The following is a 56892-nucleotide window of genomic DNA, read 5'->3' as shown; positions in this document are numbered from 1 at the left end:
CGGGATGGCATCATTGCCGCTCAGGCCCAAAGCGCGCATCACCGGGGCAATATCGCCCTTGTGCGCCATGCCCCGGCTTTGGTTCAAACGGGCGGCAATGGTCGCAAGCGCGCTCATGCGGCCCGCCGCGTGCCGGTACGCAGGCCCGTGATGCCGTCGGCCATCGGCGGGTAATGCGCAAGGTCAGCCTGCATCAGCACATGGGCGCTGCCATGCAGGTCGATCATGTTCAGCCGTTGCCACTTCATGCGGCGGAACAGCAATTCGTTGCGCGCCTGCACATGGGCGAGGAACCGCGTGCAGCCCATGGCATGCGCCGTGCTGACCGCCACACGGATCAGCGCCGGGCCGATGGTGCCCACATTGCGGTGGGTTGCCGCAACGGCGAGGCGCGATCCCCACCACAGGCCCGGCTCGGGGCTGTGGATGCGCACGGTGCCGATCACCTCGTCAGGCTGGCCCGCGATCATCGAAAGGGCGACGATGGGCGTGGCTGCCGCATCGATGGTGTCGCGGTCATGGTGGGCAAACAGGCCTTGTTCGCCGCAGAACACCGCATGGCGAAGCGCGGCGGCACCGGCCCTTTCCCAATCCTGCGTGGCATGGCGCACGATGTAATCGGGCGAACGATAGGGGGGAGGAGCGGCCAGATCCATCATGCCACCTGTCCTGCGGCCATCTGTCCTGAGGCCACCTGTCCTGATGACTGTCGCAGCTTCTCAAAGGTGGAAAGCGCCGAGCACGCGCCGCACCGCGCACAGCCGGCCTTCACCTTTTCCGCCGCCAGACCACCTGCGGCCAGCATATCCGCCAGCGGGCCCAGTACCGATGCCATGAACTCAGGCGAGGGGGCAGGGTGGCTTTCCAGCGGGGTGCCGGTGATGGGCACGAAGGGCACGATGAAGGGATAGACGCCGATGGCGATCAAATCCTGCGCCATCGCCAGCAAAGCCTCGCGGCTGTCGCCCAGTCCGGCGAGGATATAGGTCGACACCTGCCCCCGGCCAAACACGGGAACGGCGGCGCGGAAGGACTCCATGTAGCGCGAGAGCGGCACGCTGGCCTTGCCGGGCATGATACGGGCGCGTACTTCGGGCGTCACGGCTTCCAGATGCATGCCCAGCGTGTCGATCCCGGCCTCGCGCATGGTGGCGAACCAGCCATCGTGATCGGGCGGTTCACATTGCGCCTGCAGCGGCAGGTTCACGGCAGCCCGGATGGCGCGGGCGCTTTCCACCAGCACGCTGGCGCCGCGATCGGGCGTGGCGGGAGTGCCGGTGGTCATCACCATATGCTTCACACCGTCCAGCGCGACGGCGGCCTTGGCTACCTCGGCCAGTTGCGCAGGCGTTTTGCGGGCAATGGTGCGCCCGGCTGCCAGCGATTGGCCAATGGCGCAAAACTGGCAGGTTCTGGTGCGGCTTTGATAGCGGATGCAGGTTTGCAGCACCGTCGTGGCCAGCACATCGCGCCCGTGCAGTGTGGCGATCTGCGAATAGGGCACGCCCTCGGCGGTCTTGAGCCCGTAGAACCTGGGCTGGGACGGGAAGCGGATCACGCCCAGCGCCTTGCCATCGCAGCTCAGCGTGGCCTGGCCGTCCGCATCTGGAACGCCAGCCTCAAACGGGCTGTCAAACGCGCCTGCGGTGTGGACCGGAACCATGACGGTGACGCCATCGATGGTGACGGCCTTGTGGTCCGATGGGCCGGCGCCGCCACGGCGGCTCGCGGCCCCGGCTCGCGGATCATTCAGCCGGATGCCGGAGGACTGCAACCGGGCGATCATCGAGGCGGTGTTCATCGGGTCCATCAGGGGTCTCCGCAAGGGTGGGGGCGGCGGCGCGGTGCAGCGCGGGGGCGGGGCGGTTGTCGAGGTAGAGGCGCAGCAGTTCGGGGCGGGCATAGTGGCCCACGCTGTCCATCATCCGCTTGCGCTTCATCACCAGTGACAGGTCGCAATCGGCGATCAGCAGCCCTTCACCCTGCGTCATCGGCGGAACCACATGCTGGCCTTCGGGCGAGATGATGGCGGTGTGGCAACCGCCCGCCAGCACGCGGTGGTGGGTGCCGCCCGGGTCGATGGCGGCGCGCTGCTCATCCGTCAGCCAGCCCGTGGCGTTGACCACGAAGCAGGCGCTTTCGGCGGCGTGGTGGCGGATGGCGGCCTCGATCTGGTCATGGAAAACGGGGCCGACCAGCGCGCCGGGGAACTGGCTGGCATGGATCTGTTCGCCATCGGCCATCAGCGCATAGCGGGCGAGGGGGTTGTAATGCTCCCAGCAGGCCAGCGCGCCGACCCGCCCCACGGCGGTATCCACCGCATGCAGGCCCGACCCGTCGCCCTGGCCCCAGATCATGCGTTCGTGATAGGTGGGGGTGATCTTGCGGCGCTTGAGCGCCAGCGTGCCATCGGCATCGAACACCAGTTGCGTGTTGTAAAGCGAGCCGCCGTCGCGTTCATTCACGCCCACCACCAGCACCATCGCATGGCGGCGCGCGGCGGCGGACAGCGCCTGCGTGACCGGGCCGGGAACGGTGACGGCCTGATCATACAGCGCCAGATGCCTGGCGCCCATGCGATAGGGCGGATCGATGAACGAGAAATAAGGGTAGTAGGGCAGGAAGGTCTCGGGAAAGACCATGAAGCCCACGCCCTTGTCCGCCCCTTCGGCGATGGCATTCAGCACGCGTTCCAACGTGCCGCCGGCGCGATCCAGCACGGGGGCGATTTGCACCGCCGCCGCACGGATCACCCGCTTGTCGTAGCCGCTCTCGTCCATCGACCCGGCCTCCTTACAACGTCCAGGTGTCGAGGATGAACGCGTTGTCGCGGCGGTGAAGCAGGATCAGGTCCAGCACATCCTGCGGCGCGATGGGGCGAATGCCGGGGATCAGCGCGCCTTCGCCATGGCCATACAGCGCCTGGAGGCCAAAGCGGCAGGCATAGACCTTGCCCCCTTCCTTCATGAACTTCTCGATCTGGTTGTTCATCGCCAGATGGCCGGGAAAGGCCTCGTCGCCCAGCTTGGGGAAGCCGCGTTGCAGGCCCAGCGTGACGCCGGGACCATAGAGCAGCACGCTCGTCTCAAATCCCTTGCGCAGAAGGCGGGTGGCCTGAAGCAGGTTGACGAGGCCGACCGACCCTTCAAACGCGACGGTGTGGAACGTGACCAGCGCCTTTTCGCCGGGTTCGGCCTTGACGTCCTCAAACAGCTTTTCCTCGTAATCGACAAGGAAATCGCCCTTCTGGTTGGGGGTGGCAGTGACGGTGGGCATGGGCTTTCTCCAGATCCTGTAGTGGTCCCTGTCGGGATGGTTACAGGCTGTCGAAAGCCATTTATGTAGTCAATTGGATGAATTTTATGCATTCGCTAAATGCATTCAATATCGAGAGTGCTGCGCGCCAGACCGAGGGAAAAGGGCGATAAACCGAGCAGGCGGCGATGCGGCATGCGCGCGGCATTGACGCAAAATTCTCGAATTTATGCTGATTATCTGAATGCTACTCCAAGGCGTTGCCTGAAATTTCAGCATGACGTCCTTCCGGCGCATGATGCGCCTGATTCGCAAATTGAATGCATTTTGACTGCATTTCCACTCTATGCTAAGTCCCGCTCCCACGGAGGTGACATGACGGACAGGTGGACGCCCGATCTCACACGCTTTGGCAAGCCGCATTACAAGGCGATTGCCGATGCCATTGCGCACGACATGCGGGAAGGGCGCCTGCGCGTGTCAGACCGCCTGCCGCCCCAGCGCGATCTGGCCGAAAGGCTGGGGATCAATTTCACCACTGTCGCGCGCGGCTATGTCGAAGCGCAGAAGCGCGGCCTGATCGAGTCGCGCACCGGGCAAGGCACCTTTGTGGCCGGGCAGCCACGCAGATCGCACCCGGCCATGCGCCCTTCGGTGGCCGATCTGACGATGAACCTCCCGCCGGAACCGGAGGACCGTGCATTGGCGGACCGGATGCAGGCCGGGCTGGTCAGGATTGCGCGCGACCTGCCTACTTTGCTGCGATATCAGGGCTTTGGCGGAACCTATGTCCAGCGCGAGGCGGCAGCGCATCTTCTGGCATGGCGCGGGTTGATCGCCACGCAGGAGCGTTTGGCGATTTGCCCCGGCACACATCTGGCCTTTCAGGCGATCCTGCAATCCCTGCTGCAACCGGGCGAGATGCTGATGTGCGAGGCTTTGACCTATCCGGGCATCAAGGCCGTGGCGGGGCGTCTGGGTCTGCGCCTGATCGGCCTGCCCATAGACGACGAGGGGATCGAGCCTGACGCGCTCGATGCGGCGTGCCGCGATCACGGCGCGCGGGTGCTCTACATGAACCCCACGCTGCTTAATCCCACGACTTCAACCTGCTCACAGCCCCGGCGTGAAGCCTTGATCGAGGTGGCCCGGCGCCATGGCGTGACGATCATCGAGGATGATGCCTATGGCCTGCTGCCGCGCAATCCTCCCCCCGCTTTTGCCACGCTGGCGCCCGAGATCACGTGGTATGTGGGCAGCCTGTCGAAATGCATCGGGGCCGGTTTGCGCATCGCCTATGTCGTCGCGCCGGATCAACGGTCCCTGTGGCCGGTCAGCGCCATCTTGCGCACGGCGTCGGTGATGGCCTCGCCGTTGGCCACAGCGCTCTCCACGCAATGGATCGAGGATGGCACCGCCCGCCAGGTGATCCATGCCGTGCGCAGGGAGTGCGCTGCCCGTCAAAATCTTGCCGCAGAAACCTTGCCGTCGTGCTCCTACATGACCAACCCCGAAGGGTTCCACTTGTGGATGGCCTTGCCCGAGCCCTGGCAGCGGTCTGCCTTTGCTGCACGGCTGCGTGCATCGGACCTCAGTGTGGTTGTCAGTGATGCGTTCTGTGTGGGGCAAGCCCCGGTAGAAGCCGTGCGGATTTCCCTGGGAGGGGTGCTGAGCCGGGCCGAATTGCGCATCGCTCTGGATTTTGTGCGTCATGTCCTGGAGACCGAGACCGAACGCGGCGCCGAATTTGCCTGACGGCGAGGAGAGTGTCGCCGAACTGTGCCACCGCGAAGCGATCAAGGCGGATTGATTTAACATAAGATATATTATCAGCCTTTTCTTTTTATTTTCAATGTGTCCTGTATATTCAGCCTGCATCGACGCACGCACCACAGCCACCTTGCGCGCAACAACGTCGGTATGCTCGCGCTTCTGGCGTTGTTTCTCGACACATTCCCGCATCAGTTCCCGGACGACCTGCGAGGCCGGACGATGCAACGCACCGGTGGCGCCGCCTGTCCCGGCGCTTGTCGTATTTTACGGGAAAAGAATGAGATTTTCGGCCTGGGATGCAGGGCTTGATGCCGTTTTGCTCCAGCGCATCCCTGAACCATTGGGCATCATTGCCCCGGTCGGCGAGCTTCCACCGGGCGTGGGGCAGATCATCGTCACCAGACTTAGACGACCTTCATGCGGGCAAAGGAAAACTGCGGTGGATATCTCTACCTGATTGATAGAGAGGATGGCGCGGGGCGGGCACACAGTCCGGCAGCCATGTTTTGATCTGAATCTGAAGGGAAACGTATGGGCTCTGTTGCAAACATTGGTGACGGCCGGGCAGCGTCACCCCGTCTGGGGATCAGGCAGCATTGGCAAAATGCTGATTGAGCACGTCCATGGCCTCGGTCATGACCGAGGGGCCAATGCCAAATGCTCTTTCGATCAGACGCACCTCTCCCCTGATCCCTGGCTGCAGGCACCATGCCCGGGCTTGCCCTTTGCGCAGGGCGCGCATGACCTCGAAGCCCTTGATCGTGGCGTAGGCTGTCGGCATCGATTTGAAACCACGCACGGGCTTGATCAACAATTTGAGCTTGCCATGGTCGGCCTCGAGCACGTTGTTCAGGTATTTTACCTGCCGGTGTTCGGTTTCCAGGGCGAGCTTCCCTTCTCGTTTCAACTCGGCGATTGCGACGCCGTAGCTGGGGGCCTTGTCGGTGTTGAGTTTCGTTGGCTTCTCCCAGCCCTTCAGAGGGCATAGCGTGGATGGTACGCTAAACAACGCTAAGAGCGAACAATCAGCGAACACTTAGGCTACGCGGCTATCCGGCGGGAGATTGAGGGCCTTGCGTCCAGCGGAAGCGGCTGCACGATCCCAGAGGAAATCGCCGGAAAAGGCAATATGCTCCCAGCCAACCGGGGAGGTATGGGCAAGCAGACCATCCGGGACCGGGACCGCTGCTGATCTCAGATGCTGGGCGGCGGCATCCATGTAGATCGTGTTCCAATAGACGATCGCGGCGATGACCAGATTGAGGCCGGATGCCCGATATTGCTGCGCCTCATGGCTGCGATCGATGATACGGCCCTGACGGAATGTGTATATCTGTTGATTTGCGCTGAGACTTGACCCGGGAGAGGCGTAAATTTTCACTGAGAATTGACCCATGCTTTCCTCGCCCCCGGCTGACAGTCGGGAGGCATCGGAGTGATCGACATGGACCTACTCAGGGACTGTCAGGATTTCCGGCAAGGCATGGGCAACTGGCCGAACGCCTGCTCAAGCTCGACCTCATCATGGGACTGTCAGGATTTCCGTGTGTGGCCGGGCATAATGGGCAACAAGGAGTCCCACTATGTCACGACGCAAAGAACCTGCCATACCGAATGAGCTTCTCGATCAGCTTTTGGCGGGCGGCGCTGCCAGTGCCGCCTTCGAGCAGGGCGGTCTGCTCGATTCGCTGAAGAAGGCGCTGACAGAGCGTGCCCTGAATGCGGAGATGGATCACCACCTCGCTGGCGAAGACGGCGCCGGCAACATGCGCAACGGCTACGGTCGGAAGACGGTAATGACCGACACCGGCAAGTTGGCGATCGACGTGCCGCGCGATCGCCAGTCGAGCTTCGACCCGCAGTTGATCGCCAAGTATCAACGCCGCTTTCCCGGCTTCGACGACAAGATCGTGTCGATGTACGCGCGCGGCATGAGCACCCGCGAGATCACCAGGCACCTGCACGATCTATACGGCATCGACGTCTCACCCGATTTGATTAGCACGGTGACCGACGCCGTGCTCGATGAGGTCGCCACTTGGCAGCAGCGGCCGCTCGATCCGGTTTACCCGCTGGTCTTCTTCGACGCGATCCGGGTCAAGATCCGCGACGAGGGCATGGTGCGCAACAAGGCGATCCACATTGCGCTGGGCGTCCGCGCCGACGGCGCAAAGGAGGTGCTCGGCTTGTGGCTCGAGCAGAATGAGGGTGCCAAGTTCTGGCTTCGGGTGATGAACGAGCTTCGCAACCGTGGCGTTGAAGACATCCTGCTGGCCGTCGTTGACGGCCTGAAGGGCTTTCCCGATGCGATCGTCCAGACCTGCATCGTTCACCTGCTGCGCAACTCGATGGACTTCGTCTCCTGGAAGGACCGAAAGAACCTCGCCAGCGCGCTCAAGGAGATTTACCGTGCCACCGACGCAGATGCCGCCGAAAAGGCGCTGACAGCATTTGAGGCTGGCCCTTGGGGGCAGCGCTATCCCGCCATCGGCCAGAGCTGGCGGCGCGCCTGGGGCGAGGTGATCCCGTTTTTTGCGTTCCCCGACGAGGTCCGCCGGATCATCTACACTACGAACGCCATCGAAGCTTTGAACTCGAAGCTCAGGCGGGCTGTCAGGGCCAGGGGACACTTCCCCAGCGACGAGGCCGCCACCAAGCTGCTCTACCTGATCTTGAATCGGTCGGAGAAAGAGTGGAAGATGCCACCACGTGAGTGGACCATGGCGAAGGCGCAATTTGCCGTGATCTTCGGCGAACGTTTCATCAGAGCCATGGCGGCCTGATGATCAACCGCCCGGCCGCACACGGAAATCCTGACAGTCCCCCTCATCATCCTGGATGAACTGGGCTATCTCCCCTTCAGCCCATCCGGCGGGGCCTTGCTGTTCCATCTGCTCAGCAAGCTCTACGAGCGCACCAGCGTCGTGATCACCACCAACCTGAGCTTCAGCGAATGGGCCAGCATCTTCGGCGATGCCAAGATGACGACTGCCTTGCTCGATCGCCTTACTCACCACTGCCACATCCTCGAAACCGGCAATGACAGCTTTCGCTTCAGGACCAGTTCCACAACGCCCAAAGCCAGAAAGGGATAAGCCGACACTTGACCCTGCCCGCTCAGGGCAGCACATAACCCATACCCACCCGGGTCAGTTCTCAATGAAAATCCCGGGTCAAGTCTCAGCGCAAATCAACATTCAGTTCCTCTACCGAGAAAGAGCGGCTCGCCATGCCCGTCCCGCTCACCTCGATCCGATGATTGGCGGGCAGATCCGGCACTGGCCCGTGGCTGCGCACGTAGAACAGCGCCTGCGGCGTCAGGAACCGCTCGATCAACGCACTGGGCGTCGGCTCGGCGTTGTAGGGATCGGATTTGCGCTCGATCATATCGGTCATGGACGAACAAACGCCGCAAGCGCGCGGATCGCTTCAAGTCTTCAAGACCATCACAGACGAAAGGCTGCCGATCGTTCCGATATCCAGATTGGAATGAGCAGATCAAACGGTTGGTCGTATCGATCAGATTGCGCGATATAAGCTGCATGACCCTGGAGCAGCTCAGAATATTCGTCGGTGTCGCGGAGCGCGAACACGTCACCAAGGCAGCGGAGGTGCTGAACGTCACGCAGTCTGCTGCCTCCGGCGCGATTGCTGCCCTCGAAGCGCGCTACGGGGTTCCTCTGTTTCACCGCGTCGGGCGTGGCATCCAGCTGACCGAAGCAGGCCGCGGCTTTCTGGAGGAAGCGCGCGCGGTGCTGGGGCGGGCAGCGCATGCCGAGACGATGCTGGCGGACTATGCCGGGCTTGCCCGTGGTTCATTGCGGATCGTCGCCAGCCAGACGATCGCGAGCTACTGGTTGCCGGCAAAGCTCGCCGCCTTCCACGAACGCCACCCGCAGATCGCGGTTGAGCTCGCGATCGACAACACCGAAGGTGCGGCAGCGCAGGTCCTGAGCGGCGCGGCGGAACTCGGCTTTGTCGAGGGCGAGGTGGACGAACCGGCACTCGCCCACTGGACTGTCGGGCGTGATCCGATGGTGCTGGTCGGCCGCGAGGACGCCGAACGTGTCGACGAGGCCTGGCTGCGCACTGAACGCTGGATCGTCCGTGAGCTGGGATCCGGTACGCGCTCGACCTTCGAGGACGTGCTGCGAACGCGCGGGTTTGATCCGGCCCAGCTGACGATAGCGATGACGCTGCCGTCCAACGAGGCGGTGCGTACCGCGGTCGAGGCCGGTGCCGGCGTTGCCGTCTTGTCGCGATTGGTCGTAGCTCGTGCGCTCAAGGCCGGTGACCTTGTCGAGCTGCCGCTCGGGCTGCCCGACCGCGCCTTTCACGCGCTGCGCCACAAGGAACGCTATCGCACCCGCGCGGCCGACGCGCTGACGGACCTCATCAAGGAGCAGGTCGCATGACTGCCGACACGCACTCCGTTCTGAGCGGCCTCAAGCCGCTCAGCCGGCTCGATCACCCCCGCGAGATGATCCGCCAGTTCACGCCCAACTGGTTCGCCGCGACGATGGGCACGGGCATCCTCGCGCTCGCACTGCCGCAGGTACCCGGCATTGGACCCTCGCTGAAGCCATTCGGCGAGGTGTTGTGGTTCTTCAACATCGCACTCTTCGCGCTGTTCGCCGGCCTCTATGGCGCGCGCTGGGTGATGTTCGGGCATGAGGCGCGGCGCATCTTCGGGCACAACACCGTGTCAATGTTCATCGGGACCATCCCGATGGGGCTGGCGACAATCATCAACGGCTGCCTCGCCTTCGGCATCGCGCGGTTCGGGAATGGCATCGTACCGGTCGCGCAGGTCTTGTGGTGGATCGACGTCGCCATGTCGCTCGCCTGCGGCGTGCTGATCCCGTACCTGATGTTCACCCGCCACGAGCATAGCCTGGACGGCATGACCGCGGTATGGCTGCTGCCGGTCGTCGCTGCCGAAGTGGCGGGTGCCAGCGGCGGGCTGCTCGCGCCGCATCTGGCCGATCCCCACGCGCAGCTAGTCACGCTTGCGACCTCCTATGTGCTGTGGGCCTATTCGGTGCCGGTCGCGTTTGGCATCCTCGCCATCCTCATCCTGCGCATGGCACTCCATAAGTTGCCGCATGAAAGCATGGCAGCATCCTCCTGGCTGGCGCTGGGGCCGATCGGCACGGGTGCTCTGGGCATGCTGGTGCTCGGGGCAGATGCGCCGGCGATCCTCGCGGCGCACGGGTTGGCCGATGTCGGTAGCGTCGCTCAAGGGATCGGCGTTGTCGCCGGACTCTGCCTGTGGGGTTTCGGCCTGTGGTGGCTGGCGCTCGCGACGCTTATCACCATCCGCTACTGGCGCGCTGGTGTGCCGTTCAACCTGGGCTGGTGGGGCTATACCTTTCCGCTCGGCGTCTACACCGTCGCCACCTTCCGCCTCGGCACGACGCTGAACCTCGGCTTCTTCGGCATAGCTGGCACGGTGCTGACAGTCGCGCTTGCGGCGATGTGGCTGCTCGTCGGCGCCAAGACGCTGGCCGGCGCATGGCGCGGCAACCTGTTCGTCTCACCCTGCATCGCCACCCCGAACTGATCCGCCATGATGATCGGATCAGTCGGTCCGATCACTTGCAGAATGCCCCTTCGATCCGCCAGCGTGACTGGCCACAGGAGAGCCTTGTCATGGACAATTTCGACGCCGGGCTGGCGAGTGAGACCAGCCGTCGCCGCTTCCTCAGCCATGCCGCGCTCGGCACCGCCGGCCTTGCCGCCGCGCCGGCACTGGCGCAGCAGCTCGTCGACCTGAAGCTGCCCGGCGGCAATGCCGAGCGGCCGATGACCAGCGCCTTTCCCGGCAAGGGCAGCATGATCCTCCAGCGCGTCCATCCACCCTTGCTGGAAACGCCGATGGACGTGTTCGACAAGTCGGTGTTCACGCCCAACGACCAGTTCTTCGTCCGCTGGCACTGGGCCGACATCCCGACCTCGATCGATGTCGAGACTTTCCGCCTCAACGTCTTCGGCCACGTCAACCGGCCGCTGTCGATCAGCCTCGCTCAGCTGCTGCGCCTTCCACGGGTCGAAATGGCGGCGGTCAATCAGTGCTCGGGCAACAGTCGCGGGCTATTCCAGCCGCGGGTCGCCGGTGCCCAATGGGGCAACGGCGCGATGGGCAACGCCAAATGGCTCGGTGTGCGGCTACGCGACGTGCTCGACCTCGCGGGGGTCAAGGCAGGCGCGGTACAGGTGCGCTTCGGCGCGCTCGATCAGCCGGTCGTGGCGGGCGCCCCTGACTTCGAGAAGGCACTCGACATCGACCATGCCCGCGACGGCGAGGTGATGATCGCCTTCGGCATGAACGGCGAGCAACTGCCGCTCCTCAACGGCTTTCCCTGCCGGCTGATCGTGCCGGGCTGGTATTCGACCTACTGGGTCAAGATGCTGAACGCGATCGAGGTACTGCCCGGCCCTGACGACCAGTATTGGATGGCCAAGGCCTACAGGATCCCCGCGACACCCGGCGCGAATGTCGCGCCCGGTGCCAAGGACTTCCCGACTGTCCCCATCAACCGGATGATCCCGCGCAGCTGGATGACGAGCCTGCCCGATGGTCAGGCCATCGCCTATGAAGCGTCGATCCCGGTCGGCGGGATCGCGATGGGCGGCGATTGCGGCGTCGCCAAGGTCGATGTGTCGTCGGACGGTGGCCGCACCTGGTACAGGACGACGCTCGGCGCGGACGAGGGCAGGTACAGCTTCCGGCGCTGGGATGGTCGCGTGCCGCTGCGACGCGGGCCCAACCCCATCATGGTGCGCTGCTGGAATACCAACGGCGTCGCCCAGCCGATGAAGCCGATCTGGAACCCGGGCGGGTTCATGCGCGGCAACATTGAGACCACCACCATCATCGCGGCTTGAGGAGCGAGTAGCATGAAGACCCTCTCCCCCGGCGTGCTGGCCGCTGGCCTGATCGGCCTGACCGGCATCATCCTCGTCTCGATCGGCGCGCCGAGCAGCCGCAAGGCGCCCGTTCCGATATCCGAGACGTCCGAGCCGGCGCCGCCCGCCAGCGTGTCGGCGCGCGGCTTTTCGCTTGCCTCAACTAGCGTTGACCTGCCGGTCGACGACGCGACCTATCCCGACGGCCCGCACGCCGACGTTATCAACGCCAACTGCACCTCGTGCCACTCGGCCAGCATGGCGCTGACCCAGCCTGCGCTATCGGCGGACCAGTGGAAGGCGACCGTCACCAAGATGCGTGAGGTGTACAAGGCGCCGGTGGCCGAGAAGGACGTTGATGCGATCGTTGCTTATCTCACCGCTATGCCGAGCCAGAAGGGGTGACTACACGAAAGTGACGTATCTGCACGGTAAGGGCGAACGGATAGCGAACGTCATGCGGCTAACAGGGAGCTGACGGCGCGCAGCGGTCGCAACGCATCCGGATCGGGCCGATCATCGACATTCCAGCTATAATCACCGGTCAGCGAAATATGCTCCCAGCCCAAGGGTGCGATGTGGCGGGCGATCTCATCGGGCGTGCCGATGTCCGCCAGCGCCATTTCGAGATAGCGGGTGTTCCACAAGATGATGGCGGCGACGAGCAGATTGAGGCCGGAGGCACGATAGGTCTGGTTCTCGAACCGACGATCGCGCAGTTCGCCTAGCTGGTTGAAGAAGATCGCGCGGGCGAGCGCGTTGCGGGCCTCGCCCTTGTTGAGGCCCGCCTGGGTGCGCCGGCGCAGATCGATGTCGCGCAGCCAGTCGAGCATGAAAATCGAGCGTTCGAGGCGGCCCAGTTCGCGTAGCGCGAGGGCCAGTCCGTTCTGTCGCGGATAGGCGGACAGGCGGCGCAGCATCGCCGAAGCAGTGACGGTGCCGGTGCGGATCGACGTGGCGAACCGCAGCAGTTCGTCCCAATGCGTCGCGACATGACCCAATGCGATCGGCTCGGCTGTCATGCCGGTAAGCAAAGGGCCGGATTCCTGGCCCGGAAGAAGGTGCAAACGACGCTCTTTGATGTCGCGCAGGCGCGGTGCGAAGCGGTAGCCGAAGAAGGGCATGAGGCCGAATACATGGTCCGATGCCCCGCCCGTATCGGTGTAGTGCTCCTCGATCGTCAGGCCGGTCTGGTGATACAGCAAGCCATCCAGCACATAGGGCGCTTCGCCAGCGGTTGCCGCGATCACCCGACTTGCGAAGGGGTCATATCGATCCGAGACATGGGTGTAGAAGGCGACGCCCGGTTCGTTGCCGCTGCGCGCGTTGATATCGCCGATCGCGGCCCCACGGCCCCCGGCATGAAATTGCTGTCCGTCGCTCGACGAAGTGGTGCCGTCTCCCCACAGCGCGGCGAGCGGCATGGCGCGATGGGCGTCGATCAGCCTTCCCAGCGCTTCGCCATAGGCTGCCTCGCTGATGTGCCAGTCGTGAAGATGGGCGAGCTGGCGCAGACTTGCGCCCCGGCAGGTTTCCGCCATGCGTGTGAGGCCGAGATTGATGCCATCGGCGAGGATGACCGTGAGCAGCGCATTGCGATCGTCGGCTTCCCGGCCCGAACGACGATGGATGAAGCATTCGCTGAACCCAGTCCAGGCATCGACCTCCAGCAGAAGATCGGTGATCTTCACGCGCGGCAGTCGATCATAGGCGGCGCGACGGGCAATCTCGGTGGCGGGCGGTGTTGCCGCTTTCAGCGGCGAGATGACGAGGCCGTTTTCGTCAAGCCTGACCTGAGGCAGCTCGCCCTGTCGGGCGAGGACCGTCACCTGTTCGATCGCCGTGTCGAGCCTGGTGCGCCTTTCCTCGATATGGTGATCGAAATCCGTTTCGATGGCGAGCGGCAACAGCCCCTTCTCGCGAAGCGCCGCAAAGGTCGCCGGCGGTATGAGATAGCTGTCAAAATCGCGAAACTGCCGGCTTCCCGCGACCCATATATCCCCAGCTCGCAACCGCTCGCGCAGTTGCGACAAGGCGCATAGTTCATAAGCGGCACGATCGACGATGCCATCCCGCAGGACGAACGCCCGCCATGAGGATGGCACAAAGCGCAGCGGCACGCGATCCGGCAAGCGCCGTTTGCCGGTCCGGTATAGCTCCGCGATGATGGCCAGCGCCGACAGGAGACCCTGCACCGCACCGGCGCCGCGAAATTCAAAGGCGTTGAGAAAGTGGCCGGCAAAAAGTTTCACCGTGCGATGCCGCTCGATCAACTCGGCGGTGCGATCGACGGTTTCCGGTCGCCCGAGCACTTCGGCCTGCTCGACGGCCACGGCGAAGCGCTGCCAGTCCAGCGCCTCGATCTGCGCCAGCGAATCCACGCCCTTGGTGTGCGCGTCGATGAGGAGGCGGCAAGAGCCCGTGAGCATCCGGAGATGACCTTGCAACTCGCGCACCGTCTTGAGGGCTTTGTCGCGGGTCCGGTTCTCGGCGCGGCGCACCATGCTGCCTAACAGTTTATCGAACATCGTCAGCGCCGCGTCGGTCAGGCTTTCCTCAAGGCGGATGCCGGTTGCCGCCAGCGTCGCATGCCGGCGCAGGGGATTGAGTTCGCCAAGGTGCTGGGGTGTGATGCGGCTGCCTTCGTCCGCCAGCCTGTCAAAAGTCAAAGCCGGGATCATGTCAGCACGGGCGCGATCGAGGCCCAGCGCGCGGATATAGCCGAGCCGGGTGGCATCGCCGCGACGGCGGCCGACAATTTCCAGGTCGTCGCTGGTCAGCGTATAATGACGCGCGATCTCGCGCTCATCGAGCGGCGCGCCATAATGCCCCGCCCAGATTTCCGGGCTCACCAGTCGCCGTCTCGCCAAGCATCATCTCCTTCGCTTTGCGTGTCCGGCAGACGGTCCTCTGGCGGCCAACAGGAATATGTCCGTTAACTCTGGACCTGCAACGGCGATTCGGACAAGATTGCATAATGACGGGAAAACGGACAGGATCGGACAGTCTGTGGCGCTGATCGGCTATGCGCGAGTCTCGACCGCAGACCAAAAGCTCTCGCTTCAGCTCGACGCGCTGAACAATGCCGGGTGCGACCGTATATTCAACGATCACGCATCAGGGGCGAAGGCCGATCGGCCTGGTTTGACCGAAGCGCTCGCCTATCTGCGCAGCGGTGACACGCTGGTGGTCTGGAAACTCGATCGTCTTGGCCGCTCCATGAGCCATCTGATCGAGAAAGTCGGCGAGCTGGCGGCGCGCGGCATCGGGTTCCGCTCGCTCACCGAAAACATCGACACCACCACTTCCGGCGGGATGCTGGTGTTCAACATCTTCGGCTCGCTTGCCCAATTCGAGCGCGATCTGATCCGGGAACGCACCCATGCCGGCCTCAAGGCTGCTCGCGAGCGAGGCCGTCCCGGCGGGCGTCGGCCAGTGGTCACACCCGACAAGCTCCGCAAGGCACGCGATCATATCGCTTCCGGCCTCACCGTTCGCGAAGCCGCCGCGCGCCTCAAGATCGGCAAAACCGCCCTCTACAAAGCCCTCGAAGCCACGGAGAAGGACGCAAAGCCCAAGCGTTCCCGATCCGTTCACCCTTAGCGTGCAGATACGTCACTTTCGTGTAGTCACCCCTATCGGATGCGAAACGAGAGAAATTGGCGCACTTGCAGAACCTGATTCCGCACCGGACATCGCTGGATCTCGTCGTAGCATGACTGTCAACACCGGGATAAAAACGGGCCAGGCACCGGTTTAAAAAGGGGCCAGTTGGGTTGAATAAAAAGCCCCATGGTTGAGGCTGGACAGCATCGGCAGCGGGGAAGCGGCTGTAGCGGAGCGGAAGCCGATTTCCCGCTGCCGATGGCCGCCTTTTGTCAGATCATTTTGCCTCCCCCTTGTCCTTCTGGCGCTTGCGGCTGCTGGTGAGGCGGAAGCTGTCACCATTCATCTCGAGGATGTGCACGTGGTGGGTCAGGCGGTCGAGCAGGGCGCCAGTCAAGCGCTCGGACCCGAACACCGATGTCCATTCATCGAAGGGCAGATTGCTGGTGATCAGCGTGCTGCCGCGTTCATACCGCTGGCTGAGCACCTCGAACAGCAATTCACCGCCCACTGCGGTGAAGGGCACATAGCCCAGCTCGTCGAGGATCAGCAGTTTCACCGAGGCCAGATGCTTTTGCAGGCTGCGCAGTCGCCGTTCGTCGCGCGCCTCCATCAAGTCATGGACCAGCGCCGCAGCGGTGGTGAAGGCCACGCTGTGCCCCTTCTGGCAAGCGGCCAGTCCCAGCGCGAGGGCGGTGTGGGTCTTGCCGGTACCGCTGGGGCCCAGCGCAATGACATTGCGCTGCCGCTCGATCCATTCTCCGCGCGCCAGTTCCAGCACCAGCGCCTTGTTCAGTGATGGCTGGGCTGCAAAGTCGAAGGTGTCAAAACTCTTGGTATGCGGGAACCTGGCCATGCGGATGCGACGCTCGACCATCCGGCGTTCACGGTCGATGCGCTCCAGTTCGCACAGGCGCAGCAGATAGCGCGGGTAATCGGCCCGATCCTGCGCGGCCTCAAACGCGACCTTCTCATATTCGCGCGCGAAGGATGGCAGCTTGAGTGCTTTGAGGTGGTTTGCCAGCAGCACGGCGGGCGGCACGCTGGTTGGTTCTGCCTCGATGGCCGGCAGCGGCATCATGGGATCGCTCATGCCGCCACTCCTGTCGCCGGGGTGCCGGACTGCGAGAGCAGGCCCATATAACTGCGCGGGTCAGTGCGCCCAACATGGGCGCGTGGCAAGTGCGGGTAAAATTGCAGATCGAGGCGTGGCACGCGCTGCTCAAGTCGGGCCAGCGCGATCATCTTGACTGCATCAAAGCTGATCGCCCCCATCTCCAGCGCGCGGGCCACCGCCCATTCCACCAAGGGTTGCTCAAAGCGCTCGCATAGCCGCAGCACCTGGATGAACTCGCGCCGTCCTTCCTTGCCACTGCGGGCCTCCATCAACCGGCGAATGCGATGCATCGGTTCGGCCAGCACCCAGCCATCGAGCGGCGCCGCCTGATCAAGGGCACGCGGCTTTTGCTCCAACAGCGCCAGATAATGCAGCGGGTTGGCGATGAAGTCCTCACGCTCATAACTGCGCGGGTGCACCGCGATCTGCTCCCCGCCGCAGATGATGGAAACCCGGTCGACATAGCCTTTGATCACAACCTCTTGGTGGGCATAGGCCGTTGGCACCGAGTAATCATTAGTGCGATAGCGCACCAGCGCCATCGACGAGGCCCGCCCCGTCACCATATGGCAGGGATCAAATGGCACCGTAGGCAGTGGCATGAAGGCCGTCAGATCAGCCACCAGCCTGTCCCCGATGCTGTGCTCATGCCCACGCAAGATGGCCTGCCTGCGCTCCACGCATTGTTCGAGGAAGCGCGCGTTCAGCGCATCAAAGCTGGGCGCCTCCGGCCTTGGCACCATGAAATGGCGCCGGGAGTAGCCGACCAGCCCCTCAACCTTGCCTTTGTCATTGCCCTTTCCCGGGCGGCCAAACTTGTCCGCAAACGCCCCCCATATGTGCGCGCGAGGGATGGGGGTTCGGGGGAAGGGATAAATTTGCTGGTGAAATGGGTGCCGGTGGCAAGGTTGCCCTACATGCCGGGACGCAGCGCAGAACCGAGACGAGCCATGAGGGCGTTGGTTTTCTCTTTGGCCCGCCGTTGCGCCCTGTCCATGACCAGTTCGAGGACCGGCGGCGGATCCGTATCCTGATAGTCTCCGAACAGATCAAGCCGCTTTTCTGCAACCCCGAGGCGGCGTAGGGCCGTCTGCGTGACTTCCTGAAAGGCTTCGTAGTTCAGGGCCAGTTGCTGCAAGGGCTGTGGGGCCTGCCGGATCGTCTCAAGGGTCTCGGCAAGGTAGCCGTAGCTTTCTGCGTCCCGGTGCGCCTGCTGAACAATGTCCTGCGCCTCGATGCGGGCATCGAGCAGGATTCCGTCCGCAGCCTCTTCCGCCTGTGCGATTTTCTGTTCTCTGGCAGCCAGCTTCCCGGCTTGCGCAGCGATTTCCCCGGCCCATGCAGCCACCCGGTCGAAGGCTTTGGACAGGGCATCGCGGACCTTCACGGGCAGGTGCCGTTCCGAGACCGGCTCGCCGCTGTCGCTGTAGCACAGGGACCAGAACCGGCAGCGCCAGCCCCATGTTGGGCGACCATCGGGGGCAGACCTGCGCAGGGTCTCGAACTTTTCCGGTTCATCCGCCATGTCGCTGGCGGCGATTTCTTGGTCGTGCCGGCCGCTGACGGCCATGCGCATGGCAACCTGAAGATTGCCCGCGCCACGCTCCAGCTATTCCGCCTGCCGGGCGATATCGGCCTCACGGCGCTCCAGAGCGGCCTCACGGGCTGCTAGAGCCTCTTCCTGCGCCCGCAGGGCCTCCTGCCGCTCTGCGGCCATCTCCGCGGCTCTGCGGGCCTCTACGGCGGTCTCTTGCGCTTCCTTGGCCTGCTCCTGCTCATAGGCATTCCATGCCCGCAGGTAGTCGTTCTCGCTTTTGAGCTTCTGGCGGGTGGTCTGCGGGTCCGGGTCGGTCGGGTGCAGATCGTCGCCGTAGCCGATGCCGAGCGGGGTCAGATGATCGGCAAGGCTCTGGCGCAGGTGCTGGAAGCTGTTGGGGGCCGACAGCAGCGCGTTGCTGCGGCGGCCCACCGTGCGCACGGTGGGCCGTTCTGCCGCCTCACGCTTGCGGGCCTCGAACTCCGCATCCGTTTCGCCGCGCTTCTTCCGGCCCGGTTTGCGGGCGGCTTTCTGGTAGGTCGGGGCAACGAGGACGTGCATGTGCGGGGTGGTTTCATCGAGATGCGTCGAGGCATGGATCAGATCATCGCCGAAGGTGGCCTTGAGCCATGCCATGGCCTCGCGCTCGAACTGCTCCACCCGGTCGGCCTGAAACGTGCCTGCTGCTTCTGGATCGTCCGGGCGGAAGAACTCGGCCGAGGCACCGACGACGATCTGCACATAGGGCGCTTCGGATTGTGCGGCGGGCCGCTGGACCCCGGATGCCAAGAGCGCGTCCAGCGCCTCGCTCTGGGTGCGGGGTCCGATCAGGACGCGGTTCAGGTGCGATCGGGCCGGGTCAATGGCGCTGTTACCGTCCGGGGCACGGTGCAGTTCGTGCGCGGACAGGTTGCGCACATCGGACGCGGCGGCGGGACGGATGTTGAACACGAGGCTGGCCATGTGGTAAGGGCAGCAGATGCGGAAAAACTTGAAAAGTTTGATTGCCTCATAATCAGACTTTTTGGGGACCCGGCGCTTCGCACCACCCCAAACAAGTCTGTTATTCGCCCTGCCGGGGGCTGCTCCGGCGGTGCCTGCGCGGGCGTTTGCAACCCTGCGGGCCAGCACTCCCTTGCCCTGCGGCCCGTCTAGGGCTGTCGCCCTGGACGAACCTGCGCGACCCCGGACCGGGGTCTTGCCAAGCCGCCGATGGCGGCTCGATCCCCATCCCGCCCCAGCCTTATAGGGGGCGGTCGGTCAGGGGGCCGACGTTATCGGTGGGGCTATGCGTGTTTGCGGGGGCGCCCGCCTTTGCGCCCGTTCTCACGGGCGGCGGCGGTCTTGGCGGCGGTTGAAGCCCTGCCACCTGTTGCTCCAAGCTGCGCGGCCATCCAGCGTTTCGAGCCGAACACGCCGTGCATGAGCGAAGGCACATACACGTCCGCATCCAGCCGGGGCCAATGCAGGCCGAGGCCCGCAGGGGTGATCTCGATCTCGGTCAGATCATCGTCGGCGGCATCGGCCAGACCTTCCAGAAGCGTCACCGGGACCATGATCGTGACGCCGTTGTTGAGGCCGACGACAAGACGCCCTTGGCGGCGGTCATATTCTGCGGTGACGGCATATCCGCCCTGCCGGGTCTGTTCCCCACGGGCGACGGCGGCGGTGAAGTCTTGTTCAGAAATCTCCATGTATCTCGCTCCATACAGGACAAAGGGTGGCAACGTGGTCGGCAAGGTCTTTCTGAATTTGCGACACGTCACGGCGCGAAAACCCGTAGGATTCCCGAAGTTCCGGTGGTCCGCTTGGGCAGTTCAGTATGAAAACCGCTTCCCCCTCGGCCCCAATGACATGCACATGGGCAGGGCGGTGGTCATCGGTGTAGATTACGACCCGAAGGCCATCGAGGCGAAGAACGGTTGGCATGGCGTGACTATAACATAAACCCAAGCGCTTGGGAAAGTGCTTGTTCAGCAGGGCGCGGCGCTTTAAAAGTAAGCTTCCTTTGCGGCATTCTCACGGGGCTGGCAGCCTATTGAGCCAAACGCGATTGCCCTGTGTTGCACAAGGTAGGATTTTGCTTAGAACAGGTGGGAGGCGTGGTGATGGAAGCCCCTAAACGGCGGTGGATGGTAAGTGAGATGGGCGACGGTTCCACGCATCCGCATTACAGTGGAAACGAAGACTTCATCCGCTATGCCCTCGACAGTGCGGCCATCGTTGCCATTACGGACATCAAGGGCACGATCACCTTCGTTAATCAGAAATTCTGCGAGATCAGTGGATATACGCAGGAAGAACTGATCGGAGCCAACCACCGCATCCTCAACTCCGGAATTCATAGAACAGAATTTTTCCGGCAGATATATCGCCAAATCGCGCATGGTCTGAACTGGCATGGAGAAATCTGCAACCGGCGCAAAGATGGCACACTCTACTGGGTCGACACGACGATCGTGCCGCACATCACGGAAACCGGTAAGGTCGATAGCTACACCTCGATCCGCTTCGACGTCACACAACGCAAACTGATCGAGGAGGATTTGCGGGCAGCGAACAAGCAACTCGATACGCTTGCCAACATTGATCCTTTGACCGGTATCCCCAACCGCCGCAGGTTTGGAGAGGTCGTTACGGACCTGCTTGCGGAAGGCGCAGGGCAGGAAGCGCCATTTTACCTCGCTCTCATGGATATCGATGCTTTCAAGGAGATCAACGACGCTTTCGGGCATGACGTTGGTGACCTGATAATGCAGACCATGTCCTCAAGGCTGATGGTGCAGAAAGGCGAGAATGGTTCACTCTCGCGTCTCGGCGGCGATGAATTTGGTTTCGTTGTCACCGGTATGGATGACAATCAGGCAGTGCATTTCTTTAATGAAATACTTGAAGTGATTCGTCGGCCGATTCGTTTTGGTGGGACGTTGCGCCGCTGCTCGGCGAGTATCGGGATCGCCAGATATCCCGATCATGGGGACACATTGTCGGCGCTGCTCAAGGCAGCGGATATGGCACTTTACCATGCGAAGTATTTGGGCCGGGACCGCATAGAGTTCTTCGAGGCTAAGCTGAAGGTAGCGCTCGACCAGAAGGCAGAACTCCTGGGCGAGATCGAGGTCGCGCTTCGTCGCAACGAGTTGGCACTGTTTTACCAACCTGTCGTTCCGCTCGATCTCACGCAACCGCCATCGCTTGAGGCGCTGATGCGTTGGAGGCATCCCTCCCGTGGCCTCCTGACGCCCGAGATGTTTCAGGCAGCGCTTGAGGACAAATCTACAGCCGCTGCCCTTGGCAGATTTATGTTGGAGCAGGTGTTTCAAGATGCCGTCAAGCTACGGAACTTCGGGATTAGACCCGGCCACATCGCGATCAACCTGACCAATGCCGATTTCCGATCGGACCAGTTCCTCGACCGATTTTTCGAACTGTCACGCGAAACCGGTATCCCCCCCGAATGGTTTTGCGTCGAGGTGACCGAGGGCATGTTTCTTGAGCGTAGTCATGAACTCCTGCACAAGGGTTTACATTGTTTGCACGACGCCGGTGTCATGATTGCGCTTGATGATTTCGGTACAGGTTATGCCTCGTTGACGCATTTGCAGAAGCTGCCGCTCGACCGCATCAAGATCGATAAAAGCTTCGTCGCTAATATCGTCTCGGCACCCGATGATCTGGCCATCGTACAGGGCATTATCGAAATCGGCCACAAACTGGGAAAAACCATCGTCGCCGAGGGCGTGGAGACGCGCGCGCAAGCCGAACTTCTCGCCTCAATGAAGTGCGATTTTCTTCAGGGTTGGTACTTCGGAAAGGCCGAAGATCCGGCGTTGGTGGAGGACGCATTTCAGAACATACCAATGATGGTTCGTGAACTGAAGCGCCCCGGGTTTCCCGGAGGCTCCGATTTGTGAGAAGGAGCTTTCGTGATGAACAAGACCCGGAACAAGTTTTCACCTGAAGTCCGCGAACGCGCGGTGCGCATGGTTGGCGAGCATCGCGCCGATTACGGCTCGGAGTGGGAGGCGATGACCTCGATCGCCAGCAAGATTGGCTGCACGGCCGAGACTCTGCGCCGCTGATGCCGTGAGGAGGCGAGCCGACGAACGGCACCAGCGGCGCTGGCCGCCGATGACCAGGCCCGGCTCAAGCTGCTGGAGCGCGAGGTCAAGGAACTGCGGCGCGCCAACGAGATCCTGCGCAAGGCATCAGCGTATTTTGCGATGGCGGAGCTTGTCTTATGAGAATTCCCGGCTCCTGAGGCAAAAGGGAGCCACAACCCGGCACCGCAGCTGCGGTGCCGGGTTGTGGCGGAGGCGGCGCCGTGCGGAGCTTGGTCTTGCAGGACCGCGGTCGAGTTTGGCGAGCCTCCGTCTTTTCTTACGACCTGAACGGATACGTGGGCTCCGGGCCCGAACGACAAGCAAAGGTAGAAAGAAGAGATGGCCAAGGATACCATCGGGATCGACGTGTCGAAAGACCGCCTGGATGCGTTTTGGCATTCCCAAGACGCAGCACTCAGCCTGCCCAACACGGTTGAGGGTTTCGCCCAGCTATGCACATGGCTGGGTAAGAATAAGGGGGTGTTGGTCGTTTTCGAGGCGACCGGCGCATATCATCGTGGGCTTGAACGATACCTCAGCTTGGCGGGGCAGCCTTTCATCAAGGTCAATCCGAAGCAAGCGCGGCGCTTTGCTCAGGCTATCGGCCGTCTGGCCAAGACCGACAGCGTTGATGCCAGGATGTTGGCACGAATGGGCGTGGTCCTTGATCTGGCCCCACAAGGCATTGAAGGCGAAGATATTCATGATCTCAGAGAGTTGCTGACAGCTAGGCGGGCCATGGTCAAAGATCAGATCACCGCAAAGACGCGTCTCGCCACAGCGAGCAACCCGCTTGTGAAGGACCAACTTTGCCGCCGGATCGATGACATCGACACGGACATCAAAGCCCTGGATCAAGTGATTGCGCAGATCGCTCAGCAGCGTGGCACCCTTGATGAGCGCATCAGACGCCTCATGACCATTCCCGGGATCGGCAGATTGACCGCGACCACGTTGGTGATCGACATGCCAGAGCTTGGACATCTCGACAGCAAAAAGATCGCCGCTCTGGCTGGGCTTGCGCCTATGACGCAACAGTCAGGCAAGTGGCAAGGCAAAGAGCGGATTATTGGTGGTAGGGCATCACTTCGACGGGCAATTTACATGCCTGCGTTGGTTGCCATTCGCTTCAATCATGATTTCCGTGACAAATATCAGCAGTTCGTAAATGCAGGGAAAGCAAAGAAGGTGGCTATCACCGCCGTCATGCGGCGCATCATCGTTCTGGCAAACACGTTGTTGCGTGAAGGACGCGATTGGCAACCTGTTCGCCCTTGACCAAGACGGATACTCGACCGCCGCGAGAAATGATGATGTCGTTCATCGACGCCCATCGTGAGGATCTGGGTATCGAGCCGATCTGCCATGAGTTGGCGATCGCCCCGTCCTCCTACCATGAACATGCACGTCGCCTGGTCGATCCCGGCAGGCGCCCCGCGCGTGCCCGTCGTGATGACGAGATCAAGGCGCAGATCAAGCGCGTCCACGAGGCCAGTTCCGGGCTCTATGGAGCACGCAAAGTTTGGCACCAGTTGCTGCGCGATGGCGTGGCTGTCGCCCGGTGCACCGTGGAGCGCCTGATGGCGGCCATGGGGCTGGCGGGCGCTCGGCGTGGCAAGACGACGATCACCACGGTCAGCAATCCGAAAGCCCCGTGCCCATTGGATAAAGTCAATCGCGAGTTCCGCGTTGAACGTCCCAACGCATTGTGGGTGGTCGATTTTACATACGTCCACACCTGGGCCGGCTTCGTTTATGTAGCTTTCGTGATCGACGCCTATGCCCGCCGGATCGTGGGCTGGAAGGTCAGCACGTCGGCTACCGCCGGCTTCGTGCTGGACGCCTTGGAGCAGGCGATACAAGCCCGCAGGCCAGGGCCGGAAGATGGCCTGATCCACCATAGCGACAGGGGCGTTCAATATCTCGCCATGAACTACACCCAGCGTCTGGCCGAAGCCAACCTCGTACCATCGGTCGGCAGCGTCGGCGACAGCTATGACAATGCCTTGGCCGAGACCATCAATGGCCTCTACAAAACCGAGGTGATCTGGCGTCAGAGGTCATGGCCAAGCGCATCGGCAGTCGAAATAGCAACCCTGCGCTGGGTGGATTGGTTCAACAACCAGCGCCTTTTCGGCCCCATCGGCTACATCCCGCCCGCCGAGGCCGAGGCAAACTACTATGCAGCCAGAGAGACCCTCGATATGGTTGCATGACTCAATTGAAAATGCCTCCGGGAAACCCGGGGCGCTTCATGTCCTGCTCGCTGGTTCTCGCCGCGCTCAGTTATTGCCTGTTCGAGATGCCGATGCGTCGTGCACTGGCGCCAGCCAGACGTGGGACGGTCAGGGGGGCGGGCCGTCAGGGGGTGTGCCTGGCGCTTTCCTGATCAGCCTGTCCTGCCATTGCGCGCGCTGCGAGCCAAAGGCGCAGGGCGCCAGCGAGGCCCGAAGGCGTGGGGCTGGCAATTCGTTCGGCATCGATCTGTGCGATCAGGGCGTTGAGCGGCATGCCTTCGCGCGCGGCCTCGCGGCGCAACCAGTCCCAGAACAGCGGTTCGAGACTGATCGAGGTCTTGTGCCCGGCGATCTCGACCGAATGCTTGACCGGAGGATGATAGGGAACTGCCATGGGATCGGGAATTGTCATGTGAGGGCCGGTTCTGGGCCGAACCGGGCCGAAACGCAAATGCGCCCCGGCCCGTGTCACACCATACTTGCCGACCGGTCCCGGCAATCAGTACATGTGCTGGCCACCGTTGATCGACATCGTCGATCCGGTGACAAAGCCGCCTTCTTCCGAGGTCAGGAAAACCACCCCCCGCGCGATTTCGCTGGCCTGTCCCAGACGACCGACCGGAATGCGGGCGATGATCTTGTCGAGCACCGCCGGAGGCACGGCGGCCACCATGTCGGTGTCGATATAGCCGGGCGCGATGGCATTGGCCGTCACGCCATACTTGGCGCCTTCCTGGGCCAGCGCCTTGGTGAAGCCGTGAATGCCCGACTTGGCCGCGGCATAGTTCACCTGACCATACTGGCCGGCCTGACCGTTGATCGAGCCGATGTTGACGATCCGGCCCCAGCCGCGCTCGCGCATGCCCGGAAACGTGGCCTTGGCCATGTTGAAGCATCCGCCCAGATTGATGCGCATGACCTCGTTCCAGTCATCGAAGGTCATCTTGTGGAGCACGCCATCGCGGGTGATGCCCGCGTTGTTGACCACGATGTCGATCGGGCCGACTTCGGCGGCAACCCGCGCGCAGCCTTCCTGCGATGCCTCGAAATCGCCGACGTCCCAGCGATAGGTCTTGATTCCCGTGCGTTCAGCGAAAGCCTGCGCCTTCTCCTCGTTGCCTGCATAGTTCGCGACGACGGTTCGCCCTTGTTCCTGGAGGGCAAGGCAAATCGCTTCGCCAATACCCCGAGTTCCGCCTGTCACGATGGCCACTCGCGTCATTCCTGGTACTCCCGTTCTCACCAGCTTCGATGGCCCTAGGCTAGGATTATGAAACGCTTGCGGCAACCCGCCTGCGTCGCAATTGATAAATTTCCCAAACTGGAATTGATAAAGACCGGAAAGGCTTTGGAACCGGCGAGTCGCGGGCTTTCGGTCAATAAAAAGGCCCGCCAGAGCGAGCCTTGTTTCAACCGAATCGGACCAGGATTTTGCTCAAAAACAAAAATACCTAGAATCGGAACTGCGTCCCCAAGTAGACAGCCTGACTGTCCTGCTTGCCATCGGTCAGCGGACGCAGGCGATCCCGTTCCGACGAATAGCGGATGCCCGCCGTCACATCGAGATTGCGGGTCAGGCGATAGCTGCCGCCAAAATCCACCTGATAATCGCCCTGTCCTTCGAGCGTGCGCGGCGCGCGACCGGTGCGTTCCTTTTCGTCGAGCGCGAGGCGCGGCGCCAGACGGCTGGGCGTCGCCGAGGTGATCGAGCTGCTGACCGACTTGCCCGCTGCCGAGAAGTGGCTGAGGTCGGGCATGTCGATGCGCTGGACATCGCGCGAGAAGCTGGTGCCGCTGGTGCCAAGGCTGCTGGTGACGGCAAAGCTCTGATAGCCGCGCGCCATGCCCAGGTTGAACGCATTGGGCGCGATGCGCAGCGGCGCAGCGGCGCCCGGCGTCGTGCCGATATTGCCCAGAACGCCACGGACCAGAATGACCCCGGTGGTTTCCGGGTTCACGCGGACGGCGACGGTGATCGAACGCTCGGCCCGCGAATCCGAACCGGCGGGGGTGAAGCGGAAAGCCTGGCTGTTGGCCACGCCACGCACGGTGATGACCCGTGCCAGACGCGGATCGCCCGAAGCCGGCGTGAACGAGCCGATCCCGCCCCGCGCAGCAAGGCTGACCTGGCTGAGCCGGGCCTGCGCCAGCGGAGCGAACGTGCCGGTGACAGCGCGGCTGACGGTCGGCGCGATGACCAGACCGGCGGCGACACAGGCGCCAACCAGCAGCGGAGCCCGCAGGGCGCGCCGCAGCGAAGAGGGGCGCACGACGCCGCGGCGCGAAACGCCCGCTTCCGTCCTGATGCCATCCTTGCCGCTCATGACCCTGCCTGCTTCCTGTTCTTGCCCGCAAATCCGGGCCGTTCATGCCCCATACCCATCCCCGGAAAGAGGAGGAGTGTGACACCGGCATGACGCCTTGAGCTTTTCTAGTCCTGCCCCCCCGCAATTTCCAGATCCCAAGCGCGCAGGCGCACAACCATTTTTCTGGCTGTGGCCAAGTGGTGACAGGCAGGCACAGACCTCTCCCCTCCCTCGCGCCCCGCATGTCCCCCATGCGCGCCCAGGCCCGCCCCACGCCCGGCCCGCGCGCCAAGCGTGCAACGCGGCTTGCCGGGCGAGGGGTCGGGGTGATAGAGGCAGTGACAGAGACTTGGGCCCGAGGGCCGGGCGCTCACACGATTTTATCATGCAGGGCTTGCGGTTATGCCGTTTTTCGCAAGATCCCTGCCAGACAGGACAGGATTGACGTGACGATCAGCGCCATCGCCCGCCACATTGCCAAGGCCACCGGGATCAAAACCACCGAAATCAAGATCACTGTGGCCCCGGCGCTTGCCCTTGGCGCCATCGCTCTGGCGCTGTCGGGCTGTGCGGCCCATGGCAACAAGAAGGTCGCCAAGCTCGAAAAGAATCCCTCGCTGGCCGCCAGCAAGGTCACCACGATCGGCGTCAACGCCTATCTGTGGCGCGCGAGCCTCGATTCGCTCTCGTTCATGCCCCTGCTCCAGACCGACAGCAACGGCGGCGTGATCGTGACCGACTGGTATACCAACCCGCGCGACCCGAACGAGCGCATGAAGGTCAGCGTCTCGATCCTCGATCAGGACTTGCGCGCCGACGCCCTGCGCGTGACCGCCAGCCGGCAGGTCGCCCGGAACGGCGGCTGGATCGATGCCCCGGTACAGGCGGCCACCGTCCAGAAGCTGGAAGACGTGATCCTGACCAAGGCCCGCGACTTGCGCCGCCAGGCCCTGCCCGGCGCGCTCTGATTGCCTTTGTCGGCCTTCGGGCCGACACAGCCTCCCTCTCCCCTCTCCCCTCTCCCCCTCTCCCCCTCTCCCCCTCTCCCACAATGCGGCACGCCCCAAGCGGCACGCGCTTGCGATAAGGCGTGCCGCTTCCTAAAGAGCGCGCCATGACTTCCGCTCCTGCCCAGCCCAATCCCGGCCAGCCCGCTTCCACCCAGCCCGCTTCTGGCCGCTTCGATCCCGCCACTGCCGACTTGCGCTGGCAGAAGGCCTGGGACGACGCCCAGTCGTTCCGTGCCGACGACACCAGCACCAAGCCGCGCAGCTACGTGCTCGAGATGTTCCCCTATCCTTCGGGGCGCATCCACATCGGCCACGTGCGCAACTACACGATGGGCGACGTGCTGGCGCGCTACAAGAAGATGACCGGGCACGAAGTGCTCCATCCGATGGGCTGGGACGCATTCGGCATGCCGGCGGAAAACGCCGCGATGGAAAAGGGCGTGCATCCGGGCGGCTGGACGCGCGAGAACATCGCCAACATGAAGGCGCAGTTGAAGCGTCTGGGCTTCGCGCTCGACTGGAGCCGCGAGATCGCGACCTGCGAGCCGGAATACTATGGCCACGAACAGGCCCTGTTCCTCGACCTTTATGCCGGTGGCCTCGTCTACCGCAAGGAATCGGCGGTCAACTGGGACCCGATCGACCACACCGTGCTCGCCAACGAGCAGGTGATCGACGGGCGCGGCTGGCGCTCGGGCGCGCTGGTCGAAAAGCGCAAGCTCAACCAGTGGTTCCTCAAGATCACCGACTTTGCCGACGAGCTGCTCGAAGGCCTGTCCACCCTCGACAAGTGGCCCGAAAAGGTCCGCCTGATGCAGGAAAACTGGATCGGCAAGAGCCAGGGGCTGGAATTCCGCTTCACCCTCTCGAACGGCGTGACCCTGCCGGTCTACACCACCCGCCCCGACACGATCTTCGGCGCGAGCTTCGTGGCCGTGGCCGCCGACCACCCGGTCGCCCAGGCCGCCGCAGCGGGCAACCCCGCCGCGCAGGACTTCATCGCGCTGTGCAAGCAGGGCGGGACGACCGCCGCCGAACTCGAAACCGCCGAAAAGCTCGGTTTTGACACCGGCCTGACCGCCGCCCACCCGTTCACCGGCGCGGCGCTGCCGGTCTACATCGCCAATTTCGTGCTGATGGACTATGGCACGGGTGCGATCATGGCCGTGCCCGGTCACGACCAGCGCGACTTCGACTTTGCCACCAAGTACGCCCTGCCGATCCACCGCGTGGTCGCCGCCGATGTGGCGCAGGCCGATGCGCCGTTCGGCACGGAAGCCGAAGCGGGCGACGGCATTCTGGTCAACTCGCAGTTCCTCGACGGGATGAGCGTGGCGCAGGCCAAGGCTGCCGTGATCGGTCGCGCCCAGGCCGAAGGCTGGGGCGAGGGCAAGACCGTGTGGCGCCTGCGCGACTGGGGCGTGAGCCGCCAGCGCTATTGGGGCACGCCGATTCCCTTCGTCCATTGCGAAGTGTGCGGCGTGGTGCCGGTGCCCAAGAAGCACCTGCCGGTCACCCTGCCCGAAGACGTCGACTTCTCGGTGCCGGGCAACCCGCTCGACCGCCATCCGACGTGGAAGCATGTCGATTGCCCGCAGTGCGGCCATGCCGCCCGCCGCGAAACCGACACGCTCGATACCTTCGTCGACAGCTCGTGGTACTTCCTGCGCTTTGCCAGCCAGCCCGCCGACCGTCCGTTCGATCCTGAACAGATCAAGCAGTGGCTGCCGGTCGAACAGTATATCGGCGGCATCGAGCACGCGATCCTGCACTTGCTCTATGCCCGGTTCTGGACCCGCGCCCTCGCCCGCATCGGCAAGGTCGATGTGAAGGAGCCGTTCGGCAGCCTGTTCACGCAAGGGATGGTCACGCACGAAACCTATTCGCGCGTCGATCCGGCCAATGGCCAGCCGATCTGGTATGCGCCGGGCGACATCGAGCGCAGCGGCGAAGGCGCCACGCTCAAGGCCGATGGCCAGCCGGTCGAGATCGGCCGCGTGATCAAGATGTCGAAGTCCAAGAAGAACGTGGTGGACCCCGACGACATCGTCGCCCGCTATGGCGCCGACGCCATCCGCTGGTTCATGCTGTCCGACAGCCCGCCCGAGCGCGACCTGCCGTGGTCGGAAGCAGGCATCGAGGGCTGCGCGCGCTTCGTCCAGCGCCTGTGGCGCCTGTTCGCCCAGATCGACGCGGGCGCGGAAGGCCGGGACAAGACGCTGGATCGCAAGGTCCACCAGACCGTCCATGCCGTCGGTCAGGACATCGAGGCGCTCGGCTTCAACAAGGCCGTCGCGCGCATCTACGAACTGACCGGCGCGACCGAAAAGGCCGCCCCCTCGGCCAGCCGCACCGACGCCATCCGCACCCTGCTGCTGCTGATCGCGCCGATGATGCCGCATCTGGCCGAAGAAGCCTTCGCCGCCGATGGGCTGGGACAGGGGCTGGGGCTGGTGGCGGACGTCGCCTGGCCCGCAGTCGATCCCGCGCTGCTGGTGGACGACGAAGTGACCGTCGCCGTGCAGGTCAAGGGCAAGCTGCGCGACACGCTGACCGTGGCCAAGGGCACTTCGCGCGAAGAGCTCGAACGCCTTGCGCTGGCCTCGCAGAACGTGCAGCGTGCGCTCGACGGGGCAGACGTGAAGAAGGTGATCGTGGTGCCCGACCGACTGGTGAACCTCGTTGTCTAAGCTCTCGCTCTCCCTGACGGGCGCCATGGGCGCGGGCCTTGCGCTCGCGCTCGGTGGCTGCGGCCTCCATCCGATGTACGCCGGGGGCGGCTCGGGCGCGGTGGCCACCGCTGTTGCCAGTGTCGAGGTTTCCCCGATTCCGGGCAAGTCGGGCTGGCTCGTGCGCCACGATCTGGCCGACCGGCTGGGTTCGGACGGCAACCACCCGCGCTATCGCCTCGATGTCCGGCTCGACGAAAAGCTTCAGGGCCTGGGCCAGATGTCCGACGATACGATCACCCGCGAACGCCGCACGATGCGCGCGCGCTACCAGCTGGTCGACCTGAACACCGGCGCCATCGCGCTCGACGCCACGGCCTCGGTCGACGAGGGCCTCGACGTGGTGTCCAGCGAATATGCGGTGATCGCCGCCGAGCAGACCGCGCAGGAGAACCTCGCGCGCGAGCTGTCCGACCAGATCGTCACCCGCGTGGCCACGCGCCTGCGCGCCGCCGTCCGGGGCGAACAGCCCATCCCCGCGCCGTCCTCGGCGCCGCCGTCCGATCAGGGCGAAAGCGGCGAAAGCACCGGTGGCGCTCCCGCTTCCACCCCCGGCGGACATTGATCCCCCTGCGGTGAAAGCCACCCAGAAAACCTTTCCCGGCATGGCGGTGCGCGCCGCACAGGAATGCCGGATCTTCTTCTTCTGCGGTCCCGACGAAGCCGGGGCCGCAGATGCTGCTGCGCGCATTGCGCGCCTGCTGGGCGAGGCCGAGCGCGTGGAGATGACCGGCGCCGACTTGCGCCGCGACCCGGTCCGCCTCGCCGACGAGGCCCGCTCGGTCTCGCTGTTCGGCGACCGCCGCCAGATTCACATCCGCACCGCGGGCGACGAGACGTTCGACGCGGTCGAAACCCTGCTGTCCAGCCCGGTCGAAGGCTGGCCGGTGCTGATCGTGGCGACGTCGGCCACCGACAAGTCGCGCGTGGCCAAGCTGCTGGCTGACCGCCCCGATGCGCTGGTCGGCATGTTCCATCCGCCCGACATGCGCGCGGTGATCGACAGCGTGCGCGACATGGCGGGCGCGGCGGGCCTGCGGATGACCGGCGATCTGGCCGAGCGCATCGCCCGCGCCACCGCGCTCGATACCCGCATGGCGCGCAGCGAGATCGAGAAGCTCGCCCTCTACCTCGACGCCAGCCCGCAATCACCGCGCACCGCCGATGCCGCCGCGCTCGACGCCGTGGGCGCCGCCACCGAGGACGACGGCATGATGCCCGTGGTCAATGCCGTCCTCTCGGGCGATTCGCGCCGCATGGGCGCAGAACTCGCCCGCGCGCGCGAATTGGGCATCAATCCGGTGGGGCTTCTTCTGGCCTTTGAACGGCGCGCCGCACAATTGGCGCAACTTGCCGGACGTCTGGGCACCCGATCCGATATCAACAGTTTCCTCGAACAGGAAATGGCTGCCCGCCGCGTCTTCTTTCGAGACAAGCCGGATCTGGCCAATCAACTCAAGCGCTGGCGTGGAAAACGCCTCGAACGTCTGCTCGAACGGCTGATTTCGTTGCATCGCAGCCTTTTGGCCGACAGCCGCAATGCCGACCTGCAACTCTGGCACGCTCTGTCAGAAATTACGCGCGCCGCGTCGCGCTAGGTCTTTTCAATCGACTCACCTTTCGTAAAACGCTAAGGAGAGATACTTGCCAATGCTTGAAGAGCATGCAAGTATTGCATCGCAGCAAAAGTCGTTTTTGCTGCCCGGCAGATCATTGTCCTGCATTTATTGATACTAAAAGACGCCCCGACGACGATAGGCTCCAAATGACGACGCTCGATCTTGAAGCCCAGTCTGCGACCCGCGCCAATCCGCGTACCCTTTCCCCGCGCGAGCGGCTCAAGCTTCCGCTGGCCCCCTCGCTCGAACACCGCCGCCTCCAGTGCTATGCGCTGTTGATGGCGACCGACAGCCTGGCCCTGGCCGGGAGCATGCTGGGCGTGGGTTCGGCCCTGCACGGCAGCCTGTCGATGGCGTTTCAGCACCTGCTGCTGCTGCTGCCGTTCTACCTGATCGGCGCGCTCAGCTTCGACGCCTATTCGCTGCCCGCGCTCACATCCGTCCGCTTCAGCCGCCGCCGGGCCCTGATCTCGCTGGTTGCCGCTTTCACCACGCTGATCTTCCTGGCCTTCTTCGCCAAGGTCTCCGACCAGATCTCGCGCGTTTCGATCGGCGCCAACTTCGCGGCCTGCTCGCTCATGCTGCTGATGGTCCGCTCGTCGATCCAGCCGCTGATCGCCCGCCTGTGCGGCCCCACGGCGCAGAACGTGCTGATTCTCGACGATGGCGGCATGCCGGTCCGCATCCCGCATGCCTGGCACATCAGCACCCGCGATCACCTGCTGGTTCCCAACCGCAGCGATCCCCACATGCTCGACCGCCTGGCCATGTTCATGACCAACATGGACCGCGTCCTCGTCAGTTGTCCGCCCGAACGCCGCATGGAATGGGCCATGACCCTCAAGGGCGCGAACATCACGGGCGAGATCATCGACCAGACGGTGATGTCCATGGGCGTGCTGGGGGCCCGCCGCATCGACAATACCGGGTCTCTGGTCGTCTCGGCCGGGCCGCTGGGCCTGCGCGGTCGCGCCACCAAGCGCGCGATGGACCTTGCCATCGCGGGCAGCGCCGCCCTGTTCCTCGCGCCGCTCCTGCTGACCGTGGCCCTCCTCATCTCGCTCGAAGACCGGGGCCCGGTCTTCTTCAAGCAGCAGCGACAGGGCCGCAACAACCGCCTGTTCTGGATCTACAAGTTCCGCTCGATGCGGGTGGCCCAGCTCGACAGCGCGGGCGCCCGCTCGGCCAGCAAGGACGATGACCGCATCACCCGCATCGGTCGCCTGATCCGCCGCACGAGCATCGACGAACTCCCCCAGTTGATCAACGTCCTGCGCGGCGACATGAGCATCGTGGGCCCGCGCCCGCACGCCCTGGGCTCCCTGGCCGGCACGAAGCGCTTCTGGGAAGTCGATCCCCGCTACAACCAGCGCCACTCGCTCAAGCCGGGCCTCACCGGCCTTGCCCAGGTTCGCGGCTTCCGCGGCGCCACCGACACCGAAGCCGACCTGTCCGGCCGCCTTCAGGCCGACCTCGAATACCTCGACGGCTGGACGATCTGGCGCGATGTCCAGATCATGTTCGCCACCTTCACGGTCCTCATCCACGACCGCGCTTTCTAGAGCGATTGATCCGATGGCATCGGATCAATCCTCCAGTTTTTGCCTTGCCGCGTTTGCCGAGGAGGGCGGGACCGGGGAGGCTGGTTCCCCTCATGACTCCACCGTGCAGCAGATCGGATGACAGATATGTCCAGACAAAAAAGCGGGGGCCAAGTGCTCCCGCTTTTTTGTCTCGATTCCCGGTCTTGTCCAAGAAGCCGGATAGGGGGGACAGGGAGATTTGCACTCCCTGTCCATTGCGGCATCACTCCGCCGCGACGTCGTTGCCACCGAACATGTCGATGTCGACTTCGATGGTTTCCGGGGCCGGATTGGCGGCCTTGGCCTTGCGGCGACCGTCGAAGTCGGACCAGACTTCGTTCCAGTTGCCGCGCGTGGCCGCCTTCGAATATTCGGTGGCGCGGGTTTCGAAGAAGTTGGCATGTTCGACGCCGTTGAGCAGCGGGGTCAGCCAGGGCAGCGGGTGTTCCTCGATCATGTAGATCGGGTCGAAGCCCAGCTGGCCCAGGCGCCAGTCGGCGATGTAGCGGATGTAGCGCTTGATTTCCTTGGCGCTCATGCCGGGGACCGGGCCCTGTTCGAAGGCCAGGTCGATGAAGGCGTCTTCGAGGCGGACGGTTTTCTGGCAGCAGTCGAGGATGTCCTCCTTGACCGCCTTGGTCAGGCACTGGCGCTCGGCGCAGAATTCCTTGAACAGGCGGGTGATCGCTTCGCAGTGGAGCGATTCATCGCGCACCGACCACGAAACGATCTGGCCCATGCCCTTCATCTTGTTGAAGCGCGGGAAGTTCATCAGCATCGCGAACGAAGCGAAGAGCTGGAGGCCTTCGGTAAAGCCGCCGAACATGGCGAGCGTGCGCGCGATGTCTTCGTCCGAATCGACGCCGAACTGCTGCATGTAGTCATGCTTGGCCTTCATTTCCTCGTATTCGAGGAACATGCCATATTCGCTTTCGGGCATGCCGATGGTGTCGAGCAGGTGCGAATAGGCCGCGATGTGGATCGTTTCCATGTTGGAGAACGAGGCCAGCATCATCTTGACTTCGGTGGGCTTGAACACCCGGCCATACTTCTCGTGGTAGCAGTCCTGCACTTCCACGTCGGCCTGGGTGAAGAAGCGGAAGATCTGGGTGAGCAGGTTGCGCTCGTGGTCCGAGAGCTTCTGGGCCCAGTCGCGGCAATCTTCGCCCAGCGGCACTTCCTCGGGCATCCAGTGGATCTGCTGCTGGCGCTTCCAGTATTCGTAGGCCCAGGGATATTCGAAGGGCTTGTAGGTCTTGCGGGCTTCGAGAAGAGACATCGGAGGTGGTCCTGTTGGAATTCTGGCAGATGGGAATGACGGGGAGGCGCTGAAAGGCGCGAGGGGCGCGGGGGCCCGCTCAGGTCGCCGGACAGGGCGGTGCGCCGGCGCGGCGGCATTGTGCGGCGCGGCGGGCGCATTCGGGCTTGGCGCGCAAGTGTGCTGGCGCCCGGTTCACGCGGGCGCCCATGCAGGCTGGGCCGTTTTCCGTGGAGTTGAAAACAGGGTGCGACGCGCGGGAACGGTTGGCGCGCTGGCGCATTGTCCCGAGAGGTCGGCGCGGGACCGTCAGGGCGGCGGCGCTATCCGAACGTTTCAGAAAAACCGGTATCCGGGAGCCTGCTTCCGGTACGAAAGCCGCGTCCCCTTCGCGGTGAGGTCGTCCCTGGCGACCGGAAGGCGCCTCGCTCCACGTCGTAGGGTACGAGGCGCCTTTTCCGTTGGGGGAAGGGGTTACTTCCAGAACCAGCCGGGCTTGAGCGCGCGATTCTTGCGGTTGCGCCACATCTGGATGTAGAGCCACAGCCCCGAGAAGCTGAAGAAGATCATCGCGAAGCCCGAGAGCGTGCCGATCAGGACGCCGACCGGACCGAAGCTCTCGCCCGAGTGCAGATGGTGCAGCAGGCCCACGATCGAGCGGGCGCCACCCTTGGGGCGCGGACGGCACATGTAGTCGGGCGGGCACACGAACGCCGGCTTGGCCGGGGTGCTGGCCTGTGCTTCCGTCTTGGGCGGTCCTTCGCCGCCGCTCATGAGCGGGACGATCTGGCTGAGAGTGCCGGTAATGGCGATCCACAGCAGGAAAACTCCGAAAACCACCGAAATCCAACGGTGCCACTTGCGCATTGTCTGATCCCCTACAAGGTATTCCCATGCCAAAAACGTTCATGAGAATCATTCGCTTTTGGCGAATGATGTGCCGCATGCACAAGTCATGAAATGTCCCGATATGTATCATTGGGCGAATGCGCAATCCGGGGCAAAGGGCTCTTTTGGACACCCCGCCCAGTGGGGGGCAAATCGGCCCGGGAAAGTGTTCTGGCTTTCCCGGGCCATTTTCATGCGGCTTGAACGGCTGCGCAGATTACTGGCAGGCCAGGCATTCCTCGTAGTCGGTCTGCTTGACGTCGAGTTCGATTCGGCGGGCCTGCGCGGTATTGTCAGCCTCGACACCCCCGGCAAACCCGGCGCGCTGCACCGACTTGGAGCGCAGGTAGTAGAGCGACTTGATGCCCTTTTCCCAGGCCTGGAAGTGGAGCATCAGCAGGTCCCACTTGTCGACATCGGCCGGGATGTAGAGGTTCAGCGACTGCGCCTGGTCGATATAGGGCGTGCGGTCGGCGGCGAATTCGAGCAGCCAGCGCTGGTCGATCTCGAAGCTGGTCTTGTAGACCGCCTTTTCGTCGGCCGAGAGGAACTCCAGATGCTGGACCGATCCGCCGTGTTCGAGGATCGAGTTCCACACGTTGGTCGAATCCTTCGACTTTTCGCGCAGCAGCTTTTCCAGATAGGGGTTCTTGACCACGAACGAGCCCGAGAGGGTCTTGTGCGTGTAGATGTTGGCCGGGATCGGCTCGATGCAGGCCGAGGTGCCGCCGCAGATGATCGAGATCGACGCGGTCGGCGCGATCGCCATCTTGCACGAGAAACGCTGCATGGAGCCCATGTCGGCCGCGTCGGGGCAGGGGCCGCGTTCCTGGGCCAGCAGCAGCGAGGCCTCGTCGGCCTTGGCGGCGATGTGGCGGAACATCTTGAGGTTCCAGGCCTTGGCCATGGCCGATTCGAAGCCGATGCCCTTCTTTTGCAGGAACGAGTGGAAGCCCATCACGCCCATGCCGACCGAGCGTTCGCGCGCTGCCGAATACTTGGCGCGGGCCATTTCGTCGGGCGCGCGGTCGATGAAGTCCTGAAGCACATTGTCGAGGAAACGCAGCACGTCTTCGACAAAGCGCTTGTCGCCCTGCCATTCGTCCCAGGTTTCCAGGTTGAGCGACGAGAGGCAGCAGACCGCGGTGCGGTCGTTGCCCAGATGGTCGATGCCGGTGGGCAGGGTGATTTCCGAGCACAGGTTCGAGGTCGAGACCTTGAGGCCCAGTTCGCGATGATGCGCGGGCATCATGCGGTTCACCGTGTCGTTGAAGACGATATAGGGCTCGCCCGTGGCGAGGCGCACTTCGACCAGCTTCTGGAACAGCGAGCGCGCATCGAGCTTGTTGCGCACCGAGCCGTCCTTGGGGCTGCGCAGGGCAAATTCGGTGCCGTCGCGCACGGCTTCCATGAATTCGTCGGACAGCAGCACGCCGTGGTGCAGGTTGAGGGCCTTGCGGTTGAAGTCGCCCGACGACTTGCGGATTTCGAGGAACTCCTCGATCTCGGGGTGCGAGATGTCGAGGTAGCAGGCCGCCGAGCCACGGCGCAGCGAGCCCTGGCTGATCGCCAGCGTCAGGCTGTCCATCACGCGCACGAACGGAATGATGCCGCTGGTCTTGCCGTTGAGGCCGACGTTCTCGCCGATCCCGCGCACATTGCCCCAGTACGTGCCGATGCCGCCCCCGCGCGAGGCGAGCCAGACGTTCTCGTTCCAGGTCTTGACGATGCCTTCGAGGCTGTCCTCGACCGAGTTGAGGTAGCACGAGATCGGCAGGCCCCGCCCGGTGCCCCCGTTCGAGAGAACCGGCGTTGCGGGCATGAACCAGAGGTTCGAGATATAGTCGTAGAGACGCTGGGCATGGGCCGCATCGTCGGCATAGGCGTCGGCCACGCGGGCAAACAGATCCTGATAGGTCTCGCCGGGCAGCAGGTAGCGGTCGTCGAGGGTTTCCTTGCCGAACGCGGTCAGCTTGGCATCGCGCGAGGCGTCGGTGCGGATCGTGAAGCGGCGGGGATTGACCGCCTTGGAATCGAGCGGCTGGGCAGCCGGGGGCGCGCTGGCGAGCAGCGCCGCCGAGGCCGCAGCGGCCAGATCGGCGGCGGCAGCCTCGACCGCAGCGGTCGCGGCGTTGTTTGGGCCGGTGTTGTTTGGAGCAGCCTTGGCGGCCTTGGCCGCCTTCCTGGTGGAGGGTGCCTTTTCCGGGGCCTTGTCGTCAGCCATCATGGTCGTACCCTTTTCCGCTGCCTGAGCGCCATTGTTGCGCTCCATCGCGGCCAGGCCGCCTTCCAGTCCCAGTTCGTCCTGCGCCATCACCCAAGCCAATCCATCGTTTGCATCTCCGGTCCGCAAGTCCATGGTCGTTCCCCGTTGTTCACGAGGTCCGCCCTTGTCCGACGGACCGGATCAAAAGACACCCGTTCACAGGCCGCGTGGCAGCAGGTGCTGCCTGCAACGGCCCAGACCGCGACAGCCCCTGCCAGAGCCTCATCGGAGCCATCGCTCGTTCGAAGCCTTCGCAAGGGTCATGCCAAAATCGAAACAGAAGAAGAACGATACGCCTCCTTCCGTCATGGTGCAGTGCCGCACGAGCCCAAAAACGCAGCGACGCCAACGGGTCCGCCGATTGGCGGATGGTCCGTGTCCCCCTTGCGGGGTCTCCCGACGTCTGACTAGGTTTGGTTGGTGGCGATCACTGCGACCACAACAGGTGGTGTAGTATGGGTATCTTTTCGCCCGCGCAAGAGGGTTCGATCCCTATCCGGGTGGGCGCGAAGATAAGCGGGCAAGGCGTGAGCGGGCGCGACGCGCGGCAATCCTTGGCGAACGAAGGATGCAAGGGGAAATTGCCCTTCGCGAAATATATTTTTCGAGTGCGTTTATCCCCGGCATAGTGGTTTACGCAGCCAATGCAAAAAACAGGAAAGGTGATGCCCCTTGGGTGATATTCTCTCGATGTTGCTTTCGGGTCTGCTGGTGGGGTTGGCCGCCCGCGTGCTCTATCCCGGCGCGGTCGACATGGGGCTGGCGCGCACGATCCTGCTGGGGATCGGCGGGGCGCTGGTGGCGGGGCTGGCTTCGAGCCTGGCCGGGCGCGGCACGGTGGGCGAAGGGTTCAACCGGGCCGGGTGCCTGGCCTCGGTGGTGGGCGCGCTCGTGCTGATCTATCTGGGCCGCCATTTCTGGTAGGCGGCGTTTACGGGAGTGAAATCCGGCGGGATTTGGATTTTATAATCCCGCCGGATTTCATTCAGTCCTCCCTGTGCGGTGGGCACAAGGGGGCTGGCAAGGGTGTTTCTCAGTTGGGAACCAGAATCGTCTCGCGCGCGGCGGGCTGGGCCTCGGGGTAGTCCTGGTTGTAGTGCAGGCCCCGGCTTTCGCGGCGGGCGCGGGCGCTTTTCACGATGAGGTCGGCAGCCTGGAGCAGGTTGCGCAGCTCGATCAGGTCGGCGGTCACGCGCACGTTGCCGTAGTACTCGTTGACCTCGTTCTTGAGCAGCTTGATGCGGTGCGCGGCGCGTTCGAGGCGCTTGTTGGTGCGCACGATGCCCACATAGTTCCACATGAAGCGGCGCAGTTCGGTCCAGTTCTGCTTGATCACCACTTCCTCGTCGGAATCGGCGACCCGGCTGTCGTCCCACGCGCGCACGTCGGGCGGGGGGGCGAAATCGTCCCAGCGGGCCAGAATGTCGCGCGCGGCCGCATCGCCGAACACGAAGCATTCGAGCAGGCTGTTCGAGGCCAGGCGATTGGCCCCGTGGAGCCCGCTTTCCGAGCATTCGCCCACCGCATAGAGCCCGGCCAGATCCGTCCGGCCCGCCAGATCGACCAGCACGCCCCCGCAGGTATAGTGCTGGGCAGGCACGACCGGGATCGGCTCGCGCGTCATGTCGATGCCCAGCCCGAGCAGGCGCTCGTGGATATTGGGGAAGTGCCCGCGCACGAAGTCGGGGTCCTTGTGGCTGATGTCGAGGTGGACATAGTCGAGCCCGAGGCGCTTGATCTCGTGGTCGATCGCGCGCGCGACGACATCGCGCGGGGCCAGTTCCTCGCGCGGGTCGAAGCGGGGCATGAACCGCTCGCCCTCGCCCGGATAGCCGGGGGGGATCTTCAGGTGTCCGCCTTCGCCGCGCACCGCCTCGGTGATCAGGAAGTTCTTGACGTCGCGGTGATAGAGGCAGGTCGGGTGGAACTGCATGAATTCCATGTTCGAGACCCGGCACCCGGCGCGCCAGGCCATCGCGATGCCATCGCCCGTGGCTCCGCGCGGGGCGGTGCTGAACAGATAGGTGCGGCCCGCGCCTCCGGTCGCCAGGATCGTCGCGCGCGCGGTCAGGCACTCGACCTTGCCGGTCGCCGCGTTGAGCGCATAGACGCCCCAGACCCGGCGATCACCGGCAGGCGCCGTGCGGTGGCGGTCGGTGACGAGGTCGATGGCGACCATGTCGGGCTTGAGCGTGATGTTCGGGTGGGCCGTGGCCGCCTTGATCAGCGCCTGCTGGACAGCCGCGCCCGTGGCATCGTCGACATGGACGATGCGGCGGTGCGAGTGGCCGCCTTCGCGGGTGAGGTGGAGGCTGCCGGCTTCCTCGTTGAAGGGGACACCGATCCGCGCGAGGCTGGCGATGGCTTGCGGCGCGTGTTCGACGACATATTCGACGCTCTCGCGGCGGTTGAGGCCGCACCCGGCGATCATCGTGTCGCGGATGTGATCCTCGAAGGTGTCGCCTTCATCGAGCACGGCGGCGATCCCGCCCTGGGCCCAGGCGGTCGAGCCGCCGTCGAGTCGGCCCTTGGCCACGACGAGCACCTTGCAGCGCTCTGCGAGCACGAGCGCGGCGGTAAGGCCGGCGGCGCCCGAGCCGATGATGAGGACGTCGGGCGCGTTCATGGACGGGCTCCGCAGGCGATGAGGGTGGGTCTGGTCATCACGCGGGCCTCTTGGGCCTGTGACGCGCAGTTTGCAAAGGGTTTTGGGTTTGCAGCGGTTTTTGGCGCGGTGGCGGGCCTGCCGGGGAGTGTGCACTAACTTTGGTTAGTTACTAACGATAATTTAATTTCATTTCTTCATGATCGAAAGTTAGTGTTCACGGGGTCCGCCCTTTTCCACCCGGAGTCGAAGTCATCATGCTTTTCGGTCGCGTTCTCTGCCTGTTCAACCGCCATCGCCCACAGCGCAGGAATGTAGTCTGGGATGGTTTCCATTACACGTCGGATTGCACCCATTGTGGCAAACCGGTCTTTCGCCGGTCCGGTGGCGGCTGGCGCAGCGTGGATGAACTGGAAGGCGGCACCGGAAACTAGGCACGAGCGGGCCTGCCCCGGCGCGCCATTCCGACGGCCGGGGGCTGTTCCTTGACCTGATTGCGTTAATCAAAACCGTACGGTCCGAGGGGGCGTCCCGGACGGTTGATCCTCAAGCGGGCCGATCCTTGAAACGGGCCGATCTTCAGGTCCGCCGGTCTTTGGCCTTCAGCTTTGAGCGGTCAGGCGGACGAAGACATCTTCCAGATCGGCCTCGCGGGTGGACACGTCGATGATGTTCACGCCCATGGCCTGGACCAGCCCGAGCACTTCACCCGCGTTGCTGCGGTCCTTGTTATAGGTGATCTCGACCTGCCGGTCGTTGAGCACGGCCTTGAGGAAGGCCGGGTGCTGCGGGGCCTGCGCCAGCGGCCTGTCGAGCGTGAGCACGACGACTTTCTCGCGCGCCATGCCCACCAGTTCGCGGGTGGGCTTGTTGGTGATCAGCTGGCCGTGGTTGATGATCGCGATGCGGTCGCACAGCTGCTCGGCCTCTTCGAGGTAGTGCGTGGTGAGCACCACCGTCACGCCCCCGGCGTTCAGTTCGGACACCAGTTCCCACAACTGGCGGCGCAGTTCGACATCGACCCCGGCGGTCGGCTCGTCGAGCACGAGGACCGGGGGAGTGTGGACCATCGCCTTGGCGATCAGCAGGCGGCGCTTCATGCCGCCCGAGAGCGAGCGCGAATAGGCGCGCGCCTTGTCGGCCAGATGGACCGCCTTGAGCAGGTCCATCGAGCGGCGCAGGTGCTTGGGCACGCCATAGAGCCCGGCCTGGATGTCGAGCACCTCGATCGGGGTGAAGAACGGGTCGAACACGATTTCCTGCGGCACGATGCCGATGGCCGCCTTGGCGTTGCGGCGGTCGGTGTCGATGTCGTGGCCCCAGATCTCGACCGTGCCCGAGGACTTGAGCACGAGGCCCGCCAGCGTGTTGATCAGGGTCGACTTGCCCGCGCCATTGGGGCCGAGCAGGCCGAAGATCTGCCCGCGCGGCACGTCGAAGCTCACCCCTTGCAGCGCGCGCTTGGCCGGCGACTTGCCGGTGGCGGCATATTCCTTGGCCAGATCGCGGATGCGGATGGCCGGTTCGTCGGTGATGATCGCGGGGTGGTGCGGGGTGGCGGGGGACAGCATGGGGGCTTCCTGCCTGTGGATGGACGCGAGGTAAAGGCTTCTGATCGGTCAAAACTGCATCTGCCCGGATAAAACGGCAATTGTGTGCATCGCGCGCATTTGCTAACCGGCTCGGCCATGATCCAGCCACCCGAAACGATCTTCACCGATGCCACCCGCGTGAGCTGCGATGGGGCCAGCGGCATCCGTTCCAACGGCTCGTTCAAGCCTTCCGCGCTCGGCCACCCGCGCGTCTGGCTTGAAATCGACGAAAAGGGCTATGTCGAATGCGGCTATTGCGACCGTCGCTTCGTGCTCAAGGGCGGGCCTGCCGACACCACCGGCGAAACCAAGGCGGCCTGAGGGCCTGATCAGGGGCGCTGCGGCGTCCCTTTTTTCATGACAGCATCCGCTGGCCCACCAGGCGCTGGCGCAACAGTCGCTGGCTAAGTGGCGGGCGGATGCCTATATCGGCGCGATGACCCTTTCTGCCGATACCCGCTCGCTGCTCTACCGCCCCGGCCAGCTCACGCCCGAGGATGCCTTGCGCCTCACGCGCGAGTCGCTTTCGGCTTGCGACGATGGCGAGCTGTTCCTGCAATTCGTGGCGAGCGAGAGCTTCGGCTTCGACGACGGGCGCCTCAAGACCGCCGACTATTCGCGCGATGCCGGGTTCGGCCTGCGCGGGGTCTCGGGTGAGATGACCGGCTTTGCCCATGCCAATGCGCTGACCGCCGCCGCCATTGCGCGCGCGGGCGAGACGCTGCGCCTGCTCGACCCCGCCAAGGGCCAGCCCGCGCCGCCCCCGCGCCACAACAACCGCCATCTCTATACCGATGCCTCGCCGCTCGATCAGGTGCCGTTTGAAACCAAGGTGCGCCTGCTCGAAGAGATCGACGCGGCGGCCCGTGCGCGTGATCCGCGCGTGGTGCAGGTCTCGGCCTCGCTCTCGGGCTCGTGGTCGGTGGTCGAGATCGTGCGCGCCGATGGCTTCGTGGCCCACGATGTGCGCCCGCTCGTGCGTTTGAACATCAGCGTGGTGGTCGAGGAGAACGGGCGGCGCGAGACCGGCTCGTTCGGGATCGGCGGGCGGCGCCTTTATGACGACCTGCTGCTGCCCGAAACCTGGAATCGCGGGATCGACGAGGCGCTGCACCAGGCCCGCGTCAACCTTTCGGCAGTGGCGGCCCCTGCGGGCGAGATGACCGTGCTGGTCGGCCCCGGCTGGCCCGGCGTCTTGCTGCACGAGGCGGTCGGCCATGGGCTTGAGGGCGATTTCAACCGCAAGGGCACCAGCGCCTTTTCGGGCCGCATCGGCCAGCGCGTGGCAGCGCCGGGCGTCACCGTGGTCGATGATGGCACGCTGCTGGGGCTGGGCGGGCAGGGGCGGCGCGGCTCGCTCTCGATCGACGACGAGGGCACGCCCACGCAGGAAAACGTGCTGATCGAGGACGGCGTGCTCAAGGGGTATATCCACGACCGGCTGAGCGCGCGGCTGATGGGTGTGGCGCCGACCGGCAATGGCCGTCGCGAAAGCTATGCCCATGCGCCGCTGCCGCGCATGACCAACACCTTCATGCGCGGCGGACAGGACGACCCGGCGGAACTGCTCTCGCGCGTGAAGAACGGCATCTTTGCCAAGTCGTTTGGCGGCGGGCAGGTCGACATCACCAGCGGCAAGTTCGTGTTCAGCTGCACCGAGGCCTATATGGTCAGGGATGGCAAGCTGGGCGACCCGATCAAGGGCGCGACCCTGATCGGCGACGGGCCGACCGTGCTCAACAAGATGATCGGCATCGGCAACGATTTCGCGCTCGACGAGGGCGTGGGCATGTGCGGCAAGAGCGGGCAGAGCGTGCCGGCCGGCGTGGGCCAGCCCAGCGTTCTGGTCGACGGGCTGACGGTGGGCGGCACGGCCTGAACAGGATGTGGAACCGGGCGCAGGACATCTTTTTTCACGCCCGGTTCAGCCCATATCGGATATAAGCCTCTTCGACATTTCGTGAACCGCACAGAAATCGAGGCGTATCATGACGAAGCTGGCCCGGTTACTCGCTGTTTCGCTGGCCGTGGGCGGTCTGGCCCTGGCCGGACCGGCTGTTCAGGCCAAGCCTCGGCTGACCCCGCAGGAGCAGCTCGACAAGGCGCTGGCCGGGCGCGAGGCGGGCAAGCCGGTCGACTGCATCTATATGCCCACCGTGTCCCGCTCGCAGATTTTCGAGGGGATCGGCATCCTCTATGATGCGGGCAGCACGCTCTATCTGCAAAAGCCCCGGCTGGGCGCCGACCAGTTGCGCAGCGACGACATATTGGTCACCCGCCTGACCAGTGCGCAGCTCTGCTCGGTCGATACGATCCAGTTGCGCGACCGGACCAGCGGGTTCTGGCGCGGCTTTGTCGGCCTCGACAAGTTCGTGCCCTATACGCGGCCCCCCAAGGACAAGACTCCCGCTCCGGTGGCGCCCAAGCCTGCGGGCTGAATTGGGGGCGTTGGGGCCATCTGGTCAAGAGGCCGGGCGGGGGCTATGCGAGCGCCATGACCACCGCTTCCTCGCCCGTGCTGCGCCTTGCCACCCCCGATGATGCCCTGCCGCTGGCCGCGCTCGCGCGCCGGGCGGTGGCCGCCAAGTTCGAGCATCTCTATGATCCGGCGGATTTTGCCGCCTTCATGGAAGAGGCGCACAGCGACGCGACGACCGCGCGCCAACTGGCCGATCCGGGCATGCGCATCGCGGTGATCGAGGAAGAGGGCGCGCTGGTCGCGTTCTGCAAGCTCGTTCTCGACAGCACGCTGCCGCGCGAATTCAGCACGTCCACCCGCCCGCTCGAATTGAAGCAGCTCTACACCGATCCCGCGCGGCTGGGCGGCGGGCTGGGGCGCCGCCTGATGGACTGGGCCATCGCGCAGGCCCGCACGCAGGGCGCCGACGAGATCCAGTTGACGGTCTACAGCGACAACCCCGAGGCCCAGCGGTTCTACCACCGCTTCGGCTTTGCCAAGATCGCCGACATCGAATTCTGGGTGGGCACCCACTGCGACCCGGAATTCCTCTACGCCTGCAAGCTGTAACCGGAAGGCGGCTCGGGGGAGCCCGCTTGCCCCACCCGCTTGCCCCACCCTCATGCCTCGCCCGCTTGAATGCTGGCTGCGCGATCCCATATCGCGGCCATGAACGACAGCAAGGCGAGCCACGGCCTGGTCCAGTGGCACGGCACCACCATCATCGGGGTGAAGAAGAACGGCCGCACCGTGATCGCGGGCGATGGCCAGGTTTCCATGGGCAACACCGTCATGAAGCCCAATGCGCGCAAGGTGCGGCGCATCGGCGATGGCAAGGTGATCGCCGGGTTTGCCGGGGCGACGGCGGATGCCTTCACCCTGTTCGAGCGGCTCGAACGCAAGCTGGAACAGCATCGCGGCCAGCTCATGCGCGCCGCCGTCGAACTCGCCAAGGACTGGCGCACCGACAAATATCTGCGCAACCTCGAAGCCCTGATGATCGTGGCCGATGCCGAGACGCTGCTGGTGCTCACCGGCAATGGCGACGTGCTCGAACCCGAAGGCGGGATTACTGCGATCGGTTCGGGCGGCAACTATGCGCTCTCGGCGGCGCGCGCGCTCGATGCCTACGAGGACGACCCCGAGAAGATCGCCCGCCGCGCCATGCAGGTGGCTGCCGAAATCTGCGTGTTCACCAACGACCGCGTGACCCTGGAAGAAATCTGATGCTCGATACCCTGACCCCCAAGGCCATCGTCCGCGCGCTCGACGCCCATATCGTCGGCCAGACCGAAGCCAAGCGCGCGGTGGCCGTGGCCCTGCGCAACCGCTGGCGCCGCCAGCACCTCTCGGCAGACCTGCGCGACGAGGTGTCTCCCAAGAACATCCTGATGATCGGGCCCACGGGCTGCGGCAAGACCGAGATCAGCCGCCGTCTGGCCAAGCTGGCCGATGCGCCCTTCGTCAAGGTCGAGGCGACCAAGTTCACCGAGGTCGGCTATGTCGGCCGCGATGTCGAGCAGATCGCCCGCGATCTGGCTGAGGAAGCCGTCCGCCTTGAAAAGGAACGCCGCCGCGAATCCGTGCGCGAGGCGGCCAGCAAGGCGGCGATGGACCGCCTGCTCAAGGCTCTTGTCGGTGATGGGGCCAGCGAGGCCACCCGCGAAAGCTTCCGCCAGCGCCTGTCCGAAGGCGCGATGAACGATGTCGAGGTGGAAATCGAGGTGGAGGACCAGCCCTCCGCGTCGATGGAGATCCCCGGCATGGGCGGCAATCTGGGCATGATCAACCTGTCGGACATGATGGGCAAGGCCTTTGGCCGTCAGGCGCTCAAGCGCCGCAAGATGCGCGTGGCCGATGCCTGGGACAAGCTGGTCGATGAAGAGTCCGAAAAGCGCATGGACCAGGACGACGTGGCCCGCGTGGCGCTCCAGAATGCGGAGACCAACGGTATCGTCTTCCTCGACGAGATCGACAAGATCGCGGTGTCCGACGTGCGCGGCGGCTCGGTCAGCCGCGAGGGCGTGCAGCGCGACCTCCTGCCCCTGATCGAGGGGACGACGGTGGCCACCAAGTATGGCCCGATGAAGACCGACCACGTGCTGTTCATCGCCTCGGGCGCGTTCCATGTGGCCAAGCCTTCGGACATGCTGCCCGAACTGCAAGGCCGCCTGCCGATCCGCGTTGAGTTGAAGGCGCTGAGCGAGGACGATTTCGTGCGGATTCTGGCCGAAACCCGCGCCAATCTCGTCGAACAGTACCGCGCGCTGCTGGCGACCGAGCAGGTCACCCTCGATTTCACGCCGCAAGCCGTGCGCGCGATTGCCCGCACCGCGGCGCAAGTGAACGAGACGGTCGAGAACATCGGCGCCCGTCGCTTGCAGACGGTCATGGAAAAGCTGCTCGAAGAAGTCAGCTTCGATGCCGAGGACCGCGTGGGCACGACCGTCGCCATCGACGAGGCCTATGTGGCGGAGCGTCTGGGCGGGCTGGCCGCCAACGCGGACCTGTCGAAGTACATTCTCTGAGGGCTCGCCCCCTCCACCACCCGCTGCGCGGGCGGTCCCCCTCCCCATTTCATGGGGAGGATCAGATCCTCCCCGCTTGCGGGGAGGGGGACCGCGCGGAACGCGTGGTGGAGGGGGCCCCTTGCCGCAAGCCTTCCACCCGCTCTAGAATACCCCCATGCACACCACCCCCGACGACCGCCCGATCTACCGCCTGCTCACCGGCAAGGACGACCGCGCCTTCTGCGAGCGCGTGTCCGAAGCCCTCGCACAAGGCTGGCGCCTCTATGGATCGCCCTCGATGACCTATGACGGCGGCATGGACTGCATCAAGGTGGCCCAGGCCGTGGTCTGGCACGGCGCCGACGTGGTGAAGTGAGGCGGGAAAACCCGGCGGGCTGAAGCGCCCTTCTCAGGCGCCTGCCGGAACCGCCCATGCGATCACCAGCACCGACAGGCCGATGGCGCCACAGAACAGGGCGACGCGCGCCCATTGCCCGAGGCGCGCGGCCCACAGGGCGGCCTGAACCGATTGCAGGCCGTAATAGGCGACGAAAGCCTGCGATGCCCAGGTGATGATCTGGTAGATGTCGCCGCTCCAGGTGATCGTCAGCGAGGCGAGGGCCGTGGCCGCATTGCCCAGCCTGACCGGAATCCGCCCCGATGAAACCTCGTGGAGCAGCCCCCCGGCGCCGTTCATGTCGGCGACCGCCGCCGAGGATTGCGAGGCGATGGCCGCCAGCGTGAGCAGGGGGACGACTGCCCAGCCGAGCGGGCGCACCATGTCGATGATTTCCGTCTCGCCGCCCGAAGGGCCGAGCCCGTCGCGAAACAGGTTCGTGAGCAGGAACACGAAGCCGATATAGATGGCTGTCGAGATCCACTGGGCATGGCGCATCGTGCGCACGCGCAAGTCCGGGTCATAGGCCGCGCCGAGATAGCGCGATGTCTCGAACCCCTGCACGAGGATGACCAGCCCGAGCACGGTCCGCAGCGCCTGTGTCGGGGTTCGGGTGCTGGTCGCGGTGATCAGCGCGTGGTGCTGCCAGGCGATCGCATAGGCCAGCCCCAGCGCCAGCATCAGCCCGCCGATCACCGACAGCTTGATCCCCACCGTGCCCACTTCGAGCCGTTCGAGCGCATGAAGCCCGCCGCGCCCGCCGATGATGCCGATGACCACGATGATCGTGCTGGCCAGCAGGCGGATCGCGAACGGATCGACGATGCCCGCCGCGCGCAGGGCAAAGGCGGCCAGAAGGTTGAGATAATAGGCGACCGAGACGAAATAGGCGAGCGAGAGGGCGGTGTTCGAGGCCTTTTCGAGAAAGGCCGCCCGGCGTGGCAGATGGGCGAGGTTGGCCTCGACATGAATAATGTTGAAGCGGATCACCGCCCCGAACAGGTAGCCCGCCGCGCACAGTGCGGCCATCGCGACCCAGGCCAGCGACCCGGCGGTGTCGGCCAGGATCGGCCCCACCACCAGAAAGCCCGAGCCGATGATCGAGGCCAGCGGCGTGACCGTCGCGCGCCAGCTGCGCGCGCGCAGCACGGCGGGCGACAGGCACAGGGCGGCCATGGCCAGACTGCCCAGAATGAGGACGATATTGGTCATGGTCGCGCCTGATTCATGGTGTGGCGCTCTTGCGCAGCAGCAAGGGCATCGTCAGCCCCTGGACGAAGATCGAGAAAGCGACCACCGCGAAGGCCACGCTGACCAGCGCATCGTGTTCGGGCAGGCTTTCGGGGGCGCCGAGTGCCAGTGCGAGCGCCATGGCTCCGCGCAGGCCGCCCCAGAACAGGATGTGGCGGGTGAGCTTGTCCGTCGCCATGCGGGTTCTGGCGAAGAACGGCGTGATCGGATAGATCGCCGCCGCGCGCCCGGCCAGAACGGTCACTGTTCCGATCACGGCGGGAAGCCAGAAGGCGGCGATGGGCTGGGCTGCCTCGCGGCTGCCGATCAGCAGGAACACGACCGAATTGGCCAGAAAGGCCGCGAATTCCCAGAACCGGATGATGGCCCTGCCGCCCACCTCGCTCAAGGCCCGGCGCTGGCCCCGGTTGCCGATCAGCATCCCCGCCGAAAGCGTGGCCAGCACGCCCGAGACATGCAGGTCCTCGGCCAGCATGAACGAGCCATAGGCAGCCAGCACGGTCAGGGTGGTTTCGACCAGATGATCATCGGAGCGCCCGGCAATCAGCAGGAGCCCCCCGGCCACGGCCAGCCCGAGCGCGACCCCGCCGCCCACGGTGCTGATCAGGGTCATGGCGATGCCGGCCGGGCTCGTGGCCGATCCTGCCACCCATGCGGCGACCAGCGCGAACAGCACGGCGGCGGCACCGTCGTTGATCAGGCTTTCGGCCTCCATCAGGAAACGCAGGCGCTTGTCGGCGTGCTGCTCCTTCATCATGGCGATCACCGACACCGGGTCGGTCGCCGCGATCAGGCTTCCGAACAGCAGCGAGGCGGGCCAGCCCCAGCCGGCCAGCCAGTGCATGCCGCCCGCCACCACGCCTGCCGACAGCAGGGTGCCGCCAAAGGCGAGGCTGAGCACCAGTGCGCCTTCGCGGCGGAACTGCCCCCAGCCCAGATGGAGCGCGGCCTCGAACACGAGCGGGGGCAGCAACACGCTGAACACGAGTTCGGGGGTCAGCGTGATGCCGCTCTTGTAGCCCGAAATGCTTAAGCCGATGCCGGCCAGCACCAGCCCGATGGTGAACGGCTGGCCCAGCCGGCGGCACACGATGGCCACCAGACAGGCAATCAGCAGCAAAAGCCCCAGGGTCGGCGTGTTTCCATACATGGCGTCATTCCCCCTTCGGCATGGGCGCGAGCAGGATCATGCCGCCCTTGCGCGAACCGCCCGGAACGGGGGCAAGACCTGCCTCCGTTGCGGCCTTGCCGATGGCCTGGGCCTCGCTCTGGGCCGGAGAAGGGGCCGGGGGCGGGGTTTCGACCCAGCCGGGAATGCCAAGGGCCTCCCAGTTCCAGCGCCTTGCGGCCCACAGGTCGACGGCGAGGGCATCTTGCGCGTCCTGCGACAACGCGGGCGGGGCCGGGGTCTGGGTATCCGGGGCATGTCTGTCCGGCGTTGGCTTGGCTGGCGCCTGCCGGATCGGCAGCAGGGCCAGCCCGGCGGGCGGCGTGACTGTCACCGTCCAGCCATCGGCCATGCGTGCGATGCGGGCTTCCAGTTCGCGATAGCTGGCCAGTCCTGCACCGGGCAGGGGGCGGGCCGCTACCAGGGCGCGGCGTCCGTCGCGGTCGATCAGCACGTCGTCGGGCGCGGTCCCGGCGGCCAGCGCGAGCAGGGCTTTCATCCGCTCGGTCTGGCGTTCCTGCATTTGCAGGTCCTGCGCGCGGGCAAGGGCGCTGCGCGCTTCGTCCAGCCCGTTGGACGAGGGGGCGATCAGCACCTCGTCGGCCTGAAGCGCGACTGGGCGGCCCAGCCGGGTTTCAAGGGCTGTGGCGAGTTGCTCGTTCGAGACGGCATTCTGGCGCGGGGTGAGGATCACCGCGCGAACGGCCAGCGGCGTGCTCTGGAAATCGATGTCGAGCTGGGTGATGCGGGCATCGCGGCCCGTCGCCTCGGCCAGCGCCGAGCGGACCTGGCTGGTGGTCACCGCCTCGCCCGCGATATGTTGCAGGGCCAGCCCCAGCGGGATCGCCATGATGATGAAAGCCCCCAGCAGGAGCCCGGTCTGCAACCATGTCTGGTGCGTGGAGAGGCGATGGCCAAAACCATAGATCTGCGCCATGATCGTGGCCGAGAGCGCGATCGTCACGAAGTTGGTGGCAAACAGGGCGCCCGCGCCCCAGGCGATGGCGCCATTGCCCGTGGCCAGGCCAAAGCCCACCGTGGCCAGAGGCGGCATCAGCGCGGTGGCGATGGCCACGCCCACGATGGTTTCGCCCTTGCCCCGGATCAGCGCAAACGTGCCCGCCAGCGCGGAAAACAGCGCCACCATCAGGTCGAACAGGTTGGGCTTGGTCCGCGCGAGAATTTCCGGCGTGGCCGACTTGAGCGGCGAGCACACGACGATCAGCGCGGTGAAGGCCACCGCGAGCGGAACCGCCAGCCCCAGCGCCAGCGCCGAGCGGCGCAGGCTGGCGAAATCGAACAGCGCGAGGCCGAACCCCAGCCCCATGATCGGCCCCATCAGGGGCGAGATCAGCATGGCCCCGATGACCACCGCAGGCGAGGATTGCAGCAGGCCCAGCTCGGCAATGCCCGCCGACATCACCACCATGAAGATGAAGCGGGGCGTCCAGGCGCTTTCCTCGAAAACGCGGCGCACGACGGCCGGGTGGTCGATGTCCCGGTCGATATGGGCACGCCACCAACGAAGCAGGCTATGGACGCGGATCACGGGCGCAAGTCTCCAGGCATGGTTTTCACCACCGGCGGCCCGACCGGTGTACGAACCTGCCCATCCCGTCCGGGATGCTGCACCCGCAAGGTTTATTGCAGCAATTGGTGCATTGCACAACCGGTGGCGGGTCGGCCCGGCTGGGGAGCTAGGCCCCTGCTGCCCCCGCAACTGCTCCCGCCACGGCTTCAGCCTCTTCCCCTTCGGCGGCCTGTCGCGCCCACATTTCGGCATAGAGCCCGCCTGCGCGCAGCAGGTCGGCGTGGCTGCCCTGTTCGGCCAGACGGCCCTGATCGAGCACGAGAATCACGTCGCTGTCGGCGATCGTCGAGAGGCGGTGGGCGATCGAGAGGGTCGTGCGGTTGGCGGCGACCGCGCGCAGGGTGTGGAGAATGTCCTGTTCGGTGCGGGTGTCGAGCGCGCTGGTCGCCTCGTCGAACAGCAGGATCGGCGGGTTCTTCACCAGCGTGCGGGCAATCGCCACGCGCTGCTTCTCGCCGCCCGAAAGCTTGAGCCCGCGCTCGCCCACTTCGGTGTCGAGGCCCTGGGGCAGGCGGGCGATGAAATCGGCGATGGCCGCGCCCCGTGCGGCTTCCTCGACGGCGGCGGCATCGGCCCCTTCGCGGCCATAGGCGATGTTGTAGCCGATGGTGTCGTTGAACAGGACCGAATCCTGCGGCACGATGCCGATGGCCGCACGCAGGCTCGCCTGCGTCACGCCCGAAATGTCCTGCCCGTCGATCAGGATGCGGCCCGCAAGCGGATCGTAGAAGCGGAACAGCAGCCGCCCGATGGTCGACTTGCCCGCCCCCGATGGCCCGACGATGGCCACGCGGCTGCCCGCTGGCACCTCGAACGAGAGGCCGTGGAGGATCGTGCGCCCCGGATCATAGCCGAAGACCACGTTGTCGAACACGATCGAGGGGTGGCGCACCACCAGCGCGGGCGCGCCGGGCGCATCGGCCACTTCGACCTGGGTATCGATCAGGCGGAACATCTCGGCCATGTCGATCAGCCCCTGCCGGATCGTGCGATAGACCATGCCGAGCATGTCGAGCGGGCGGAACAGCTGCGTCAGGTAGGTCTGCACGAAGACCAGTTGCCCGGCGGTGAACTGCCCGTGCCACCAGCCCCACACGGTATAGGCCAGCGCGCCTGCCATCAGCAGGTTGACCACCAGCCCTTGCGCGATGTTGAGCAGGCCCAGGCTGTTCTCGCTGGCAACCGCTGCCTCGGCATAGGCGCGCGCGGCCTGTCCATAGCGGGCTTCCTCGCGCTTTTCGGCCCCGAAATACTTGACCGTCTCGTAGTTGAGCAGCGAATCCACTGCGCGCGAAAGCGCCTGCCCGTCGAGCCGGTTCATCTTCTCGCGCAATTGCGTGCGCCATTCGGTGATCGTGCGCGTCACCCAGATATAGGCCGCCACCGCCAGCGCGGTGGCCATGACCAGTCCCCATCCGAACGTGACCCAGAAGATCACCGCCACGACCACCAGTTGCAGGATGGTGGGGGCGATGTTGAACAGCATGAAATAGAGCATCGTGTCGATGCTCTTGGTTCCGCGCTCGATGGTCTTGGTCACCTCGCCGGTGCGGCGGGCGAGATGGAAGCGCAGCGAAAGGCGGTGAAGCTGGGCAAAGACATGTTCGGCCAGCGCCCGCGTGGCGTCCTGCCCCACGCGCTCGAACACGATGTTGCGCAAGTTGTCGAAGGCAAGGCCCAGGAAGCGCCCGGCGCTGTAGCCCAGCACCGTCCACATCGCCACCATGCCCAGCCGGGGCCCGCTCATGTTCATCGCATCGACCGCCCACTTGAGCAGGTAGGGCAGCGTCAGCTGCACCCCCGTCGAGGCCAGGATGAACAGGCAGGCCACCACGATCCGGCGCCGCAGACCGGGATTGTCGCGGGGCCAGAGATAGGGAAGGAACCGTTGCAGCGTGCGCCAGCCATCATGGCGGGCGGCGGGATTGGATGGGCGTTCGGGAGGCATCATCTTCACATAGGCAATTTGCCGCGATGCGCCACCCTCGCGATGGGATCACGGTGCTGCGGGCGCCTTTTCGTCGGTCGCGATGCCGAACAGCACCTTGTGCCGCGAAAAATCGATGGCCACCGCGCGAAAGGCGCTCAGGTCGTGCATGCCCAGCAACAGGGCCGGGCGATGCGCCAGCCTGAGCCGGGCGAAGGCGCCGGAATCGGCAAAGGCGAGTGTCAGGTTGGCAATCGCGATCCGGCCGATCCTGAGGCTGCGGGCCTGTCCTGTCTGTGCGGCGATGGCCTGTCCGGTCACGCCCACGAGCCGGGCTTCCTCGCTCCCGTGCCCGTGGCCGGGCGCGCGCCGAAGCGCACGCTGAAGGGCGGGATTGCCGATCGAGGTGTCCGATCCGGTGTCGATCATCACGCTGGTGCGAACCCCGTCGATCACCGCTTCGGTCATGATCAACTGGCCCGAGCGGTGGCGCGCGTGCACGACGATGGCGAAATCCCCGATGGCCGGATTTCCGGTCGGGGCAGCCGGTTCGGCGGCGGCATCGTCGATGGTCAGGCGGTTTGCGGCAAAGTCGATGGTCACGCGCTGGCCCTGAAGGCTGTCGAGGCCAAGGATCCCTTCGGCTTCGAGGCCCGCGTCATCGACAAGCGGGGTCTCCAGATCGGCAAAGCGGCGGCTGCCCAGCATGAGTTCGCGCACATGGACGATGTCGACGGTATCGGTCCCGGCCACGCTGACCAGCACGGCCTGTCCCGCCGGGGCGAGGGCCAGCTTGCGGGCGACCGCATGGGTGAGGACCGTGCGCTGGGCGCCGGTATCGACCATGAAGGCAAAGGGCCCTGCGCCATTGATGCGGACCGGGACGGTCATCCGCGCGAGGTCATCGCGGCCCATGGCGATTGTCTCTGAGGGGGGAATGCCAGCGGGCGGCCCCGGCGCTTCGTCCTGCGCCCATGCAGGCAGGGCGCAGGCCAGCACACCGAGCAGAGCTGCCAGAGCACGGGCCAAAGCACAGGGCAGCCTGATCATCCTGTCATCCTCTCCGCCTGGCACTTTAGGCGGGCGGCCATGGCGCTGCCATGAGAATCTGCAAAGGATCATTACGCATGGTGGAGGGGGCCTGCGGGCAATACTCAGCGCGCGGCGGGCTTCCGTCCGGGCAGGGCGCGCGCGATTTCGCCCAGCATGGCCAGGATTTCGGCCAGCAGCGGATGGCGAATGATCCGCATCACCACCAGCCAGAGCCCGATCCCCGCCACGATCATCGCCCCGGCCTGTCCGGGGCCACAGCGTCCGGGCCCGGCCCAGAAGACATAGCTGGCCAGAAGCGGCGCGACCGCCGCTGCTGTCGCGATCAGGCTCTGGACATGAATGCGCACCAGATCGCGCCAGGCAAAATCGAGCATGGCGCGCATGAACGGCGCATAGATCACCACCCAGATCAGCCCATGGACAAAGCGCGAGATCGCCACCCAGCGCAGCCCCATCGGCGCGGTGGCCACGATCAGCCCCACCGAGAGCACCGTTTCGAGGATATTGCGGTGGATCAGCCCGCGCTTGCGGCCCAGCAACAGCGGCAGGTCGCCGTTGAGCGGCAGGGCGACATAGCACAACTGGGCTAGCGCCACCCAGGCCAGCAACGGCGCCGCATCGAGCCAGCGCGGCCCATAAAGCGCCATGATCAGCGGCTGGGCCAGCGCGGCAATGCCCGCCATGGCCGGCCATGTCACCCCGGTATAGGCCGCCACCACTCGCAGATAGGGCGGCCCGAGCGGATCACCCTCGTCGCGCACGCGCCGGAACGCGGGATAGAACACCCCTGTCACCGCGCCCGCCACCAGCATCCGCAATTGCAGCGCCAGCCCTGAAGCCCGCGCGAACAGGCCGACCGCAACCGTGTCGATCAGCCGCCCGATCACCAGCTCGGGCGCCCGCGCGGTGATCGAATAGCAGGTGGACAGCACCGAATTGGTGCCCCCCAGTTCGAGCACGGGCCGCGCCCCGGCCAGCCTCAGGGGCCAGGGCAGCATCAGCCCGACACGCCACTGGCTGACCACCAGACGCGCACCCTGCTGGGCAAAGGCCCCCCATGCCAGCGCCAGCGCACCATGGCCGAGCACCGCGAGCGTCACCGCCGTGGCCGCATTGGCAACCGACGAGCCGACCTCGATCATCGTGTTCGACTTGTAGTCCATCCGCCGCTGGCAGGTCGCCTGCGGCACGATGGAGAGCGGCACCAGCAGATAGGACGAGGCCACCACCAGCAGCACCGGCAACAGGTTCGGGTCGCCATAGAACCGCGCCACCGGCACCGCCCCGGCAATCGCCAGCAGCGCGATGCCCCAGGCGAAGGTCACCGAGATGGTGAAGGCGGTCTGCAACTTGGCGGGTGTCAGGTCGCGCTCGCCGTTGACATAGCGGGTGACGCCAAAATCCTGAAGAAAGGCCACGATGGTCACCGCCGCAAAGGCGATCGAGAACAGCCCGAGCTGCGCGGGCGTGATGAACCAGCGCGCGAGCACGACGCTCGTGGCGAACTGGATCGCGAACGAGGTATATTGCGAAACCAGCGCCCAGGCCGCCGCCGTCCGCACGGACATGGCCTGCGGGGGGCTCTCCTGAGAGGGCCTTTCGGGTGGCGTCCCGCTCATGCGCCGTGCCGGAGCAGCGCCATGGCGGCCTGGGCCGCGCGCAAGGGATGCCCGGCCCTGAGCAGCCGGAGCGCCACCCGCCAGAGCTGTGGCCTGAGTTGCGGCCAGAGTGCCGGATCGGGGCCGATGTCGGCAGTATAGCCCAGCAGGACCGGCCAGGCTTCGTTGGCCAGATGATCGGGCGAAAACAGCAGGCGTTCGATCATGCGGCGGCGGACATAGGCCGCGCTGCCCGGTCCGAACAGCGCATCGAGCCGGGCGATGTCGGGCAGGGTGGTCATCCCGGCGGTCGGATCGCCCGCGCCGCGCAGGCGGGCAAGGTGGGCCAGCCAGGCAATCGCGGCATTGCGGGCCTGGGCCACCATGTGTCGCGAACTGACCTGACCGGCGCTCACCCGATAGGCCAGCAGCGGTTCGGGCAGATTGGTCATCCGGGTCTGTTCCGACAGGCGGAGCCAGAGATCGTAGTCCTCGGCATGGACATAGGATTCGCGATAGCCACCGGCCGCGCGCACCAGATCGCGG

49 protein-coding genes, 7 pseudogenes and 1 other annotated feature (2 of these 57 only partly in view) are annotated in these 56892 nt (G+C 64.8%); of the genes and pseudogenes, 25 read left to right on the top strand and 31 right to left on the bottom strand.

Annotated elements, in window-relative coordinates; genetic code table 11:
• The 5 genes in view from SBI20_RS08470 to SBI20_RS08450 are tightly spaced (at most 13 nt apart) and all read right to left on the bottom strand, a layout consistent with a single transcriptional unit that may run on beyond the window.
• A protein-coding gene (locus tag SBI20_RS08470; RefSeq protein WP_317974630.1) for a sll0787 family AIR synthase-like protein crosses the window boundary here: on the bottom strand, window positions 1-117 show its 5' end (the start). 858 nt of this gene lie to the left of the window's left edge; 117 of the gene's 975 nt are visible here — the first part of the coding sequence; the start codon lies at window positions 115-117; its stop codon lies off the left edge, out of view.
• Window positions 114-659 (bottom strand): MSMEG_0567/Sll0786 family nitrogen starvation N-acetyltransferase, encoded by a 546-nt coding sequence (locus tag SBI20_RS08465; RefSeq protein WP_317974629.1) that lies wholly within the window; start codon window positions 657-659, stop codon window positions 114-116. The genes SBI20_RS08470 and SBI20_RS08465 overlap by 4 nt, the downstream gene beginning before the upstream one ends.
• A complete protein-coding gene (locus tag SBI20_RS08460; protein ID WP_317974628.1) occupies window positions 656-1810 on the bottom strand; it encodes an MSMEG_0568 family radical SAM protein in 1155 nt (384 codons plus the stop codon). Before SBI20_RS08460 ends, SBI20_RS08465 begins: the two co-directional genes overlap by 4 nt.
• Complete coding sequence (locus tag SBI20_RS08455) at window positions 1746-2780, bottom strand: Nit6803 family nitrilase (RefSeq protein ID WP_317974627.1); 1035 nt, start codon at window positions 2778-2780, stop codon at window positions 1746-1748. Before SBI20_RS08455 ends, SBI20_RS08460 begins: the two co-directional genes overlap by 65 nt.
• A 13-nt stretch (window positions 2781-2793) precedes the next feature.
• Window positions 2794-3276 carry an MSMEG_0572/Sll0783 family nitrogen starvation response protein gene (locus SBI20_RS08450; protein WP_317974626.1) on the bottom strand — a complete coding sequence of 161 codons (483 nt, stop codon included), beginning with the start codon at window positions 3274-3276 and terminating at the stop codon, window positions 2794-2796.
• 174 nt (window positions 3277-3450) lie between these two features.
• Between SBI20_RS08450 and SBI20_RS08445 the strand changes: the two genes are divergently transcribed.
• The gene (locus SBI20_RS08445) at window positions 3451-5010 is read left to right on the top strand and encodes an aminotransferase-like domain-containing protein (protein WP_317974625.1); all 1560 of its coding nucleotides are present in this window, start codon (window positions 3451-3453) and stop codon (window positions 5008-5010) included.
• A 247-nt stretch (window positions 5011-5257) separates the two neighbouring features.
• Here SBI20_RS08445 and SBI20_RS08440 read toward each other — a convergent pair.
• The 3 pseudogenes from SBI20_RS08440 to SBI20_RS08430 form a co-directional block, all read right to left on the bottom strand.
• A pseudogene (locus SBI20_RS08440) lies at window positions 5258-5416 on the bottom strand (IS5 family transposase); the annotation flags it as partial.
• A gap of 198 nt (window positions 5417-5614) precedes the next feature.
• A pseudogene (locus SBI20_RS08435) lies at window positions 5615-6007 on the bottom strand (DDE-type integrase/transposase/recombinase); the annotation flags it as partial.
• Window positions 6008-6064: 57 nt separating this feature from the next.
• Window positions 6065-6367, bottom strand: a pseudogene (locus SBI20_RS08430) (Tn3 family transposase); the annotation flags it as partial.
• 244 nt (window positions 6368-6611) lie between these two features.
• On the opposite strand from SBI20_RS08430, the gene SBI20_RS08425 reads away from it, so the two are divergent.
• Together SBI20_RS08425 and SBI20_RS08420 are read left to right on the top strand one after the other, a co-directional pair.
• Entirely contained in the window at window positions 6612-7811 is a 1200-nt protein-coding gene (locus tag SBI20_RS08425; protein ID WP_317974624.1) for an IS256 family transposase, read from the top strand.
• Between the two features lie 42 nt (window positions 7812-7853).
• Window positions 7854-8123 (top strand): annotated as a pseudogene (locus SBI20_RS08420) (ATP-binding protein); the annotation flags it as partial.
• Window positions 8124-8208: 85 nt separating this feature from the next.
• On the opposite strand, the gene SBI20_RS08415 reads toward SBI20_RS08420, so the two are convergent.
• Window positions 8209-8424 carry a hypothetical protein gene (locus SBI20_RS08415; protein WP_317974623.1) on the bottom strand — a complete coding sequence of 72 codons (216 nt, stop codon included), beginning with the start codon at window positions 8422-8424 and terminating at the stop codon, window positions 8209-8211.
• A gap of 146 nt (window positions 8425-8570) precedes the next feature.
• On the opposite strand from SBI20_RS08415, the gene SBI20_RS08410 reads away from it, so the two are divergent.
• The 4 genes from SBI20_RS08410 (at window position 8571) to SBI20_RS08395 (ending at window position 12342) form a co-directional block, all read left to right on the top strand.
• Window positions 8571-9443, top strand: coding sequence for a LysR family transcriptional regulator (locus SBI20_RS08410; RefSeq protein WP_058733710.1), 873 nt, complete (start codon window positions 8571-8573; stop codon window positions 9441-9443).
• A complete protein-coding gene (locus SBI20_RS08405; protein ID WP_093008091.1) occupies window positions 9440-10591 on the top strand; it encodes a TDT family transporter in 1152 nt (383 codons plus the stop codon). The genes SBI20_RS08410 and SBI20_RS08405 overlap by 4 nt, the downstream gene beginning before the upstream one ends.
• A gap of 89 nt (window positions 10592-10680) precedes the next feature.
• Entirely contained in the window at window positions 10681-11916 is a 1236-nt protein-coding gene (locus tag SBI20_RS08400; protein ID WP_317976082.1) for a molybdopterin-dependent oxidoreductase, read from the top strand.
• 12 nt (window positions 11917-11928) lie between these two features.
• The gene (locus SBI20_RS08395; protein WP_317974622.1) at window positions 11929-12342 is read left to right on the top strand and encodes a c-type cytochrome; all 414 of its coding nucleotides are present in this window, start codon (window positions 11929-11931) and stop codon (window positions 12340-12342) included.
• Window positions 12343-12392: 50 nt separating this feature from the next.
• Here SBI20_RS08395 and SBI20_RS08390 read toward each other — a convergent pair whose 3' ends face one another.
• Window positions 12393-14789 (bottom strand): Tn3 family transposase, encoded by a 2397-nt coding sequence (locus SBI20_RS08390; protein WP_411911507.1) that lies wholly within the window; start codon window positions 14787-14789, stop codon window positions 12393-12395.
• Window positions 14790-14946: 157 nt separating this feature from the next.
• On the opposite strand from SBI20_RS08390, the gene SBI20_RS08385 reads away from it, so the two are divergent.
• The gene (locus SBI20_RS08385; RefSeq protein ID WP_067407130.1) at window positions 14947-15540 is read left to right on the top strand and encodes a recombinase family protein; all 594 of its coding nucleotides are present in this window, start codon (window positions 14947-14949) and stop codon (window positions 15538-15540) included.
• A gap of 280 nt (window positions 15541-15820) precedes the next feature.
• Here SBI20_RS08385 and istB read toward each other — a convergent pair whose 3' ends face one another.
• The 6 genes and pseudogenes from istB to SBI20_RS08355 all read right to left on the bottom strand — a co-directional run bounded on the left by istB (window position 15821) and on the right by SBI20_RS08355 (window position 20126).
• Window positions 15821-16621: an IS21-like element helper ATPase IstB gene (gene istB / locus SBI20_RS08380; protein ID WP_067401994.1), complete on the bottom strand. Its 801-nt coding sequence runs from the start codon at window positions 16619-16621 to the stop codon at window positions 15821-15823.
• An 11-nt stretch (window positions 16622-16632) separates the two neighbouring features.
• A pseudogene (locus SBI20_RS08375) lies at window positions 16633-17487 on the bottom strand (Mu transposase domain-containing protein); the annotation flags it as partial.
• A gap of 86 nt (window positions 17488-17573) precedes the next feature.
• Window positions 17574-18230: a hypothetical protein gene (locus tag SBI20_RS08370; protein WP_317974620.1), complete on the bottom strand. Its 657-nt coding sequence runs from the start codon at window positions 18228-18230 to the stop codon at window positions 17574-17576.
• A 39-nt stretch (window positions 18231-18269) separates the two neighbouring features.
• Window positions 18270-19160 (bottom strand): plasmid recombination protein, encoded by an 891-nt coding sequence (locus SBI20_RS08365; protein WP_317974619.1) that lies wholly within the window; start codon window positions 19158-19160, stop codon window positions 18270-18272.
• Window positions 19161-19483: 323 nt separating this feature from the next.
• Window positions 19484-19891 carry a DUF2442 domain-containing protein gene (locus SBI20_RS08360; protein WP_317974618.1) on the bottom strand — a complete coding sequence of 136 codons (408 nt, stop codon included), beginning with the start codon at window positions 19889-19891 and terminating at the stop codon, window positions 19484-19486.
• Window positions 19878-20126, bottom strand: coding sequence for a DUF4160 domain-containing protein (locus SBI20_RS08355; protein ID WP_317974617.1), 249 nt, complete (start codon window positions 20124-20126; stop codon window positions 19878-19880). Before SBI20_RS08355 ends, SBI20_RS08360 begins: the two co-directional genes overlap by 14 nt.
• A 179-nt stretch (window positions 20127-20305) precedes the next feature.
• Here SBI20_RS08355 and SBI20_RS08350 point away from each other — a divergent pair, with 179 nt between their 5' ends.
• The 4 genes and pseudogenes from SBI20_RS08350 to SBI20_RS08335 form a co-directional block, all read left to right on the top strand.
• The gene (locus SBI20_RS08350; protein ID WP_317976081.1) at window positions 20306-22111 is read left to right on the top strand and encodes a putative bifunctional diguanylate cyclase/phosphodiesterase; all 1806 of its coding nucleotides are present in this window, start codon (window positions 20306-20308) and stop codon (window positions 22109-22111) included.
• Between the two features lie 15 nt (window positions 22112-22126).
• A pseudogene (locus SBI20_RS08345) lies at window positions 22127-22431 on the top strand (transposase); the annotation flags it as partial.
• Window positions 22432-22639: 208 nt separating this feature from the next.
• The gene (locus SBI20_RS08340) at window positions 22640-23578 is read left to right on the top strand and encodes an IS110 family RNA-guided transposase (RefSeq protein WP_317973750.1); all 939 of its coding nucleotides are present in this window, start codon (window positions 22640-22642) and stop codon (window positions 23576-23578) included.
• Window positions 23570-23683, top strand: a sequence feature (AL1L pseudoknot). Its footprint overlaps the gene before it by 9 nt.
• A pseudogene (locus SBI20_RS08335) lies at window positions 23593-24516 on the top strand (IS3 family transposase); the annotation flags it as partial. (Overlaps the previous feature by 91 nt.)
• Before the next feature lie 145 nt (window positions 24517-24661).
• Here the strand turns inward: SBI20_RS08335 and SBI20_RS08330 are convergent.
• The 3 genes from SBI20_RS08330 to SBI20_RS08320 all read right to left on the bottom strand — a co-directional run bounded on the left by SBI20_RS08330 (window position 24662) and on the right by SBI20_RS08320 (window position 26861).
• On the bottom strand, window positions 24662-24931 hold the full coding sequence (locus SBI20_RS08330) for a ribbon-helix-helix domain-containing protein (protein WP_317974616.1): 270 nt from the start codon (window positions 24929-24931) through the stop codon (window positions 24662-24664).
• A gap of 105 nt (window positions 24932-25036) precedes the next feature.
• Entirely contained in the window at window positions 25037-25759 is a 723-nt protein-coding gene (gene phbB, locus SBI20_RS08325) for an acetoacetyl-CoA reductase (protein WP_317974615.1), read from the bottom strand.
• A gap of 229 nt (window positions 25760-25988) precedes the next feature.
• Window positions 25989-26861, bottom strand: a complete 873-nt coding sequence (locus tag SBI20_RS08320; RefSeq protein WP_317974614.1) for a hypothetical protein — start codon at window positions 26859-26861, stop codon at window positions 25989-25991.
• Window positions 26862-27349: 488 nt separating this feature from the next.
• Here SBI20_RS08320 and SBI20_RS08315 point away from each other — a divergent pair, with 488 nt between their 5' ends.
• From SBI20_RS08315 to SBI20_RS08295, 5 genes are all read left to right on the top strand, one after another.
• Entirely contained in the window at window positions 27350-27811 is a 462-nt protein-coding gene (locus SBI20_RS08315) for a DUF3576 domain-containing protein (protein ID WP_411911552.1), read from the top strand.
• Window positions 27812-27957: 146 nt separating this feature from the next.
• On the top strand, window positions 27958-30543 hold the full coding sequence (gene leuS / locus SBI20_RS08310) for a leucine--tRNA ligase (RefSeq protein ID WP_317974613.1): 2586 nt from the start codon (window positions 27958-27960) through the stop codon (window positions 30541-30543).
• Window positions 30536-31147 (top strand): LPS assembly lipoprotein LptE, encoded by a 612-nt coding sequence (gene lptE / locus SBI20_RS08305; protein ID WP_317974612.1) that lies wholly within the window; start codon window positions 30536-30538, stop codon window positions 31145-31147. Before leuS ends, lptE begins: the two co-directional genes overlap by 8 nt.
• A 10-nt stretch (window positions 31148-31157) precedes the next feature.
• The gene (gene holA, locus SBI20_RS08300) at window positions 31158-32180 is read left to right on the top strand and encodes a DNA polymerase III subunit delta (protein WP_317974611.1); all 1023 of its coding nucleotides are present in this window, start codon (window positions 31158-31160) and stop codon (window positions 32178-32180) included.
• A 167-nt stretch (window positions 32181-32347) separates the two neighbouring features.
• A complete protein-coding gene (locus SBI20_RS08295) occupies window positions 32348-33763 on the top strand; it encodes a sugar transferase (protein WP_317974610.1) in 1416 nt (471 codons plus the stop codon).
• A 244-nt stretch (window positions 33764-34007) separates the two neighbouring features.
• On the opposite strand, the gene SBI20_RS08290 is transcribed toward SBI20_RS08295, so the two are convergent.
• The 3 genes from SBI20_RS08290 to SBI20_RS08280 form a co-directional block, all read right to left on the bottom strand.
• Complete coding sequence (locus SBI20_RS08290) at window positions 34008-35063, bottom strand: ribonucleotide-diphosphate reductase subunit beta (RefSeq protein WP_317974609.1); 1056 nt, start codon at window positions 35061-35063, stop codon at window positions 34008-34010.
• Window positions 35064-35516: 453 nt separating this feature from the next.
• On the bottom strand, window positions 35517-35882 hold the full coding sequence (locus SBI20_RS08285; protein ID WP_411911506.1) for a PepSY domain-containing protein: 366 nt from the start codon (window positions 35880-35882) through the stop codon (window positions 35517-35519).
• Between the two features lie 265 nt (window positions 35883-36147).
• Complete coding sequence (locus SBI20_RS08280) at window positions 36148-38244, bottom strand: ribonucleoside-diphosphate reductase subunit alpha (RefSeq protein WP_317976079.1); 2097 nt, start codon at window positions 38242-38244, stop codon at window positions 36148-36150.
• A gap of 624 nt (window positions 38245-38868) precedes the next feature.
• Here SBI20_RS08280 and SBI20_RS08275 point away from each other — a divergent pair.
• A complete protein-coding gene (locus SBI20_RS08275) occupies window positions 38869-39120 on the top strand; it encodes a GlsB/YeaQ/YmgE family stress response membrane protein (RefSeq protein WP_317974607.1) in 252 nt (83 codons plus the stop codon).
• A gap of 109 nt (window positions 39121-39229) precedes the next feature.
• On the opposite strand, the gene nadB is transcribed toward SBI20_RS08275, so the two are convergent.
• Both nadB and SBI20_RS08265 read right to left on the bottom strand, forming a co-directional pair.
• Window positions 39230-40822 (bottom strand): L-aspartate oxidase, encoded by a 1593-nt coding sequence (nadB, locus tag SBI20_RS08270; RefSeq protein WP_317974606.1) that lies wholly within the window; start codon window positions 40820-40822, stop codon window positions 39230-39232.
• Window positions 40823-41403: 581 nt separating this feature from the next.
• Window positions 41404-42372 carry an ABC transporter ATP-binding protein gene (locus tag SBI20_RS08265; RefSeq protein ID WP_317974605.1) on the bottom strand — a complete coding sequence of 323 codons (969 nt, stop codon included), beginning with the start codon at window positions 42370-42372 and terminating at the stop codon, window positions 41404-41406.
• 117 nt (window positions 42373-42489) lie between these two features.
• Here SBI20_RS08265 and SBI20_RS08260 point away from each other — a divergent pair, with 117 nt between their 5' ends.
• From SBI20_RS08260 to SBI20_RS08230, 7 genes are all read left to right on the top strand, one after another.
• Window positions 42490-42714 carry a zinc-finger domain-containing protein gene (locus tag SBI20_RS08260; protein ID WP_317974604.1) on the top strand — a complete coding sequence of 75 codons (225 nt, stop codon included), beginning with the start codon at window positions 42490-42492 and terminating at the stop codon, window positions 42712-42714.
• Between the two features lie 115 nt (window positions 42715-42829).
• Entirely contained in the window at window positions 42830-44272 is a 1443-nt protein-coding gene (gene tldD / locus SBI20_RS08255; protein WP_317974603.1) for a metalloprotease TldD, read from the top strand.
• 109 nt (window positions 44273-44381) lie between these two features.
• Window positions 44382-44831: a hypothetical protein gene (locus SBI20_RS08250; protein WP_317974602.1), complete on the top strand. Its 450-nt coding sequence runs from the start codon at window positions 44382-44384 to the stop codon at window positions 44829-44831.
• A 56-nt stretch (window positions 44832-44887) separates the two neighbouring features.
• A complete protein-coding gene (locus SBI20_RS08245; protein WP_317974601.1) occupies window positions 44888-45421 on the top strand; it encodes a GNAT family N-acetyltransferase in 534 nt (177 codons plus the stop codon).
• A 99-nt stretch (window positions 45422-45520) separates the two neighbouring features.
• Complete coding sequence (gene hslV, locus SBI20_RS08240) at window positions 45521-46078, top strand: ATP-dependent protease subunit HslV (protein WP_317976078.1); 558 nt, start codon at window positions 45521-45523, stop codon at window positions 46076-46078.
• Window positions 46078-47379 (top strand): ATP-dependent protease ATPase subunit HslU, encoded by a 1302-nt coding sequence (gene hslU / locus SBI20_RS08235; RefSeq protein WP_317974600.1) that lies wholly within the window; start codon window positions 46078-46080, stop codon window positions 47377-47379. The genes hslV and hslU overlap by 1 nt, the downstream gene beginning before the upstream one ends.
• 157 nt (window positions 47380-47536) lie before the next feature.
• Entirely contained in the window at window positions 47537-47737 is a 201-nt protein-coding gene (locus tag SBI20_RS08230; protein WP_317974599.1) for a DUF1737 domain-containing protein, read from the top strand.
• A 33-nt stretch (window positions 47738-47770) separates the two neighbouring features.
• On the opposite strand, the gene SBI20_RS08225 is transcribed toward SBI20_RS08230, so the two are convergent.
• The 7 genes from SBI20_RS08225 to SBI20_RS08195 all read right to left on the bottom strand — a co-directional run.
• The gene (locus SBI20_RS08225; protein WP_317974598.1) at window positions 47771-48970 is read right to left on the bottom strand and encodes a hypothetical protein; all 1200 of its coding nucleotides are present in this window, start codon (window positions 48968-48970) and stop codon (window positions 47771-47773) included.
• A 13-nt stretch (window positions 48971-48983) separates the two neighbouring features.
• Window positions 48984-50159, bottom strand: coding sequence for a cation:proton antiporter (locus SBI20_RS08220; RefSeq protein ID WP_317974597.1), 1176 nt, complete (start codon window positions 50157-50159; stop codon window positions 48984-48986).
• A 4-nt stretch (window positions 50160-50163) separates the two neighbouring features.
• Entirely contained in the window at window positions 50164-51726 is a 1563-nt protein-coding gene (locus SBI20_RS08215; RefSeq protein WP_317974596.1) for a DUF389 domain-containing protein, read from the bottom strand.
• Window positions 51727-51874: 148 nt separating this feature from the next.
• Window positions 51875-53716 carry an ABCB family ABC transporter ATP-binding protein/permease gene (locus SBI20_RS08210; RefSeq protein ID WP_317976077.1) on the bottom strand — a complete coding sequence of 614 codons (1842 nt, stop codon included), beginning with the start codon at window positions 53714-53716 and terminating at the stop codon, window positions 51875-51877.
• Between the two features lie 48 nt (window positions 53717-53764).
• The gene (locus tag SBI20_RS08205; RefSeq protein WP_317974595.1) at window positions 53765-54745 is read right to left on the bottom strand and encodes a retroviral-like aspartic protease family protein; all 981 of its coding nucleotides are present in this window, start codon (window positions 54743-54745) and stop codon (window positions 53765-53767) included.
• A 104-nt stretch (window positions 54746-54849) separates the two neighbouring features.
• A complete protein-coding gene (locus SBI20_RS08200) occupies window positions 54850-56316 on the bottom strand; it encodes an oligosaccharide flippase family protein (RefSeq protein WP_317974594.1) in 1467 nt (488 codons plus the stop codon).
• 47 nt (window positions 56317-56363) lie between these two features.
• Window positions 56364-56892, bottom strand: partial view of a glycosyltransferase family 2 protein gene (locus SBI20_RS08195; RefSeq protein WP_317974593.1) — the 3' portion only. The gene runs 524 nt beyond the window's last position; only the last 529 of its 1053 coding nucleotides appear in the window; the start codon falls outside the window, past its right edge; its stop codon occupies window positions 56364-56366.

This window comes from Novosphingobium sp. IK01, from assembly GCF_033242265.1.
GTDB classification, from domain to species: Bacteria; Pseudomonadota; Alphaproteobacteria; order Sphingomonadales; family Sphingomonadaceae; genus Novosphingobium; species Novosphingobium pituita.
This window is presented reverse-complemented; position numbering and strand designations above follow the sequence as displayed.

Bases quoted from the DNA above. Each gene is read 5' to 3' on its own strand.
- SBI20_RS08465 (WP_317974629.1), bottom strand. From the start codon at position 659: ATGATGGATCTGGCCGCTCCTCCCCCCTATCGTTCGCCCGATTACATC.
- SBI20_RS08460 (WP_317974628.1), bottom strand. From the start codon at position 1,810: ATGGACCCGATGAACACCGCCTCGATGATCGCCCGGTTGCAGTCCTCC.
- SBI20_RS08455 (WP_317974627.1), bottom strand. From the start codon at position 2,780: ATGGACGAGAGCGGCTACGACAAGCGGGTGATCCGTGCGGCGGCGGTG.
- SBI20_RS08450 (WP_317974626.1), bottom strand. From the start codon at position 3,276: ATGCCCACCGTCACTGCCACCCCCAACCAGAAGGGCGATTTCCTTGTC.
- SBI20_RS08445 (WP_317974625.1), top strand. From the start codon at position 3,451: ATGCGCGCGGCATTGACGCAAAATTCTCGAATTTATGCTGATTATCTG.
- SBI20_RS08425 (WP_317974624.1), top strand. From the start codon at position 6,612: ATGTCACGACGCAAAGAACCTGCCATACCGAATGAGCTTCTCGATCAG.
- SBI20_RS08415 (WP_317974623.1), bottom strand. From the start codon at position 8,424: ATGACCGATATGATCGAGCGCAAATCCGATCCCTACAACGCCGAGCCG.
- SBI20_RS08410 (WP_058733710.1), top strand. From the start codon at position 8,571: ATGACCCTGGAGCAGCTCAGAATATTCGTCGGTGTCGCGGAGCGCGAA.
- SBI20_RS08405 (WP_093008091.1), top strand. From the start codon at position 9,440: ATGACTGCCGACACGCACTCCGTTCTGAGCGGCCTCAAGCCGCTCAGC.
- SBI20_RS08400 (WP_317976082.1), top strand. From the start codon at position 10,681: ATGGACAATTTCGACGCCGGGCTGGCGAGTGAGACCAGCCGTCGCCGC.
- SBI20_RS08395 (WP_317974622.1), top strand. From the start codon at position 11,929: ATGAAGACCCTCTCCCCCGGCGTGCTGGCCGCTGGCCTGATCGGCCTG.
- istB (WP_067401994.1), bottom strand. From the start codon at position 16,621: ATGCCGCTGCCGGCCATCGAGGCAGAACCAACCAGCGTGCCGCCCGCC.
- SBI20_RS08370 (WP_317974620.1), bottom strand. From the start codon at position 18,230: ATGGCCGTCAGCGGCCGGCACGACCAAGAAATCGCCGCCAGCGACATG.
- SBI20_RS08365 (WP_317974619.1), bottom strand. From the start codon at position 19,160: ATGGCCAGCCTCGTGTTCAACATCCGTCCCGCCGCCGCGTCCGATGTG.
- SBI20_RS08360 (WP_317974618.1), bottom strand. From the start codon at position 19,891: ATGGAGATTTCTGAACAAGACTTCACCGCCGCCGTCGCCCGTGGGGAA.
- SBI20_RS08355 (WP_317974617.1), bottom strand. From the start codon at position 20,126: ATGCCAACCGTTCTTCGCCTCGATGGCCTTCGGGTCGTAATCTACACC.
- SBI20_RS08350 (WP_317976081.1), top strand. From the start codon at position 20,306: ATGGAAGCCCCTAAACGGCGGTGGATGGTAAGTGAGATGGGCGACGGT.
- SBI20_RS08340 (WP_317973750.1), top strand. From the start codon at position 22,640: ATGGCCAAGGATACCATCGGGATCGACGTGTCGAAAGACCGCCTGGAT.
- SBI20_RS08330 (WP_317974616.1), bottom strand. From the start codon at position 24,931: ATGGCAGTTCCCTATCATCCTCCGGTCAAGCATTCGGTCGAGATCGCC.
- phbB (WP_317974615.1), bottom strand. From the start codon at position 25,759: ATGACGCGAGTGGCCATCGTGACAGGCGGAACTCGGGGTATTGGCGAA.
- SBI20_RS08320 (WP_317974614.1), bottom strand. From the start codon at position 26,861: ATGAGCGGCAAGGATGGCATCAGGACGGAAGCGGGCGTTTCGCGCCGC.
- leuS (WP_317974613.1), top strand. From the start codon at position 27,958: ATGACTTCCGCTCCTGCCCAGCCCAATCCCGGCCAGCCCGCTTCCACC.
- SBI20_RS08295 (WP_317974610.1), top strand. From the start codon at position 32,348: ATGACGACGCTCGATCTTGAAGCCCAGTCTGCGACCCGCGCCAATCCG.
- SBI20_RS08290 (WP_317974609.1), bottom strand. From the start codon at position 35,063: ATGTCTCTTCTCGAAGCCCGCAAGACCTACAAGCCCTTCGAATATCCC.
- SBI20_RS08280 (WP_317976079.1), bottom strand. From the start codon at position 38,244: ATGGCGCAGGACGAACTGGGACTGGAAGGCGGCCTGGCCGCGATGGAG.
- nadB (WP_317974606.1), bottom strand. From the start codon at position 40,822: ATGAACGCGCCCGACGTCCTCATCATCGGCTCGGGCGCCGCCGGCCTT.
- SBI20_RS08265 (WP_317974605.1), bottom strand. From the start codon at position 42,372: ATGCTGTCCCCCGCCACCCCGCACCACCCCGCGATCATCACCGACGAA.
- SBI20_RS08260 (WP_317974604.1), top strand. From the start codon at position 42,490: ATGATCCAGCCACCCGAAACGATCTTCACCGATGCCACCCGCGTGAGC.
- tldD (WP_317974603.1), top strand. From the start codon at position 42,830: ATGACCCTTTCTGCCGATACCCGCTCGCTGCTCTACCGCCCCGGCCAG.
- SBI20_RS08250 (WP_317974602.1), top strand. From the start codon at position 44,382: ATGACGAAGCTGGCCCGGTTACTCGCTGTTTCGCTGGCCGTGGGCGGT.
- SBI20_RS08245 (WP_317974601.1), top strand. From the start codon at position 44,888: ATGACCACCGCTTCCTCGCCCGTGCTGCGCCTTGCCACCCCCGATGAT.
- hslV (WP_317976078.1), top strand. From the start codon at position 45,521: ATGAACGACAGCAAGGCGAGCCACGGCCTGGTCCAGTGGCACGGCACC.
- hslU (WP_317974600.1), top strand. From the start codon at position 46,078: ATGCTCGATACCCTGACCCCCAAGGCCATCGTCCGCGCGCTCGACGCC.
- SBI20_RS08230 (WP_317974599.1), top strand. From the start codon at position 47,537: ATGCACACCACCCCCGACGACCGCCCGATCTACCGCCTGCTCACCGGC.
- SBI20_RS08225 (WP_317974598.1), bottom strand. From the start codon at position 48,970: ATGACCAATATCGTCCTCATTCTGGGCAGTCTGGCCATGGCCGCCCTG.
- SBI20_RS08220 (WP_317974597.1), bottom strand. From the start codon at position 50,159: ATGTATGGAAACACGCCGACCCTGGGGCTTTTGCTGCTGATTGCCTGT.
- SBI20_RS08210 (WP_317976077.1), bottom strand. From the start codon at position 53,716: ATGCCTCCCGAACGCCCATCCAATCCCGCCGCCCGCCATGATGGCTGG.
- SBI20_RS08205 (WP_317974595.1), bottom strand. From the start codon at position 54,745: ATGATCAGGCTGCCCTGTGCTTTGGCCCGTGCTCTGGCAGCTCTGCTC.
- SBI20_RS08200 (WP_317974594.1), bottom strand. From the start codon at position 56,316: ATGTCCGTGCGGACGGCGGCGGCCTGGGCGCTGGTTTCGCAATATACC.